Origin of the sequence: Sandaracinobacteroides hominis, assembly GCF_016464365.1 — a bacterium.
Classification (GTDB): domain Bacteria; phylum Pseudomonadota; class Alphaproteobacteria; order Sphingomonadales; family Sphingomonadaceae; genus Sandaracinobacteroides; species Sandaracinobacteroides hominis.
This window is the reverse complement of the sequence record NZ_JADCUC010000003.1, coordinates 225,077-279,415: the sequence shown is the minus strand read 5'-3', so window position 1 is coordinate 279,415 and position 54,339 is coordinate 225,077. Positions and strand designations below refer to the sequence as shown.

Annotated in this window: 59 protein-coding genes and 2 pseudogenes (1 of these 61 running past the window's edge); 43 read left to right on the top strand and 18 right to left on the bottom strand. The window is 65.5% G+C overall.

What is annotated here, in order from left to right:
• Nucleotides 1-5: 5 nt before the first annotated feature.
• From IM784_RS08660 to IM784_RS08640, 5 genes are all read left to right on the top strand, one after another.
• Nucleotides 6-1,757 (top strand): acetolactate synthase 3 large subunit, encoded by a 1,752-nt coding sequence (locus IM784_RS08660; protein WP_199554912.1) that lies wholly within the window; start codon nt 6-8, stop codon nt 1,755-1,757.
• An 11-nt stretch (nt 1,758-1,768) separates the two neighbouring features.
• Nucleotides 1,769-2,290, top strand: a complete 522-nt coding sequence (gene ilvN / locus IM784_RS08655; protein ID WP_328799489.1) for an acetolactate synthase small subunit — start codon at nt 1,769-1,771, stop codon at nt 2,288-2,290.
• A gap of 77 nt (nt 2,291-2,367) precedes the next feature.
• A complete protein-coding gene (gene ilvC, locus IM784_RS08650; protein WP_199554910.1) occupies nt 2,368-3,387 on the top strand; it encodes a ketol-acid reductoisomerase in 1,020 nt (339 codons plus the stop codon).
• 35 nt (nt 3,388-3,422) lie between these two features.
• Complete coding sequence (locus tag IM784_RS08645; RefSeq protein ID WP_199554909.1) at nt 3,423-4,127, top strand: EF-hand domain-containing protein; 705 nt, start codon at nt 3,423-3,425, stop codon at nt 4,125-4,127.
• Nucleotides 4,128-4,213: 86 nt separating this feature from the next.
• Entirely contained in the window at nt 4,214-4,396 is a 183-nt protein-coding gene (locus IM784_RS08640) for a CsbD family protein (RefSeq protein ID WP_199554908.1), read from the top strand.
• A 78-nt stretch (nt 4,397-4,474) separates the two neighbouring features.
• Here the strand turns inward: IM784_RS08640 and IM784_RS08635 are convergent, their stop codons facing one another.
• Nucleotides 4,475-5,671 carry an MFS transporter gene (locus IM784_RS08635; protein ID WP_199554907.1) on the bottom strand — a complete coding sequence of 399 codons (1,197 nt, stop codon included), beginning with the start codon at nt 5,669-5,671 and terminating at the stop codon, nt 4,475-4,477.
• Between the two features lie 92 nt (nt 5,672-5,763).
• Between IM784_RS08635 and IM784_RS08630 the strand changes: the two genes are divergently transcribed.
• Nucleotides 5,764-6,516: an SDR family oxidoreductase gene (locus tag IM784_RS08630; RefSeq protein ID WP_235976841.1), complete on the top strand. Its 753-nt coding sequence runs from the start codon at nt 5,764-5,766 to the stop codon at nt 6,514-6,516.
• 96 nt (nt 6,517-6,612) lie between these two features.
• Here the strand turns inward: IM784_RS08630 and IM784_RS17185 are convergent, their stop codons facing one another.
• Entirely contained in the window at nt 6,613-7,245 is a 633-nt protein-coding gene (locus tag IM784_RS17185; RefSeq protein ID WP_235976743.1) for a choice-of-anchor C family PEP-CTERM protein, read from the bottom strand.
• A gap of 170 nt (nt 7,246-7,415) precedes the next feature.
• Entirely contained in the window at nt 7,416-8,369 is a 954-nt protein-coding gene (locus tag IM784_RS08620; protein ID WP_199554905.1) for an MBL fold metallo-hydrolase, read from the bottom strand.
• Nucleotides 8,370-8,486: 117 nt separating this feature from the next.
• On the opposite strand from IM784_RS08620, the gene IM784_RS08615 reads away from it, so the two are divergent.
• Nucleotides 8,487-8,981 carry a hypothetical protein gene (locus IM784_RS08615; RefSeq protein WP_199554904.1) on the top strand — a complete coding sequence of 165 codons (495 nt, stop codon included), beginning with the start codon at nt 8,487-8,489 and terminating at the stop codon, nt 8,979-8,981.
• 18 nt (nt 8,982-8,999) lie between these two features.
• On the opposite strand, the gene IM784_RS08610 is transcribed toward IM784_RS08615, so the two are convergent.
• From IM784_RS08610 to IM784_RS08600, 3 genes are read right to left on the bottom strand one after another with little or no spacing between them, the layout of a single operon-like run.
• Complete coding sequence (locus tag IM784_RS08610) at nt 9,000-10,238, bottom strand: DUF445 domain-containing protein (RefSeq protein ID WP_199554903.1); 1,239 nt, start codon at nt 10,236-10,238, stop codon at nt 9,000-9,002.
• Nucleotides 10,239-10,242: 4 nt separating this feature from the next.
• Nucleotides 10,243-13,389 (bottom strand): efflux RND transporter permease subunit, encoded by a 3,147-nt coding sequence (locus IM784_RS08605; protein WP_199554902.1) that lies wholly within the window; start codon nt 13,387-13,389, stop codon nt 10,243-10,245.
• Between the two features lie 13 nt (nt 13,390-13,402).
• Complete coding sequence (locus IM784_RS08600) at nt 13,403-14,623, bottom strand: efflux RND transporter periplasmic adaptor subunit (protein ID WP_235976741.1); 1,221 nt, start codon at nt 14,621-14,623, stop codon at nt 13,403-13,405.
• Nucleotides 14,624-14,951: 328 nt separating this feature from the next.
• Here IM784_RS08600 and IM784_RS08595 point away from each other — a divergent pair, with 328 nt between their 5' ends.
• The 3 genes from IM784_RS08595 (at nt 14,952) to IM784_RS08585 (ending at nt 16,405) form a co-directional block, all read left to right on the top strand.
• Nucleotides 14,952-15,209 (top strand): GlsB/YeaQ/YmgE family stress response membrane protein, encoded by a 258-nt coding sequence (locus IM784_RS08595; RefSeq protein WP_199554901.1) that lies wholly within the window; start codon nt 14,952-14,954, stop codon nt 15,207-15,209.
• Between the two features lie 97 nt (nt 15,210-15,306).
• Entirely contained in the window at nt 15,307-16,062 is a 756-nt protein-coding gene (locus IM784_RS08590) for an SIMPL domain-containing protein (RefSeq protein ID WP_199554900.1), read from the top strand.
• Between the two features lie 4 nt (nt 16,063-16,066).
• Nucleotides 16,067-16,405, top strand: a complete 339-nt coding sequence (locus IM784_RS08585; RefSeq protein ID WP_199554899.1) for a winged helix-turn-helix domain-containing protein — start codon at nt 16,067-16,069, stop codon at nt 16,403-16,405.
• Here the strand turns inward: IM784_RS08585 and IM784_RS08580 are convergent.
• The 5 genes from IM784_RS08580 to rpiB form a co-directional block, all read right to left on the bottom strand.
• Nucleotides 16,389-16,907: a hypothetical protein gene (locus tag IM784_RS08580; protein WP_199554898.1), complete on the bottom strand. Its 519-nt coding sequence runs from the start codon at nt 16,905-16,907 to the stop codon at nt 16,389-16,391. The two genes, IM784_RS08585 and IM784_RS08580, sit on opposite strands and share 17 nt — an antisense overlap.
• Before the next feature lie 75 nt (nt 16,908-16,982).
• On the bottom strand, nt 16,983-17,456 hold the full coding sequence (gene nrdR, locus IM784_RS08575; RefSeq protein WP_199554897.1) for a transcriptional regulator NrdR: 474 nt from the start codon (nt 17,454-17,456) through the stop codon (nt 16,983-16,985).
• On the bottom strand, nt 17,456-18,022 hold the full coding sequence (locus IM784_RS17180; RefSeq protein WP_235976739.1) for a hypothetical protein: 567 nt from the start codon (nt 18,020-18,022) through the stop codon (nt 17,456-17,458). Before IM784_RS17180 ends, nrdR begins: the two co-directional genes overlap by 1 nt.
• A 29-nt stretch (nt 18,023-18,051) precedes the next feature.
• A complete protein-coding gene (gene glyA, locus IM784_RS08565) occupies nt 18,052-19,353 on the bottom strand; it encodes a serine hydroxymethyltransferase (RefSeq protein ID WP_199554896.1) in 1,302 nt (433 codons plus the stop codon).
• A gap of 5 nt (nt 19,354-19,358) precedes the next feature.
• On the bottom strand, nt 19,359-19,787 hold the full coding sequence (gene rpiB, locus IM784_RS08560) for a ribose 5-phosphate isomerase B (RefSeq protein ID WP_199554895.1): 429 nt from the start codon (nt 19,785-19,787) through the stop codon (nt 19,359-19,361).
• 206 nt (nt 19,788-19,993) lie between these two features.
• On the opposite strand from rpiB, the gene IM784_RS08555 reads away from it, so the two are divergent.
• Nucleotides 19,994-21,919, top strand: coding sequence for a hypothetical protein (locus IM784_RS08555; protein ID WP_199554894.1), 1,926 nt, complete (start codon nt 19,994-19,996; stop codon nt 21,917-21,919).
• Between the two features lie 71 nt (nt 21,920-21,990).
• On the opposite strand, the gene hemA is transcribed toward IM784_RS08555, so the two are convergent.
• A complete protein-coding gene (gene hemA, locus IM784_RS08550) occupies nt 21,991-23,208 on the bottom strand; it encodes a 5-aminolevulinate synthase (protein ID WP_199554893.1) in 1,218 nt (405 codons plus the stop codon).
• A gap of 112 nt (nt 23,209-23,320) precedes the next feature.
• Between hemA and queC the strand changes: the two genes are divergently transcribed.
• The 3 genes from queC to IM784_RS08535 are packed head-to-tail and all read left to right on the top strand — an operon-like array spanning nt 23,321 to nt 25,209.
• Nucleotides 23,321-24,034 (top strand): 7-cyano-7-deazaguanine synthase QueC, encoded by a 714-nt coding sequence (gene queC, locus IM784_RS08545; protein WP_235976737.1) that lies wholly within the window; start codon nt 23,321-23,323, stop codon nt 24,032-24,034.
• Nucleotides 24,031-24,663 (top strand): 7-carboxy-7-deazaguanine synthase, encoded by a 633-nt coding sequence (gene queE / locus IM784_RS08540; RefSeq protein ID WP_199554892.1) that lies wholly within the window; start codon nt 24,031-24,033, stop codon nt 24,661-24,663. The genes queC and queE overlap by 4 nt, the downstream gene beginning before the upstream one ends.
• A 12-nt stretch (nt 24,664-24,675) precedes the next feature.
• A complete protein-coding gene (locus tag IM784_RS08535) occupies nt 24,676-25,209 on the top strand; it encodes a DUF924 family protein (RefSeq protein ID WP_199554891.1) in 534 nt (177 codons plus the stop codon).
• A 3-nt stretch (nt 25,210-25,212) separates the two neighbouring features.
• Here IM784_RS08535 and IM784_RS17715 read toward each other — a convergent pair.
• The 3 genes and pseudogenes from IM784_RS17715 to IM784_RS08520 all read right to left on the bottom strand — a co-directional run.
• Nucleotides 25,213-25,302 (bottom strand): annotated as a pseudogene (locus IM784_RS17715) (PEPxxWA-CTERM sorting domain-containing protein); the annotation flags it as partial.
• Between the two features lie 723 nt (nt 25,303-26,025).
• Nucleotides 26,026-26,925, bottom strand: coding sequence for an RNA polymerase sigma factor RpoH (gene rpoH, locus IM784_RS08525; RefSeq protein WP_199554890.1), 900 nt, complete (start codon nt 26,923-26,925; stop codon nt 26,026-26,028).
• Nucleotides 26,926-26,988: 63 nt separating this feature from the next.
• Nucleotides 26,989-27,963, bottom strand: coding sequence for an RluA family pseudouridine synthase (locus IM784_RS08520; RefSeq protein ID WP_199554889.1), 975 nt, complete (start codon nt 27,961-27,963; stop codon nt 26,989-26,991).
• A gap of 38 nt (nt 27,964-28,001) precedes the next feature.
• On the opposite strand from IM784_RS08520, the gene IM784_RS08515 reads away from it, so the two are divergent.
• From IM784_RS08515 to IM784_RS17170, 6 genes are all read left to right on the top strand, one after another.
• Complete coding sequence (locus tag IM784_RS08515) at nt 28,002-28,391, top strand: M67 family metallopeptidase (protein WP_328799488.1); 390 nt, start codon at nt 28,002-28,004, stop codon at nt 28,389-28,391.
• A 9-nt stretch (nt 28,392-28,400) separates the two neighbouring features.
• Nucleotides 28,401-28,646, top strand: coding sequence for a cold-shock protein (locus tag IM784_RS08510; protein WP_199554887.1), 246 nt, complete (start codon nt 28,401-28,403; stop codon nt 28,644-28,646).
• Nucleotides 28,647-28,713: 67 nt separating this feature from the next.
• A complete protein-coding gene (locus IM784_RS08505; protein ID WP_199554886.1) occupies nt 28,714-29,430 on the top strand; it encodes a J domain-containing protein in 717 nt (238 codons plus the stop codon).
• Nucleotides 29,427-30,296 (top strand): DMT family transporter, encoded by an 870-nt coding sequence (locus IM784_RS08500; RefSeq protein ID WP_199554885.1) that lies wholly within the window; start codon nt 29,427-29,429, stop codon nt 30,294-30,296. The genes IM784_RS08505 and IM784_RS08500 overlap by 4 nt, the downstream gene beginning before the upstream one ends.
• Nucleotides 30,297-30,382: 86 nt before the next feature.
• The gene (locus IM784_RS08495; protein ID WP_199554884.1) at nt 30,383-31,105 is read left to right on the top strand and encodes an N-acetylmuramoyl-L-alanine amidase; all 723 of its coding nucleotides are present in this window, start codon (nt 30,383-30,385) and stop codon (nt 31,103-31,105) included.
• A gap of 156 nt (nt 31,106-31,261) precedes the next feature.
• Nucleotides 31,262-32,416, top strand: a complete 1,155-nt coding sequence (locus IM784_RS17170; RefSeq protein ID WP_235976716.1) for a ScyD/ScyE family protein — start codon at nt 31,262-31,264, stop codon at nt 32,414-32,416.
• Nucleotides 32,417-32,468: 52 nt separating this feature from the next.
• Here the strand turns inward: IM784_RS17170 and IM784_RS08485 are convergent, their stop codons facing one another.
• Nucleotides 32,469-33,074 (bottom strand): DUF937 domain-containing protein, encoded by a 606-nt coding sequence (locus IM784_RS08485; RefSeq protein ID WP_199554883.1) that lies wholly within the window; start codon nt 33,072-33,074, stop codon nt 32,469-32,471.
• A gap of 109 nt (nt 33,075-33,183) precedes the next feature.
• Between IM784_RS08485 and IM784_RS08480 the strand changes: the two genes are divergently transcribed.
• The 14 genes from IM784_RS08480 to IM784_RS08415 all read left to right on the top strand — a co-directional run bounded on the left by IM784_RS08480 (nt 33,184) and on the right by IM784_RS08415 (nt 45,848).
• Nucleotides 33,184-34,482 carry a cystathionine gamma-synthase family protein gene (locus IM784_RS08480; RefSeq protein ID WP_199554882.1) on the top strand — a complete coding sequence of 433 codons (1,299 nt, stop codon included), beginning with the start codon at nt 33,184-33,186 and terminating at the stop codon, nt 34,480-34,482.
• Nucleotides 34,482-35,285 carry a S1/P1 nuclease gene (locus IM784_RS08475; protein WP_199554881.1) on the top strand — a complete coding sequence of 268 codons (804 nt, stop codon included), beginning with the start codon at nt 34,482-34,484 and terminating at the stop codon, nt 35,283-35,285. The genes IM784_RS08480 and IM784_RS08475 overlap by 1 nt, the downstream gene beginning before the upstream one ends.
• Entirely contained in the window at nt 35,282-36,145 is an 864-nt protein-coding gene (locus IM784_RS08470; protein ID WP_199554880.1) for a phosphorylase family protein, read from the top strand. Before IM784_RS08475 ends, IM784_RS08470 begins: the two co-directional genes overlap by 4 nt.
• 9 nt (nt 36,146-36,154) lie before the next feature.
• A complete protein-coding gene (locus IM784_RS08465; protein WP_199554879.1) occupies nt 36,155-36,682 on the top strand; it encodes an adenine phosphoribosyltransferase in 528 nt (175 codons plus the stop codon).
• Between the two features lie 11 nt (nt 36,683-36,693).
• A complete protein-coding gene (folP, locus tag IM784_RS08460; protein ID WP_199554878.1) occupies nt 36,694-37,470 on the top strand; it encodes a dihydropteroate synthase in 777 nt (258 codons plus the stop codon).
• A gap of 73 nt (nt 37,471-37,543) precedes the next feature.
• Nucleotides 37,544-38,059: a hypothetical protein gene (locus IM784_RS08455; RefSeq protein WP_199554877.1), complete on the top strand. Its 516-nt coding sequence runs from the start codon at nt 37,544-37,546 to the stop codon at nt 38,057-38,059.
• Nucleotides 38,060-38,096: 37 nt separating this feature from the next.
• Entirely contained in the window at nt 38,097-39,473 is a 1,377-nt protein-coding gene (gene radA, locus IM784_RS08450) for a DNA repair protein RadA (protein WP_199554876.1), read from the top strand.
• A 60-nt stretch (nt 39,474-39,533) separates the two neighbouring features.
• Nucleotides 39,534-40,250 (top strand): CvpA family protein, encoded by a 717-nt coding sequence (locus tag IM784_RS17435; RefSeq protein WP_199554875.1) that lies wholly within the window; start codon nt 39,534-39,536, stop codon nt 40,248-40,250.
• Complete coding sequence (cysS, locus tag IM784_RS08440) at nt 40,250-41,542, top strand: cysteine--tRNA ligase (RefSeq protein WP_199554874.1); 1,293 nt, start codon at nt 40,250-40,252, stop codon at nt 41,540-41,542. The genes IM784_RS17435 and cysS overlap by 1 nt, the downstream gene beginning before the upstream one ends.
• A complete protein-coding gene (locus IM784_RS08435; protein ID WP_199554873.1) occupies nt 41,539-41,829 on the top strand; it encodes an alkylphosphonate utilization protein in 291 nt (96 codons plus the stop codon). The genes cysS and IM784_RS08435 overlap by 4 nt, the downstream gene beginning before the upstream one ends.
• Nucleotides 41,830-41,842: 13 nt before the next feature.
• Nucleotides 41,843-42,808, top strand: a complete 966-nt coding sequence (locus IM784_RS08430) for a L,D-transpeptidase family protein (protein ID WP_328799487.1) — start codon at nt 41,843-41,845, stop codon at nt 42,806-42,808.
• On the top strand, nt 42,808-43,560 hold the full coding sequence (locus tag IM784_RS08425) for a polysaccharide deacetylase family protein (protein ID WP_199554872.1): 753 nt from the start codon (nt 42,808-42,810) through the stop codon (nt 43,558-43,560). Before IM784_RS08430 ends, IM784_RS08425 begins: the two co-directional genes overlap by 1 nt.
• 22 nt (nt 43,561-43,582) lie before the next feature.
• Nucleotides 43,583-44,032 (top strand): iron-sulfur cluster assembly scaffold protein, encoded by a 450-nt coding sequence (locus IM784_RS08420; protein ID WP_199554871.1) that lies wholly within the window; start codon nt 43,583-43,585, stop codon nt 44,030-44,032.
• Nucleotides 44,033-44,060: 28 nt separating this feature from the next.
• Nucleotides 44,061-45,848 carry a monovalent cation:proton antiporter-2 (CPA2) family protein gene (locus IM784_RS08415; protein WP_235976714.1) on the top strand — a complete coding sequence of 596 codons (1,788 nt, stop codon included), beginning with the start codon at nt 44,061-44,063 and terminating at the stop codon, nt 45,846-45,848.
• Here the strand turns inward: IM784_RS08415 and IM784_RS17430 are convergent.
• Complete coding sequence (locus tag IM784_RS17430; RefSeq protein ID WP_268920828.1) at nt 45,845-45,973, bottom strand: hypothetical protein; 129 nt, start codon at nt 45,971-45,973, stop codon at nt 45,845-45,847. The two genes, IM784_RS08415 and IM784_RS17430, sit on opposite strands and share 4 nt — an antisense overlap.
• 181 nt (nt 45,974-46,154) lie before the next feature.
• On the opposite strand from IM784_RS17430, the gene IM784_RS08410 reads away from it, so the two are divergent.
• The 9 genes and pseudogenes from IM784_RS08410 to IM784_RS17710 form a co-directional block, all read left to right on the top strand.
• Nucleotides 46,155-46,493, top strand: a complete 339-nt coding sequence (locus tag IM784_RS08410; protein ID WP_199554869.1) for a P-II family nitrogen regulator — start codon at nt 46,155-46,157, stop codon at nt 46,491-46,493.
• An 81-nt stretch (nt 46,494-46,574) separates the two neighbouring features.
• Nucleotides 46,575-47,987 (top strand): type I glutamate--ammonia ligase, encoded by a 1,413-nt coding sequence (gene glnA / locus IM784_RS08405; RefSeq protein ID WP_199554868.1) that lies wholly within the window; start codon nt 46,575-46,577, stop codon nt 47,985-47,987.
• A 528-nt stretch (nt 47,988-48,515) separates the two neighbouring features.
• The gene (lptB, locus tag IM784_RS08400; protein WP_199555068.1) at nt 48,516-49,286 is read left to right on the top strand and encodes an LPS export ABC transporter ATP-binding protein; all 771 of its coding nucleotides are present in this window, start codon (nt 48,516-48,518) and stop codon (nt 49,284-49,286) included.
• A gap of 59 nt (nt 49,287-49,345) precedes the next feature.
• Nucleotides 49,346-50,854: an RNA polymerase factor sigma-54 gene (rpoN, locus tag IM784_RS08395; protein WP_199554867.1), complete on the top strand. Its 1,509-nt coding sequence runs from the start codon at nt 49,346-49,348 to the stop codon at nt 50,852-50,854.
• A 39-nt stretch (nt 50,855-50,893) separates the two neighbouring features.
• Nucleotides 50,894-51,673, top strand: a complete 780-nt coding sequence (locus IM784_RS08390) for a hypothetical protein (RefSeq protein WP_199554866.1) — start codon at nt 50,894-50,896, stop codon at nt 51,671-51,673.
• Nucleotides 51,670-51,930 (top strand): hypothetical protein, encoded by a 261-nt coding sequence (locus IM784_RS08385; protein ID WP_199554865.1) that lies wholly within the window; start codon nt 51,670-51,672, stop codon nt 51,928-51,930. The genes IM784_RS08390 and IM784_RS08385 overlap by 4 nt, the downstream gene beginning before the upstream one ends.
• On the top strand, nt 51,927-52,385 hold the full coding sequence (locus IM784_RS08380; protein WP_199554864.1) for a hypothetical protein: 459 nt from the start codon (nt 51,927-51,929) through the stop codon (nt 52,383-52,385). The genes IM784_RS08385 and IM784_RS08380 overlap by 4 nt, the downstream gene beginning before the upstream one ends.
• Nucleotides 52,386-52,392: 7 nt before the next feature.
• Nucleotides 52,393-52,662 carry a hypothetical protein gene (locus tag IM784_RS08375; RefSeq protein WP_199554863.1) on the top strand — a complete coding sequence of 90 codons (270 nt, stop codon included), beginning with the start codon at nt 52,393-52,395 and terminating at the stop codon, nt 52,660-52,662.
• A gap of 515 nt (nt 52,663-53,177) precedes the next feature.
• Nucleotides 53,178-53,279: pseudogene (locus IM784_RS17710) on the top strand (PEPxxWA-CTERM sorting domain-containing protein); the annotation flags it as partial.
• Here IM784_RS17710 and IM784_RS08365 read toward each other — a convergent pair.
• A protein-coding gene (locus IM784_RS08365) for an N-acyl-D-amino-acid deacylase family protein (protein ID WP_199554861.1) crosses the window boundary here: on the bottom strand, nt 53,251-54,339 show its 3' portion. Its footprint extends 633 nt past the window's final position; the window shows 1,089 of its 1,722 coding nt (coding positions 634-1,722); the start codon falls outside the window, past its right edge; the stop codon is at nt 53,251-53,253. The pseudogene IM784_RS17710 and the gene IM784_RS08365 overlap by 29 nt on opposite strands.

Here is a 54,339-nt window from a genome sequence, read left to right as displayed (position 1 = left end):
TTGGAATGCACGGCCGGGAGCTGAGCGGCGCTGATATCCTGGTGAACGCGTTGATCGACCTTGGGGTCGACACCGTGTTCGGCTATCCGGGCGGTGCGGTTCTTCCCATTTACGATGCAATTTTCAGGCAGACCGCCATTCGCCACATTCTGGTGCGGCACGAGCAGGCCGCCGTGCATGCGGCGGAAGGCTATGCGCGCTCCACCGGCAAGCCCGGCGTCGTGCTGGTGACCTCCGGCCCCGGCGCCACCAATGCCGTGACCGGCATCGCCGACGCGCTGATGGATTCGATCCCGATCGTGGTGCTGACGGGGCAGGTTGCTACCCACCTGATCGGCAGCGACGCCTTTCAGGAATGCGACACGGTGGGGATCACCCGCCACTGTTCCAAGCACAACTATCTGGTGAAGGACACGGCGCGGCTGGGTCCGATCATCCACGAGGCGTTTCATATCGCAACTTCGGGCCGCCCCGGCCCGGTGGTGATCGATATTCCGAAGGATGTGCAGGTGGCGACCGCCCGCTATCTGAAGCCGGGCAAGATCGAGCACAAGACCTATCGCCCGAAGGTGAAGGGCGACCTTGCCGCCATCGAGGCGGCGATGGAGATGCTGGCCAGCGCCGAGCGGCCGATCCTCTATGTGGGCGGCGGGGTGATCAACGCAGGTCCGGGCGCCTCGACCCTGCTGCGCGATCTGGCGCGGCTGACAAAGGCGCCCGTCACCTCGACGCTGATGGGCCTTGGCGCCTTTCCGGCAAGCGACCCGCAGTTTCTGGGAATGCTGGGGATGCACGGCACCTATGAGGCCAATCTGGCGATGAACCAGTGCGACCTGATGCTGTGCCTGGGCGCGCGTTTTGACGACCGGGTGACCGGCCGGCTGGACGGATTCAGCCCCAACAGCCGCAAGATCCATGTCGATATCGACCCCTCCAGCTTCAACAAGACGGTGCGCGTCGACCTGACGATCGAGGGCGATGTGGGGCATGTGCTGGAAGATGTGGTGAAGCTGTGGCGGGCGCGCGGGTTGAAGGCGCCGGTGCAGGAGGATTGGTGGAACCGCATCAAGGGCTGGCGCGCGCGCCAGTCGCTGGCGTTCAGCCAGAAGGGCGAAAAGATCCAGCCGCAGCACGCCATCCGGCGGCTGTGGGAAGCGACGCACAAGCGCAATCCGATCGTCACCACCGAAGTCGGCCAGCACCAGATGTGGGCGGCACAGCATTTCGATTTCGAGCAGCCGAACAAGTGGCTGACGAGCGGCGGGCTGGGAACGATGGGCTATGGCCTGCCGGCCGCCATCGGCGCGCAGCTGGGCAATCCGAAGGCGCTGGTGATGGATATCGCCGGCGAGGCGTCGATCCAGATGAACATCCAGGAGCTGGGGACGGCGTCGCAATACCGGCTGCCGGTGAAGGTGTTCGTGCTGAACAACGAATATATGGGGATGGTCCGCCAGTGGCAGGACCTCACCTATGAAGGGCGGCATTCGCAGAGCTATTCCGACAGCCTGCCCGATTTCGTGAAGCTGGCAGAGGCCTATGGCTGGAAGGGCATCCGTATCGAGACCGAGGACCAGCTGGACGCGGGCATCGCCGAGATGCTGGCGTATGACGGGCCGGTGTTTGTCGATTGCATGGTGGAACGCCACGCGAACTGCTTCCCGATGATCCCTTCGGGGGCGAGCCATGTGGACATGATCCTGGGGCCGGAGCAGGTCGAGGGCAAGGTGGACAAATCGGCAGAGGCGCTGGTGTGATGGTGGCGAAAGTGAAGAATCTGTTCCCCGAGGAAGCGCCTGAGCGGCATACGCTGTCTATCCTGGTCGACAATGAGGCGGGCGTGTTGGGGCGGATTACCGGCCTGTTCTCCTCGCGCGGGTATAATATCGAGAGCCTGACGGTGGCGGACGTTACCGAGGACGAGAGCGTTTCGCGCATTACCATCGTGACGAGCGGACCGCGGCGGGTGATCGACCAGATCACGGCGCAGCTGGACAGGCTGGTGCCGGTGCATTCGGTGACCGATCTTTCCGAGCTGGGGCCGCATATCGAGCGCGAGCTGGCGCTGGTGAAGGTGGCCGGCACCGGCGAGAAGCGGGTGGAAGCGCTGCGGCTGGCCGACATCTTTCGGGCAAGGCCGGTGGATACAACCACGCAGAGCTTTGTGTTCGAGATTTCCGGAAGCACCCAGAAGGTCGATCAGTTCATCGAGCTGATGCGCGAAGTGGGGCTGGTGGAAGTGGCGCGCGGTGGGGTTGTTGCGCTCTCTCGGGGAGCGACTGCCGCCTGACAATCAGTTTGCCCGTATGGGCTGGAAATTGGGCCACGGCTTCGGCTGGGGTGTCCGCATGTTGAGAAGGAAGAGCAATGCGCGTTTATTATGATGCCGATGCCGATCTGGCGCTGGTGAAGTCGAAGAAGATCGCGATCGTCGGCTATGGCAGCCAAGGCCATGCCCATGCGCAGAATTTGCGGGATTCCGGGGTTGCCGAGGTGGCGATTGCACTGCGCCCCGGTTCGGCGACGGCTGCCAAGGCCGAGGGCGCCGGCTTCAAGGTGCTGAGCAACGCCGATGCCGCCAAGTGGGCCGATATCGTGATGATCCTGGCGCCGGACGAGCATCAGGCGGCGATCTATGCCGACGATCTTGCTGCCAATCTGAAGCCCGGCGCGGCGCTGGCCTTTGCGCATGGCCTGAACGTGCACTTCGGGCTGATCGAGCCGCGCAAGGATCTGGACGTGATCATGGTGGCGCCCAAGGGCCCCGGCCACACGGTGCGCAGCGAATATGTGAAGGGCGGCGGCGTGCCGTGCCTGGTTGCTATCGCGCAGGACGCCAGCGGCAATGCGATGGACGTCGCGCTTTCCTATGCGTCGGCGATTGGCGGCGGCCGTTCGGGCATCATCGAGACGAACTTCCGGGAAGAGTGCGAAACCGACCTGTTCGGCGAGCAGGCCGTGCTGTGCGGCGGCATCACCCACCTGATCCAGGCCGGGTTCGAGACGCTGGTCGAGGCCGGCTATGCGCCGGAAATGGCCTATTTCGAGTGCCTGCATGAAACCAAGCTGATCGTCGACCTGCTGTATGAAGGCGGCATCGCCAACATGCGCTACTCGATCTCCAACACCGCCGAATATGGCGACATCACCACCGGCCCGCGCATCATCACCGCGGAAACCAAGGCGGAGATGAAGCGGGTGCTGGCCGACATCCAGGCGGGGCGCTTCGTGAAGAACTTCATCCTCGACAACCGCGCCGGCCAGCCCGAACTGAAGGCAAGCCGCAAGGCGGCGCAGGCGCACCAGATCGAGGAAGTCGGTTCGCGGCTGCGGGCAATGATGCCGTGGATTGCCAAGAACCAGCTGGTGGACAAGACGAAGAACTAAGCTGCCGTTCAGGCGGTTTTGCCGATGGCGGCCAGATGATCCGGATTGCCGTTCTGGCCGCCTTGGTTGCGGCGCCTGTCGCTGCGGCGGCGCCGCAAATCGAGGGCGCACAGGCGCCGTCGGCCAGTGGCACGCACCTGTTCATTGCGCCTTCGGGCGAGCCGTTTCGCGCAGGATTGGATGAACCCTATCCGGTGGCGAAATGGTTTGCCGGCGCCGATGCAGATGGCGACGGGAAGCTGACGCTTGCCGAGTTTGTGGCCGATGGCGACCGTTGGTTCAAGGCACTGGATTCCAGCCGCAACGGCGTGCTGGAGGCGGCCGAGATAGATGCCTATGAGGCGGCCGTTCTGGCGCCTTTGACCGGGCGGCCGGGGATGGGGGCGCCTGCCGCGGGTGCGGGGGCTGGCGGGCCTCCGCCGGGAGGTGGCCGGCCGAAGCGGGGCGAGGCGCCGCCGCGGGGGGCCGGAGCCTATGGGCTGATCGATATTCCGCACCCGATCAAGGCGGCGGACCAGGACATGAACTCCCGCGTTACGCCGGGAGAATATCACAAGGTGATGACGTCGCGCTTCGAGATGCTGGACCTTGCGGCGGCCGAGAAGCGGGCGAAGGCAAAGAAGGGTTCGGCGCTGCCGACCGGCGAGCTGCTGCTGGCGGAATTGCCAAAGGGCCGGGCGCAGCTGCAGGCCGAGAAGCAGGCGCAGGAACGGGCCGAATCTGCGACGAAACGCAGATAGCGAGCGGAACCCAGCGGCCGTTCGATGGTTCTTTCCACGAGCGGACGGCGCATCCCGCGCCTCCGAGCAAGCCAAGGAGAAATCCCATGGGTGAAGTCAAGGATCGGGCCAAGGGGCTCGCCAACGAAGCCGCCGGCAATATCAAGCAAGGCTGGGGCAAGCTGACCGACAATCCGGAGCTTGAGGCCGAGGGTATTGCACAGGAACGCAAGGGCGAAGCCCAGCAAGTGGCCGGGAAGGTCAAGGGGAAGATGGGCAACAATATCTGATGCCCGTCAGAACCTGATGGAAAAGGCCGGCGGGAAACCGTCGGCCTTTTCTATAGGCTCGTGTTCTATAAGCTCGTGCTATTGTGCGAGTGCCGGCCGGGGCGTGCGACGCCACAGCAGGAACACCAGCGCAGTACCAACGCCGACCACGCTGAGCATGGCGAGATAGCCGTCGCTGCCTACGCCGCTGTCGAAGACGCGTCCGGCGATCCAGCTGGCGAGCGCCTGTGCTGGCGCCGTCGCCAATGCCATGAACATCATCTGCGCCGTCGGGGTGCGATCGTCTCCCCACATCTGCTGGATGCCGCGCATGGCGCCCAGAAAGGTACAGGCGAAGCTGACGGCGTGCAGGCACTGCAGCAGCACGATCAGGCCAAGACCCGGCGAGGTTGCCATCAGGCTCCAGCGGACGAGGGCGCCGATGCCGCCGATGAGCATCAGCGAGGCCGGCCGCACATGCTCGATGCGGGGCGCGATGAACATCAGGAACAGCGCTTCCATGATGGCGCCAAGCGCGAACAGCCAGCCGGCGGCGGTGGCGCTGATGCCGATCTCGTCGATCCAGAGCTTGGTGCCGAAGATATAGTAGAATTGGTGGCCGGCCTGGATCAGGCCGCAGCCGAACATCAGCAGGGCGAATTCCGGGCGCTTTACCATCGAAAGCCCGTCTGCGAGGCGCTGGCCGAAGGGTGGCTCCCTGTCGCGCGCGACGGGCTCGGGCTTCATGCCGAAGGTGGCGGCGATCAGGCCGACGGTGGTGAGGGTTAGCCACCACCAGATGCCGTCGGTGCCGATTGCATCGACCAGCATGCCAGTGGCGATATTGCCGACGACGAAGGACAGCGAGGCGAGCCCGCGCGCCAACCCATAGTTGGGCACGGCGCCCGGATGGCAGAGGCGAAGGAGGGCGGCCTCGAGGAAGGCGATCAGCGCCCAGAAGGTGACTTCAGCGGCAAAGGCCAACGCGAAGCTGATGCCGAAACTTTGCGAGAACCAGAGCCCGCCCAGCGCCATCAGCGTGATGGCGGCGAGCAGCTTGATCGGCGCGCGCCGGTCGCTGCGGCCATCGGCCCAGGCGCTGGTGAGCGGCCCGGCGACGATGCGGCCGACGCCGGCAAGCGAGATGACGAGGCCCAGTTGTTCGCCTGTGAAGCCGCGCGCGTCGATCAGCCAGATGGGGAACCATTGGATGAGACCGCCGAAGCTGGCGTAGAACAGACAAACGGCCAGCATGGCTTTGAGCGCGCTGGAATTGAGGGGGCGACCGGCGATCATGGAACCTCTTCACAAGCATGATTGCGCCCACCCCGCAAGCGGGCCATCACGACAAAAAGCGAGGGAGACGTTCGTTGGGAAAACTGTTCGACATGACCGGCCAGGTGGCCGTTGTTACCGGATCCTCACGCGGGATAGGCAAGGCGATCGCGCACCGCATGGCCGAGCATGGCGCCAGCGTGGTGATCTCCAGCCGGAAGCAGGATGCCTGCGATGCTGCAGCGGCCGAGATCAACGGGTTGGTGAGGAGGGACGCCTGCGTGGCGCGGGCTGCCAACATCAGCTCGAAAGAGGATCTGCAGGGGCTGGCGGATTTTGCGCTGACGACATTCGGCAAGGTGACGGCGCTGGTCTGCAATGCCGCATCCAACCCCTATTACGGGCCGATGCTGGGGATTGCCGACGAGCAGTTCGTGAAGATCCTGATGAACAATGTGGTTTCCAACCACTGGCTGATCCAGATGCTCAGCCCCCAGATGCTGGAGCGCGGCGAGGGATCGGTGACGATCATCAGTTCGATCGGCGGGCTGAAGGCCTCCACCGTGATCGGTGCCTATAATGTGTCCAAGGCGGCCGACCTGCAGTTGGCGCGCAACCTCTCGGCCGAGTTCGGGCCGAAGGGGGTGCGGGTGAACTGCATCTGCCCGGGGCTGATCAAGACGGATTTTGCCCGTGCGCTGTGGGAGAACCCCGATACGCTGAAGATGGCGACGGCGGGCAGCAGCCTGAAGCGGATCGGGGAGCCGGACGAGATTGCCGGGATGGCGGTGTTTCTGGCGAGCCCTGCCGGGACATTCACCACCGGTCAGGCAATGGTGATCGACGGGGGCGCTGTGATTGTTTGATTGCGATGGACGCGCAGCCGCCTACGGCCCGAAGGCCGCAAGCGCGACTGCGCGCCCGCGCCAGTGCGCGGAACTGGCCGAAGGCCGGCCGTCTGGTCAGGCGTTGACCTGGCCGATGCCGGACTTGCGGCGGCGCAGGCTGGCACCGACGAAGCCGAAGCCGGCAACCATCATCGCCCACATGGCGGGCTCCGGCACGGCCGAGACCGACACATTGTCGAGCGCGATGCCATAGGCGCCGGTGTCGCCGCCGGTGAAGCTGAGCACCGAGGCGTTCGAAGAAGCGGTGAATTCCAGCACCACCGACTGCCAGCCCAGCGGCTGGCTGATGGCGCCGGTATATTGGACCGAGACCGGGGTGGCGTCCCCGAAGCCGACCAGCATCGACTTCAGCGCCTGGTTGTCCGGGTTGGAGGCGATGTCGAACGACACGCGATAGCGCGTGCCGGCAACTGTGTTCAGCGCCTGCGAGATGGTGCCTGCGGAATTGCCGTTCAGGTCGATGCTGCGGTTGCCGTTGCTGGCGTTCCAGTAGCTGCCGATATGATCGATCGAACCGTTGGAAATGGTCCAGCCGGTGAGGTTCGTGGAACCCGTGCCATAGGTGACGAAGCCGGCGCCGAAGGCCGGGGAATCTTCGAAGCTGCCGTTGACGACCGCGACGGCGCTGGCGGCGGTTGCCGAGCCGGCCAGCAGGAAAGCGGCGAGCGCGAGTTTGGCGACGTTCATTCTTATTGCTTCTCCGTAATTCGCGAGACCGCCCTAGCATGATTGCCGGCGGCATCGGCGTAACCAACTGTTACGCAAAAGGTTCGGTTGATTGGAAAGCGGGGCGGCGGTCGGCCCGGTTGCGAGTCAGATAGCGGCGAACCGGTTTCTTCGCAAGTGCAGCATGTGCGTCAGCGGCGGTCGTAGTAGAGTTTTGCCATCCGCCCGAACAGTTCGGTGGCCGGTGTCGGCTCGGGCGTGTTGCTCCATTCGCGCCAGGCGGTGTCGACGTTTACGGCGATGCGCTCGGCGTCGCGCCAGCTGGCGTAGCGACCAAGGCCGATGTCCATCGCCGCTTCTTCCGGACCCATGCCGATGGTGAAGCGGGCGTGCGCCTCGCTTTCGACGAAGCGGAGATAGTCGGCGACTTCGCGCACGCCGTAGAGGCCGGTGAGCGGGCCGTGGCCGGGGACGATATGGGTGGGGTCCATTGCCTCGATCAGGTCGCAGGCCGCGATCCAGTTGGAGATCGGGCCGGCCCAGACGACGGGCGTGCCCTCTATGAACAGGATGTCGCCGGTGAAGATGGTGTTGCTGTCGGGGACATGCACGAGGATGTCGCCGGCGGTGTGGGCGGGGCCCACCTCCAGCAGCTGCACACGGGTGTCGCCGACATCCAGGCTGGCCGTGCCGGAGAAGGTGCGGGTGGGGGCGCTGTGGTGGACGCCGGCGAAATCGAAGGGGGCGAAGATCTCGGCGAAATAGCGCCCGGCCTCCCCCATCAGATTGGCTTGGCCGGCCGCCTTCAGCTGCGCCATGAGCGAGGGCGGAAAGGCCTCCATCTCGCGTGCGGAGGCTTCGCTGGCGACGATTTCGGCGCCGGTGAGGAGGGCGTTGCCGTGGGTGTGATCGCCGTTGGCGTGGGTGTTGATGACAGTTTCAACGAGATCCCGGCGGATGCCGCAGCTGGCCTCCATGGCGCGCAGCATCTCGTCGGTCAGATGCTCGTCGAAGAGGGTGTCGACGAGGACGGATTCGCCGGAGTTGGTGATGAGGCCGGCGTTGGAATAGCCCCAGCCGCCATCGGGCTGCAGCCAGGCCCAGAGGCCGTTGCCGAGGTCGGTGAGGCCTTTGGCGTAGGACATGCGCTTTTCTCCCTATTGGCACTCTAGCAGTATGCCGATGGCAGGTATCCCTTTCGATTGCCTGTTGGCGGTGAGAATGTCAGTAATTCCGGATTGGGATGTGGCGGAGTGCGTAGCGTGGCGGGTGAGGTTGTAGCCGAGTTGCTCGCCAATCTGGCGGTTGAGGCCGGCGGGGATGCGTTGATCCAGCTGGGTGTTGGCGAACGCAAAAGGGCGGTCGTCTGGCGCGTCGTGACCTCCATGCTTGTGTTCCTGCTTTTCGGCTTTCCGTTATGGGGAGCTCTTTGGACGTTCATGGATACCCGCGACTGGGTTGGCGCTTTGCTCGCTCTGCTGGCAGCGCCGTTCTGCATGTTGGCGGCCTGGACGGGTGCCCGGGAAATCTGGAGACTATGGCACTGGGGGGAGCCGATGATGGTGATCGCATCGGAGAAGATTGTAATCCCGCGACGCAACACGACGATCCGTTTGGCGGATCTTTCCCATATCGCAGTGGGGCGCAATGGAATCCGGCTGTTCATCAAGGATCGTCCGGGTGCGATCCGCGTCGCGACGCGGCGGGGTGTCGAACTTGCCGCCCTGATAGAGGCCTATCGAAAAACCGGGAACTGAGACGACCGCCGAGGGTCTTCAGGCGTGGCCGGCGAGCAGCAGGACGGCGTGGAGTGCCAGGCCGATGCAGCCGCCGATCAGGGTGCCGTTGAGGCGGATGAACTGGAGGTCGCGCAGCACGGCGGTTTCCAGCTTGTCGGTGATGGTCTGCGCGTCCCAGCCCTTTACCGTGTCGGATACCAGCGTGACGATGCTGTCGCCATGTTCGGCAACCGTGCCGACGACGGCGCGGCGGGCCAGCTGGTTGACGGCGGCGGCAAGCGCCGTGTCTTCGCGCAGCGAGCGGGAGACGGCTTCGCCGATTTCGCCGATGCCGTCGCCCTGCGCCATGGTGAGCAGGCCTTCCTTGAAGCGGCCCCACAGTCCCTCCAGCCAGTCGGCGACGGCCGGGTTGGCGAGCAGCTCGCGTTTGGCGCGCTCCACCTTCTCGCGGGTTTCGGGCATGTGCTGCAGATCGAAGGCGAGGTTTTCGAGCGCGCGGTCGGCTTTTTCGCGGACCGGGTGATCGGGGTCTGTCGCGAGATCGTGCAGCAGGCCGCGCAGGCCGTTCACCAGCTCGTTGGCGATGCGCTCGTCGACGTTGACGAGGCGCAGCACCCAGCTGGTGCGCTCCTCCACCATCGAGCGGATCAGCCCCTCCTGGCTGTCGATGGTGCGGCTGGCCCATTCGATCAGCTGGTCGAGCACCGGGCGGTGGCGGCCGTCGGCGATCATTGCCGCCAGCGTGCGGCCGAGCAGGGGCGAGACCTCCAGTTCGCGCAGGCGGACCATGGCGCCATCCTGCAGGCGCTGGACGATGGCATGGGCGGCGGGCGTGTCGGAAAGCTGGGTGACTAGGCGGGAGACGCCGCGCCGGACCTTGCCGCCGGAGGCGGGGCGCTCCAGCAGGTTGGCGAGCGTGCCGGCGGCGTCGAACCCGTCGAGTCGACGGGCGACGTTCATCGGCGTGAGGAAATTTTCCTTCAGGAAGGTGGCGAGCGCTTCGCCGATGCGGTCCTTCGATTGCGGGATGATCGCCGTGTGGGGGATGGGCAGTCCCATCGGATGCCGGAACAGCGCGGTGACGGCGAACCAGTCGGCGAGGCCGCCGACCAGCGCTGCCTCGGCAAAGGCCTGCAGCCAGACGAAACCGGGATGAAGGTTGGGGATCGCCCAGGTGGAAAAGGCCAGCAGCGCCGCCATGGCGACGAGCAGTCCGGTGGCAAAACGCCGGAGGCGCTGGCCTTCGGCCAGCCGCGCGCCCGGCGTTTCGTCCATGTCGTCACTCGGCAGGATGCGGCTCCGCCTTGGCGTCCCGGCCGCCGTTGGTGAACAGGCGGCTGAGCAGCGGCCCCATCTTCCGCTCGACATCGTCGGCGAGCGTGAAGGCCGCCGGCACGATCACCAGCGTCAGTACGGTGGAGAGCAGGAGGCCCCCGATCACCGCTATGGCCATCGGCGCCCGGAAGCTGGAGTCCCCGTGCAGGCCGAGCGCCACCGGCAGCATGCCGGCGGTCATGGCGACGGTGGTCATCACGATCGGCTGCGCCCGTTTGTGGCCGGCATCGAGGATGGCGGTCTCGCGGTCGACGCCGTGGCGCATTTCCTCGATGGCGAAATCGACGAGCAGGATCGAGTTCTTGGCGACGATGCCCAGCAGCATCAGCAGGCCGATATAGACCGGCATGGAGATGGCATGGCCCGTGAGGATCAGCGCGATGGCGGCCCCGAGAGGCGCCAGCAGCAGCGAACCCATGTTCACGAAGGGCGGCAGGATCCGGCGATAGAGCAGCACCAGCACCGCAAACACCAGCATCACGCCGGAGACGATGGCGACCATGAAGCCGGTCACCAGCTCTTCCATGACTTCGGCCTGGCCCTGTTTCACTTCCTGCACGCCGGTCGGCAGGTTCTTCATGGTGGGCAGGTTGTGCACGGCCTTCAGCCCGTCGCCGAACTCGACGCCATTCAAGTCAGCCTCGATGGCGATGCGGCGGGTCTGGTTATAGCGGCGGATCTTGGTGGGGCCGTTGCCGAAACTGATGTCGGCGACGACCTTCAGCGGAACGGAACCGCCGGACGCCGTGGGCACCGGAAGATTTTCCAGCATGTCGACGTCGGCGCGGGCATTTTCCGTGAGGCTGACGCGGATCGGAACCTGACGGTCGGACAGCGAGAATTTCGCCATGTTCTGCTCGATGTCGCCCAAGGTCGCGATGCGGATCGTCTGTGACAGCGACTGCACCGAAACGCCCAGCTGCGCCGCCATGTCGAACTTGGGGCGGATCAGGATTTCGGGGCGCTCCATGTCGCCGTTGATGCGGGCGTCGCGCAGGATCTTCAGGCCCTGCATCTCGCTCGCCACCTTGCGGGCGGTCTGGTCGAGCAGGATCGGATCGTCGCCGGCGAGCATGATCACCATGTCGCGGCCGTTGAAACCGCCGTTCATCGAGGCGAAGTTGATGCGCGCGTCGGCAATTCCCATCAGCTGCGGCGCCATCCGGCGCTCGAACTCCTTGGTGGTGACGCTGCGTTCTTCGGCGTCGACGAGGTTCAGATAGATGTTCGCGCGTCGAACCTCTCCATCATCGCCGATATATTCGAACGCCTGGCTCACCTCCGGCTGTTTTCGCAGGATGGCTACCACCTGATCGACGGCGGCCGTGGTTTCCGGCAGCGTGGCGCCCGGTGGAAGCTCGATCTGCACCTGCGACGAGCCGAAATCCCCATCCGGCTGGAATGCCGAGGGCATCTGCATGAACAGGAAGATGGTGAGGAAGAAGGAGGCGACACCGAGGCCGACCACGGTGAGCGGACGGGCGTGCGCCACGATCTGGCCCCAGAAGCGCGACAGGGCATTGCCGTGCCGCTTCTGCGGTTCGCGGTGGATCGTCCAGGCGAGCAGCTTCATGTAGCGGCTCATCACCGGTCCGTCCGCGCGGGTGCGATGGCCGTGATCCTTCAGGAAATAGGCGGCGATCAGCGGTGTGATGAGACGTGCGACCAGCAGCGACATGAACACGGCGATGGCGACGGTGAGGCCGAACTGCTTGAAATACTGGCCCGGGATGCCAGGCATGAAGGCGACGGGCAGGAACACCGCGATGATCGAGAAGGTGGTGGCGACAACCGCCATCCCGATCTCGTCGGCAGCATCTATCGAGGCCTGATAGGGGGATTTCCCCATCCGCATGTGGCGGACGATATTCTCGATCTCGACGATGGCGTCATCGACGAGAATCCCGGCGACCAGGCTGAGTGCGAGCAGGCTGATGGTGTTCAGCGTGAAGCCCATCATCTCCATGAACCAGAAGGTCGGGATGGCGCTGAGCGGAATGGCGAGGGCGGAGATGACGGTGGCCCGCCAGTCGCGCAGGAAGAGGAAAACCACGACGACCGCCAGCAGCGCACCTTCCCACATGGCGGTGATGGCGCTTGAGTATTCCATCTTGGTGTATTTGACGGTGGTGAACATCTCCTCGAACTTGACGCCGGGGAACTGCTTTTCCAGCTCTTCCAGCTTCTTGTTCATGCGGTCATAGACCTCGACGTCCGAGGCGCCCTTGGCCTTGAAGACGCCGAAGCTGGTGACCTGCCGGCCATTCAGCCGGGCGATGGAGCGTTGTTCGGAGGCGCCGTCGACGACTTCGGCGACATCGCCGAGCCGCACGTCGCGGCCGTTGCCGATGGCGATGCGGGTATCCGACAGCTGCTGCGCCGTGCGGGCGCCGCCCAGCACGCGAACAGCCTGTTCGGAGCCGGAGATTTCGGTGCGTCCGCCGGGGGCGTCGATGTTCAGCTGACGGAGCTGGCTGTTGACCTGCGCGGCCGTGATACCGAACGACTGCAGTCGAACGGGGTCGAGGTTGACACGGATCTCGCGGCTGACGCCGCCGCCGCGGCCGACCTGCGCCACGCCGGGAATCGAGGTGAGCGCCTTCGACACATTGTTGTCGACGAACCAGCTGAGCTGTTCCAGCGTCATCGCCGTGGAGCTGACCGCCTTGTAGGCGATGACCCCGCCCTCGATCTCGACCCGGCTGACCTGCGGCTCGAGGATGCCTTCCGGCATGTCGGAGCGGACCTTGGTGACGGCGTCACGCACGTCGTTCACCGCCCGGTCGACGGGGGTGCCGAGGTGGAATTCGACGTTGGTGTTGGAAACGCCCTCGGCGACGTAGGAGCTGATGCTCTTGACGTTGCCGATGCCGGCGACCGCGCCTTCGACCTTCTGCGTGACCTGCGTCTCGATCTCGGTGGGGGCACCACCGGGCTGGCTGACGGTGATCGTCACCATCGGCACCGAGATGTCGGGCATCTGGGTGATCTTCATCTGGTAGAAGCTGAGCAGGCCGATGGCCGTCAGCAGGACGAAGAGCATGATGGGCGGAATGGGGTTGCGGATCGCCCAGCTTGATATGTTGCGCATGGCGGTTCGCTCCTCAGCCGGCCGTGGCGACAGCCGGAGCCGCCGCAGGCGCGGCCAACTTCGGTGTCACCTTTTCACCCGGATGCAGGAAGGCGCCTGCCGACTGCACCACCTTCTCCGTGCCGGTGAGGCCGGAGAGGATGACGACGCCGTTGGGCGTAACCGAACCGGTCTTCACCGGCATGCGCTTGACGGCATTGTCGGCGCCCACGGTGAGGACATAATTGCCGTCGCGGTCGGACAGGACCGCCGACTGCGGCAGCAGCGGCCGCTGCGACTTCGCGCCTTCGACCACGACATTGGCGAAACCGCCCGAACGCAGCTCCGTTGCCTGCGGCAGGGCGATGCGCGCCGTGCCCTGACGGCTTTGCGGATCGATCACCGGCTCCAGCAGCCAGACATTTCCGGCATAGCGGTTCTGCGAACCGACCGGGGTGATGGTGGCGGGCTGGCCGACGGCGAGGCCGGGCATGTCCTGCTCGGCGATCTGCGCGCGCAGCTCCATCTGGCCGCCGGCGGCGACACGATAGAGGGCGCCGGTTCCGGGGGAAACGATCTGGCCGGGCTCCACCATGCGGGCGAGCACCAGACCGGCTTCCGGGGCGCGGATAGCGAGGCGGTTCAGCCGCTCCTGCATTTCGCGAACCTGTGCCTGCGCCACGCTGACGCGGGCGTTGGCCGAATCGCGGGTGGCGGTGCGGCGATCGATATCGGCCTTGGAGATGAACCCGCGTGAGACGAGCGCGTTGGCACGGTCCAGCTCGGACTGGGCAAGGCGGGCATCTGCCCGCGCCTGCGCGACGCTGGCCTGCAGCTGGGCAAGCTGGGCGCGCTGCACCGACGAATCGATTTCCGCGAGAACCTGGCCCTTGCCGACATATTGCCCGGCCTCGACGCGGATGGCCGAAATCATGCCGCCCTCGCCGGCGACACCCACGGGCATGTCGCGGCGGGCGCTGATGGTGCCGACGGCGGCGACGCGGCTGGCGACTTCGCTGGTGCCGGGCACCAGCACGGTCACCGTCGGTGGCGGGGAAGGCGGCGTCTGCGCCTTGGGAGCGCTCGCCTTCCAGACGAGGAAGGCAACGAAGGCTGCAACCGCGGCGATCGAGGCGATGACGATGATCCAGGTCTTGCGCTTGTTGCGCGCGCGCTGCTCGGCATCCGCCTCGGCGGCGTCACGATCCAGCTGCTCCCGAATGCCGGGATCCTGAGGGGACAAATGCATGTTCATGCCGTTTCAAGCTTTCGTAGAGCGGGCGTTCCCGGCACGACAGGCACGGATGTGCGTTGCCAATTCAGGATTGCCCAGAACCCCCGGCCGCTCCCCTCAAAGACGGACGAAGAACCTGCCCCGCCACTGCCGCCCTTCCGGCAATGAAACTGGACATCGCCCCCATACACATTCCGATTGCCAAGATAAAGGCCCGTTGCGTGCAGGAAACATCATTGGCAGCCACTGTTACCATGCGGCCACTTGCCAATTTGTCCTTGCGTTGTGCTAGCATGACCAATGTGGCGGCCGGCCTTTGGGGCGGGCCCGCAAGGGTGGGAGACGCGATATGGAATATGGCATCCTGGGCTGGATCGTGGTGGGCCTGATCGCAGGCGCGCTGGCAAAATGGATCATGCCGGGCAAGGACCCGGGCGGCATCATTGTAACCATCCTGATCGGCATCGCCGGCGGTTTGCTGGGCGGCTTCCTGTCGGAGCTGATCGGGCTGGGCACGGGCGGCTCCATCTGGAACCTGGCCTTGGCGACGGCGGGCGCCGTGCTGCTTTTGTGGATCTATCGCCTGATCAAGAGCCGGTCTTCCTGAACGGCGGGCGCAATTTCGCTTCATCGGCGGGAAACCCGGCATCGGCTCTTTTGGCGCCATCTGCGGTTATCGCCGCATGTGCATCAGGAGGATTTGCATGAAATCACGTGAGATTGCGGCGTTGGGAATTGCCGCGCTGGGGGTCGCTATCGCCCTGCCCATGGCTACTGCCGCCACGGCCCAGAGCGGGCCGCCGGAGCAGATGCAGGTGCGCAAAGAGATTCGGATGATGCCGACGACGGCGACGCTGACGGCGAGTGCCGACGTGCAGGCGCCGCCGGACATCGCCGATATTGGCGCCGGGGTGGTGACGCAGGCGGCCGATGCCGGATCGGCGCTGCGCGCCAACAGCGAGCAGATGAACCGGGTGATGGCAGCGCTGCAGAAGGCGGGCATCGCCAGCCGCGATATCCAGACGACGGGCATCAACCTGCAGCCGCAATATCGCTTCGAGCAGAACCAGCCGCCGATCCTGACCGGCTTCCAGGCCTCGAACCGGGTGCAGGTGACGCTGCGCGAGATCGGCAATGCGGGGAAGGTGATCGATGCACTGGTGGCGCAGGGCGCGAACCAGCTGGACGGGCCGAATTTCCGCATCAGCAACCCCGAACCGCTGCTGGACAAGGCGCGGACGGAGGCGGTGCGCAAGGCGCGGGCGCGCGCCGATCTCTATGCGGCGGCGGCGGGCATGAAGGTGAAGCGCATCCTTTCGCTGAGCGAGGGCGTGGAGTTTCAGCCGCCGCGGCCGATGGCGCGGATGCAGGCGGATGCGGTTGCGGCGGCGCCGCCGCCGGTAGCGCCCGGCGAAGTGGGGCTGACGGCGACTGTCAACATGACCTTCGAGCTGGAATAGGCCTTTGGTCGGCCTTCTGAAGCTGAAGGCGCAGCTGCTCGTTGACGGCGAGATTGCGCTGGGGCCGGGGAAGGCCGACCTGCTGGAAGCGATTGTGGAGCATGGCTCCATTTCCGCGGCCGGGCGGGCGATGGGGCTTTCCTATCGCCGTGCCTGGCTGATGGTGGAGGCGATGAACCGGCTGTTTGCGAAGCCGCTGGTGGAAACGAAGCGCGGCGGGCCGGGCGGCGCGGCGCTGACCGAGGCTGGGCGCGCCGTGCTGGCGGAGTATCGCGGCCTGCAGGCAGAACTGGAGGCCGCTGCCTTGAAGCGCGGAGCGAAGCTGGTCAAGGCACTGGGCTGACGAGGACACGAAGCTCTGCGCCGGGATTGGCCGTGAACTGCAGCATATATTCGCCCGCCGGCAGGTTGAAATCGACGAACTTGCGGATGCTGCTGCAAGCCGGGCCGTGCCCATGGGCGGTGGACTTCGCCGGGCCGGCGACTGTGAGCAGGTCGATCCAGGCTGGATTGCTGAGAGCTACGCGCCAGTTGCCGGCTGTGGGGATGCGGATGGAGACGAGGCCCGCGTGCGCGTCGGGGCGTGTGCGCAGCTGTTCAGGGGCGGCTGCCAGCTTGACGGATGCCGCCGGATGCAGGGCAAGCGTTGCCGGCGTTCGGGGTTGAAGCGCCGGCACTGCCGCGGTGTTGGCGGCCGCCGTTATCGCCGTGGCGGGCTTTGTCCATTCGACAAAGCCGGGCGGCAGATCGGCGTCCAAGGCCTTGCTGCACTCTGTTGCGGTCTGGGCCTGCGCGAGCGCCGGGGTTGTGACGGCAATGGTCAGAAGGACTGCAAGACTGCGCATGGGATTCCCGTTGCTGGATATATACCCCTGTATATAGCAACGGGCGGCGGTGAAAAGGGCGGGCGCCGCCCCCTTTTATTGCGGATCGCCCTTGAGCACGGCTTTCGACAGGCCGCCGACGAAGGTTTCGAAGTCGCGGGCTTCGCGGAAGTCCTTGTAGACACTGGCGAAACGGACGTAGGCGACCGGGTCCAGACGTTCGAGGCCCTGCATGACGAGGGCGCCGATCTGGCCGGCTTCGACTTCGCTTTCGCCCATCGCTTCCAGCTGGCGCTGGACGGCGGAAACGAAGCGCTCGATGCGGTCGCCGTCTATCTCGCGCTTGCGGCAGGCGATCATCACGCTCATCGCCAGCTTCTCGCGGTCGAACGGCTCCTTCTTGCCGTTTTTCTTCACCACTACGAGCTCGCGCAGCTGCACGCGCTCGAAGGTGGTGAAGCGGGCGCCACAGGCCGGGCATTGCCGCCGCCGACGGATGGCGCTGCCATCCTCGGTGGGGCGGCTGTCCTTAACCTGGCTGTCGTCGTGGTGACAGAAAGGGCAGCGCATCAGTTCTTCTTGGCGAGCGTGCGGAGATAGCCGAGGCCACCGCCGACGACGGCGCCGACGAACGGGCCGACGAACGGAATCGGCAGCACCAGCCCGAGCGCGGCGCCCGCTGCTGCGCCGGTGCCGACGTTGCGGCCAAGCGGCGTGTTCCAGACCTTTTTCGCGGTCTGGCCGGCTTCGCTGTCCATCGCCTGCTTGCCATAGGCGCTGGCCTGTTTGCCCAGATCGGTTTCGAGGGCCTTGGCGGTATATTCCTGCGCGGTGGCGCTGGCCTTCTTGCCGATGTCGCTGTCCAGCGCCTTGCCGACCAGTTCCTCCCCCTTGGTGAAGGCGGTTTCGGAGAAAGCGGCGGCTTTGCGGCCGGTTTCCGATTCCAGGATCGGTTTGCCAGCGTCCAGCGCTTCGGCGGCGAGCTTGTCGACCTTGTCCACCTTCGGCTTTGGCGCCGCCTTTGGCTTGGGAGCAGCCTTGGGCTTTGCCGTGGAAGCGGCCGCGGCCTTGGGCTTTGCGGCAGCCTTCGGCTTGGCAGCGGCTTGCGGCTTGGCGGGGGTGGTCTCGTCGGTCATCGAATGCTCCCTTTTGCGGACAGGCTTCCTCAGCCGTAGATGGGGAAGCGGTCGGTCAGCGCCTTTACGCGGGCGCGGACTTCGGCCTCTGTCGCAGCATTGCCGTCTGCGCCGTTTGCTGCAAGCCCATCCAGCACATCCGCGATCATATGGCCGATCGCCTCGAACTCGGATGCGCCGAAACCGCGGCTGGTGCCGGCCGGGCTGCCGACGCGAATGCCGCTGGTTTTGGTGGGGGGCAACGGATCGAACGGCACACCGTTCTTGTTGCAGGTGATGTGGCTGCGCTCCAGCGCCTCGTCGGCGTCCTTGCCGGTGATGCCTTTCGGCCGGAGGTCGATCAGCGACAGATGCGTGTCGGTGCCGCCGGCGACGATGTCGCAGCCGCGCGCCTTCAGCGTTGCCGCCAGCACGCGGGAGTTTTCCAGCACGGCCTTCGAATAGTCGATGAATTCGGGGCGCAGCGCTTCGCCGAAGGCAACGGCCTTGGCGGCGATCACATGCATCAGCGGGCCGCCCTGCAGGCCGGGGAAGACGGCGGAGTTGAACTTCTTGCCGAGCTCCAGGTCGTTGGAGAGGATCATGCCGCCACGGGGGCCGCGCAGGGTCTTGTGGGTGGTGGTGGTGACGACATGCGCGTGCGGCAGCGGCGAGGGGTGCAGGCCGGTGGCGACGAGGCCGGCGAAGTGGGCCATATCGACATGCAGGTAGGCCCCGACCTTGTCGGCGATTTCGCGCATGCGCTTGAAATCGATGACGCGCGGATAGGCGGAGCCGCCGGCGATGAGGAGGACGGGCTTCACCTCGATGGCCTGGGCTTCGAGCGCATCATAGTCGATCTGGTGGGTGTCTGCGGTGACGCCATATTGGACGGCGTTGAACCATTTGCCCGACATGGCGGCGCGGGCGCCGTGGGTGAGGTGGCCGCCGGCATCGAGCGACATGCCGAGGATGGTTTCACCGGGCTTCACCAGCGCCAGCATGACGGCGCCGTTGGCCTGCGCGCCCGAGTGCGGCTGGACATTGGCATATTCGCAGCCGAACAATTGCTTCGCGCGATCGATGGCGAGCTGCTCGACCTTGTCGGACCATTCGCAGCCCTGATAGTAGCGCTTGCCCGGATAGCCTTCGGCATATTTGTTGGTGAAGACAGAGCCTTGCGCCTCCAGGACGGCGCGGCTGACGATGTTTTCCGACGCGATCAGCTCGATCTGGCCCTGCTGGCGGGCGAGTTCGCCGTTTACGGCGGCTGCGACGGCGGGATCGGCCTCAGCGAGGGTGGCGCCGAAGAAGCTGTCGTTGGCGGGCTGGGAAACGGGCTTTGTGCTCATGTGCTTTATCCTAGCTTGTCGCGGCGGGCGGCGTGGCGGCCGCCTTCGAACGGGGTTTCGAGGAAGGCGGTGAGGGCGTCGCGGGCGGTTTCGATGCCGGTGAGGCGGGCGCCGAAGGAAATCATGTTGGCATCGTTGTGCTGGCGGGAAAGCCTTGCGCCGAGATTGTCGTGGATAAGGGCGCAGCGGGCGCCGGGGACGCGGTTGGCGGCGATGGAAATGCCGATGCCGGAGCCGCAGACGACGACGCCGAATTCTGCAGCGCCCGAGGCGACCTTTTCGGCGCAGGCGCGGCCGAAATCGGGGTAGTCGACGCTGGTGGTGGCGTCGCCGGCGCCGAGATCGAGGACATCGTGGCCGGCAGCGCGCAGGTCTTCGGCGAGAACGGCCTTCAGCGGATAGCCCGCATGATCAGATGCGATTGCAATCTTCAATGGTTTTCAGGCCCTGCCGAATGGTGAATCGCCAGCCCTTGTGGGGACGCGGCGACCCTATGCGCCATATGTGAGCTTTCGCCAAGATGGGTGGATGTGCAGAAATGGGTTGAGACGTTGTTGTGTCCTTGCTCACGCTTTCCGCGTTCTTGATCTGCTGACAATGAGCGGCGTCTCGATTGGTGGGTAAGCATAGGGGGAATTGTGTGGAATTGATGCAGACAGATTCAGCCGATCTTGATCCGGAATTTTCTGATCGAGACAGGCAATGGCCGTTATGGGGGCATATGCTGCTGTGCGCCGCGTGGATTGCGCTGCTTGCGGCATTGAGTAGTTCGCGAGCAGATACGAGCCTGTTTATTTTCTTCGCTCTACTGTTCGTCATTTCCGCGCCGGCAGCCGTTTTGGTGGCTCATCGGTCGGTCGTTCGCCGGACCATGCTGCTGGCATCGCTCAAGCCGGGTTCGACACTTCCGACACTGCTTCGTGGATATGTATTGCGCACGCTGATTGCGATCGTTCTTGCAGTTCTATTGTCTGTCGTTCTGGCGATGAGCATGCTTGATCAGGACAGTGGCGGAAGGGTTGCTATAGCACTGATCTGTCAGGCCCTATTTATCGGCATTGCCGCTCCGTTGGCGCACCGGTGGACTGCATCGCATTTCCAGCCTTGGTCCCAAATATATGCGGTAAGAGCGCTGGTTGTCCCCGCGGGTGCGGTTTTGGGGGCCGCGGCGATGATGTGGGTATTGCCACTTCCGGAAGCCGTCACTCTATCAGAGGCAGTGGATTCAACCCCTTTCAAGCAAAGCGCAATGCTCGAATCGGTTTCGATCACGTTGTCTGTCCTCAACGGCGTGCAGGTTTTCGCCCTAGAAGAGGTCCAGTCGATTGGAGGCGGGTATCGCACCTCAGCCAACCTCTTGTATTTCCTGCAATGGATTGGAGCCTTCTGGGTCAGCGCAATGGCTTTCACGGCGCTGGGAATTCGCTGGCGCGAAATGCGCAGGGCGTTTTCAGCACCAGATCAAAGCAGTTGGCCGCCGAGACTGAGCGCGGTGGCCTATGTTGGCATCCTTTCTTGCGTCGCGGCTTATTGGGCAACTTACAATTATGGGGCGTTGCGCGCTGAGGCGTTGGCTTCACGCTACAGTTTGCCAACAAAAATGCAGACTGGTCGCACCACAATCATAGATGTCTACAGGATCGGCGAGGAGCTCTTTCCAAAAGACGTTGTGATGACTGTAATTGAAATGAGACCGGATGTCGGCGCCATTCGGTCCGAGGCTAAATCAAGTATGTGCAAATTGGCAAAATCAGCTTTTGATGGTGCTGAGAGATCGGCGAAATCGTATGTTGATCAATATTACACGATGCCCGCCGAATATATGAGATTGGGATATATATTTACCTCAAAATCTGAACAGATGGCCAAAAACGATATGACGACCCACATATTTGGTGATAGCTTTGCAAAACAAATGTCTGCAGGCGCCACGCTGGTCAATGCTGCAAGCGGCATGGCGGCAAACGTGGATGCACGCTATGTTGAAAAAGCAAAGGAAATACTTGGTCGGCATAAATTGAAACCGTCTTATGGCATCAGAATGCGAGAAGTGGGTCGTGCTCCAGACCTGCAGTCGTTGCTGATACCACCGTCAACATTGGCAGATCCACAATGGAAGGCAGCTTCCGCTGTGTCGGCAGCTCTACTGGCACAGGGCGGAATGGCCGTGATCGGCAATCGTGTGAGCGCAAAAGTATTCGGCTCCCAGACTGTGCAAACCTTCACCTCCAAGATGGCAAAACGCGTTGGCGTAGGCCCAAAGAGTGCGGCTGTTGTAGCGGGGAGTACGAAATCGGTTGTGCGAGGGGCCACGGCAGTAGCTGGAGCGGCTGCAGGTACGGTTGCTGGAGTTGCAGCGACCAAGGCCATGCTCGAGGCAGATGAATATCTTCACCGAGCCGAATTCGAGGCGCAAATCCTGAAGGAAGTCAGGGCCTCGCGGGATGATTATCTTCAGAAGGCAGGATGCCTGCCTGTTCCAGTCGCGGCTGTTCCGGCAGGATCGGTTAGACAACAGATGGCGACGGTCGGCGTTCCGAGGGGCGATCCTATACGTTCGCGATAGTGAGGGTGCAGGGAAATCATTTCCCTGCTGGGTGCAGGGCAAAGCCCTGCCCGCGGGAGGCAGAATGCGGCCTAGGCGGCGGCGCGCATTTCTAGGCGGCCCCAAATTTCGGTTAGCGCTGCCACCAGTTCGCGCATCATGGCTTCGTCGTGGGCGGGGCCTGGGGTGAAGCGGAGGCGTTCGGTGCCGCGGGGGACCGTGGGGAAGTTGATCGGCTGGACGTAGACGCCATATTCGGCGAGCAGGATGTCGCTGATCTTCTTTGCCTTGATCGGGCAGCCGACCATCAGCGGGACGATGTGGCTGACGCTGGGCATTACCGGCAGGTCTGCTTCGGCCATCAGGCGCTTCAGCGAGGCGGCGTTGGCTTGCTGGGCTTCGCGTTCGGCGGCGGAGGCCTTCAGGTGGCGGACGCTGGCGAGGGCGCCTGCGACTAGGACCGGGCTGAGCGAGGTGGTGAAGATGAAGCCGGGGGCGTAGCTGCGGATGCAGTCGACGATGTTCTTGTCTGCGGCGATATAGCCGCCCATGACGCCGAAGGCCTTGCCGAGCGTTCCCTCGATGATGGTGAGGCGGCGGGCTGCTTCGTCGCGATCGGAGATGCCGCCGCCGCGCGGGCCGTACATGCCGACGGCGTGGACTTCGTCGAGATAGGTGAGGGCGCCGTATTTGTCTGCGAGGTCGCAGATTTCGTGCAGGGGGGCGATGTCGCCGTCCATCGAATAGACCGATTCGAAGGCGATCAGCTTGGGCGCTTCGGGGTCTGCGGCGGCGAGGAGCTCCTCGAGGTGGACGAGATCGTTGTGGCGCCAGACCTGCTTTTCGCAACCGCTGTGGCGGATGCCGGCGATCATCGAGGCGTGGTTCAGCTCGTCGGAGAAGATGATGCAGCCGGGCAGCAGCTTGCCGAGCGTGCTGAGCGTCGCCTCGTTGGAGACGTAGCCGGAGGTGAAGAGGAGGGCGGATTGCTTGCCGTGCAGGTCTGCCAGTTCGCCTTCGAGATCGATGTGGTAGTGGGTGTTGCCGCCGATGTTGCGGGTGCCGCCGGAGCCCGCGCCGACGTCGTGCAGCGCCTCTTCCATGGCGGCGACGACCTTCGGGTGCTGGCCCATGGCGAGATAATCGTTGGAGCACCAGACAGTGATCGGCTTGGGGCCATTGTGGCCGGCGAAGCAGCGCGCGTTGGGGTAGGCACCCTTGTTGCGCAGGATGTCGATGAAGACGCGATAGCGTCCTTCCTCGTGCAGGCGATCAATTGCCGCCTTGAAGACCTGGCCGTAGTCAACCACTTTGCGCTCGCGCCTTTCCGCTTTGGGCCGCGCCCCTAGTGCGGCATGCGACTACATGCAAGCGTAGCAATGCCGCACCGCCGCGTCTAGGAAGCGACAAGACTAAGGGAATATGGTGACTGTGAACGAGAATCCACTGGCAATGCTGGCGGGGAAACCTGTGGTGCTGCTGCTTTCGGGCGGGCTGGATAGTGCGACCTGCCTGGCGATGGCGGCGAATGCGGGTGCGCGGGTGCTGGCGCTGACGATTGATTATAATCAGCGGCATCGGTGTGAGTTGGATGCGGCGGCGAAGCTGGCGGCGCATTATGGGGTGGAGCGGCATATCCGCTTGCCGCTGGATCTGCGCGGCTTTGGTGGATCGGCGCTGACGGATGATATCGCTGTGCCGAAGGGTGGTGTGGCCGAGACGGGCATTCCGGTTACCTATGTGCCTGCGCGGAATACGATTTTCCTGTCGGTGGCGTTGGGCTGGGCCGAGGCGGCCGGCGGGGCGGATCTGCTGATCGGGGTGAATGCGCTGGATTATTCGGGCTATCCGGATTGCCGGCCGGAGTTTGTGGCGAGTTTCGAGGCGATGGCGAACCTGGCGACGAAGGCGGGCGTCGAGGGGACGGCGCGCTATCGGGTGCATACGCCGCTGCTGAAGCTGAGCAAGGCCGGGATTGTGCTGGCGGCGGTGGCACAAGGGCTGGACATGGGGATGACCTGGTCCTGCTATGATCCGACGCCGGAGGGCGCGCATTGCGGCGCGTGCGACAGTTGCCGGTTGCGGCAGAAGGGCTTTGCGGAAGCCGGGGTGCCTGACCCTACCGTTTACGCATGACTTATGCGGTGAAGGAGTTGTTCCTGACCTTGCAGGGGGAGGGGGCGCAGACGGGGATGCGGGCGGTGTTCCTGCGCTTTGCCGGGTGCAATCTGTGGAGCGGGCGGGAACAGGACCGGGACACGGCGGTGTGCCAGTTCTGCGATACGGATTTTGTGGGGACGGACGGCGAGGGCGGGGGGAAGTTTCGCGAGGCCGGGGCGCTGGCGGAGGCTGTGGTGGCGGCTTGGGGCAGCGGGCTGGAGCATCGGCTGGTGGTGTGCACCGGTGGCGAGCCGTTGCTGCAGCTGGATGCGCCGCTGATCGAGGCGCTGCACGCGCGCGGGTTTCGCATTGCGGTGGAGAGCAACGGCACGGTGGAGGCGCTTGCCGGGATCGACTGGCTGTGCATCAGCCCCAAGGCGGGTTCGTTGACGGTGCAGCGGCGCGGAGATGAGCTGAAGCTGGTGTATCCGCAGCCGGGGTTGCTGCCGGACGCGGTGGAGGGGTGGGATTTTGCGCACTTCTTCGTGCAGCCGATGGACGGGCCGGCGCAGAAGGCGAACATCGATGCGGCGATCGGCTGGTGCCTGGAACATCCCAAGTGGCGCCTGAGTTTGCAGACGCACAAGCTGACCGGGATTCCTTAGGAGAAATGGACGATGCTGCCATCGGAAGTGGTGAGATTCTGGCGGGAGGCCGGAAGCGGGAAATGGTTTGGCAAGGACCCGGCGTTTGACGCGGAGTTTCGCGAGCGGTTCCTGACTGCACATGAGCTGGCGGCAAGCGATGGGCTAGATATGTGGGCGGTGACGGCGGAAGGGGCGCTGGCGCTGCTGATCCTGCTGGACCAGTTTCCGCGCAATGCCTTTCGCGACACGGCGCGGATGTTTGCGACCGATGCCAAGGCGCGCGACGTGGCGAGCGCGGCGGTGGAGCGGGGGCAGGACGGGCAGGTGGAGGAAGCGCTGCGCTCGTTCGTCTATCTTCCGTTCGAGCATTCGGAGCAGCTGGCCGATCAGGACCGCTCGGTGGCGCTGTTCCAGCCGCTGGGCGAGGAGCTTTTGAAATGGGCGGTGATGCACCGCGACATCATCGTGAAGTTCGGGCGCTTTCCGCACCGCAATGAAATCCTCGGGCGGGAATCCACGCCCGAGGAGATCGCGTTCCTGAAGTCCGGCGGGTTTGCCGGCTGAGGCCTAGGCCGCGGCGTTGCGGCGCCGACGGGCTGCCGTGCCGATCAGGCCGAAGCCGGCGATCAGCATGACCCAGGTCGCCGGTTCCGGCACGACGTTCGGATCGACTGCCGGGGCGTAGGTGATGGTGACGGTGCCGCTGTTCCAGAGACCGTCGGGAGAAATGAAAGGGTCATCGAAGGATTCGAAGAACTCGAGGTTCAGCAGGCCGTCGCCGTCGAGCTTGAAATCCAGCCCGAGCGCGACCAGATCGCCGCTGCCCGAATAGGAACCGGTACCCGGATCTTCGTCGACGAAGGCCGGCGTCAGCTCTACCCAGCCGTCGAAGCTGCTGCTGGTGAAGGCCAGCACCATCTCGGAGAGCCAGGACGGGGAGAACGCCGTCAGCGTGACATCGTAGGAGATGCCGGTGATGTGGGCGAAGGCGCCCAGATCGTAGCTGAGGAGGACGTTCGAAGGATCGCCAAAGCCGCCATAGCTGTCGATGCCGCTGACATCGATCACCAGCGTTGCCGCTGACGCAGGCGTTGCGAACAGCGACGCAGAAGCAAGCGCCGCGAAGGCGGCGCCAATGAGATGTTTGCGCATGTTATCTGAACCCCTCTGTCAAGGCGGGGAATGCATGCCCGCCAAGGTTGCCCGAACCTTGGGGAGAAGATTAACAGTCATTTGCCATGCGGCAAGGGCTTCGCTTCAGAATGGATGCGAATCGGGGCTGGCGTATTGCCGCAGGGGCGGGTACGCAAACGCCCGACCTCCGGGTGGGAGGCCGAGCGGGATGTCGTTGGCGGGATGTCGTTGGATGCCGGGGCGTTCTCAGGCCTCTATCAGACGGCGTTCCTGGCTGAGGCGGACCATTTCCTTCTGCAGCTTTTCGAAGGCGCGCACCTCGATCTGGCGGACGCGCTCACGGCTGATGTCATATTCCTGGCTGAGATCCTCCAGCGTCTGCGGCTCGTCGATGAGGCGGCGTTGGGTGAGGATGTGGCGTTCGCGCTCGTTCAGCGTCAGCAGCGCCTCGCGCAGCAGGTCGTGGCGGATGCCCGCCTCCTGCCGGTCGGCGGTGACGGTTTCCTGGGTCGGGCCTTCGTCGGCCAGCCAGTCCTGCCATTCGCCCTCGCCGTCTTCGCGCAAGGGGGCGTTGAGGCTGGTGTCGCCGCCCTTGGACATGCGGCGGTTCATGCTGACGACTTCGTCTTCGGAAACGCCGAGATCGGTGGCGATCTTCTTCACATCGTCGGGGTGGAGATCGCCGTCGTCGATCGCCTGCAGCTGGTTCTTCATCCGGCGCAGGTTGAAGAACAGCTTTTTCTGGGCGGCGGTGGTGCCGATCTTCACAAGCGACCAGCTGCGCAGGATATATTCCTGGATGGAGGCCTTGATCCACCACATCGCATAGGTGGCCAGGCGGAAGCCGCGCTCGGGCTCGAACTTTTTCACGCCCTGCATCAGGCCGATATTGCCCTCTGCAATCAGCTCGGACACGGGGAGGCCATAGCCGCGATAGCCCATGGCGATCTTGGCGACGAGGCGCAGGTGCGAGGTGACGAGTTTCGTCGCCGCCTGCGGGTCCTCATGCTCCTGCCAGCGCTTGGCGAGCATATATTCCTCTTCCGGCGCCAGCAGCGGGAACTTGCGGATCTCCGAGAGATAGCGGTTCATGCTGGCATCCGGCCCGATGGCGGGGATGTTCGCGGGAAGATTGCTCTTGGCCATGTTACTCTCCTGAACGCATTCTTGTCTGGCCGCGAATTCCGGGCGCGGCCCTCAGGCACGCGTCTACCTGAGACGGAGGGCGGTTAGCAGTTCCTGAATATCCGAAGGCAGCGGGCTTTCGAACTGCAGGATTTCTTTGGTGACTGGATGCTCGAATTTCAGCTTGGCGGCGTGCAGCGCCTGCCGGTGAAAGTGGAGACTGCGGGTGATGTCGGAAAGCCGGCCCTGCCCATAGGCGGGATCCCCGAGCAGCGGATGGCCGATATGGGCCATGTGGACGCGCACCTGGTGGGTGCGGCCGGTTTCCAGCCGGCACTCGACGAGGGCGGCGCCCTTCATCGGCTCCAGCACGCGATAGTGGGTAATGGCGTGGCGGCCCTTGCCGGCGTGGACGACGTTGATCTTTTGCCGATTCTGCTCGGAGCGGGCGAGATTGGCCTCGATGCGGCCGGCCGGAGGCGTGGGGATGCCAGCCACGGCCGCGAGATAGCGGCGGCCGATCGTGTGCCTGGCGAACTGCGCGGCGAGGCCGGTGTGCGCCGGGTCGGTCTTGGCGACGACGAGCAGGCCGGACGTGTCCTTGTCTATGCGGTGGACGATGCCGGGGCGGGCAACGCCGCCGATGCCGGAGAGCCTTCCGTGGCAATGGTGCAGCAGGGCGTTCACCAATGTGCCGTCGAGGTTGCCGGCGGCGGGATGGACGACGAGGCCGGCGGGCTTGTCGACGATCAGCAGATGCTCGTCCTCGTAGGGGATGACGAGCGGGATATCCTGCGAGACGGCCTCGGCCGGGAGCGGCGCGGGGATGCGGACGCTGACCGCTTCGCCGCCCCTGATCTTGAGCGCGGGGTCGCGGCAGAGCTTGCCCTCCAGCTCGACCATGCCGCCGCTGACGAGGTTCTTCAGCCGCTCGCGCGAGACGGTGGGGATGGCGGCAGCAAGCGCGCGGTCCAGGCGCCAGCCTGCCGCGTCGGTGGCGAGGACGGTTTCGCGCCGTTCCTCGCTGTCTTGTCTGTGTGGCGTTTGGCCCCCATTCATTGCGGATGGATGTTGGGATTTCCTACGCAGGTTCAAGGGTGGCGATTTCCGCACGGGCGGTGGCGGATATGCTGGCGGCCGCAGCCGAGGCGGGGGGGCATGAGGCCTGCGGGCTGTTGTTTGGGGTGGAGGGGCGGATCGTGGAGGCCAGCGTTGCCGCCAATGTATCCGGGGAACCCTGGCATCGGTTCGAGATCGAGCCGGCGCACCTGTTCGATGCGCATCGGCGCGACCGGGCGGGGCCGCTGCGGTTGATCGGCTGCTGGCATTCGCATCCGAACGGGCGGGCGCAGCCGAGTGCGACGGACCGGGCGGGCGTGGCGGACATGGGCTGGCTGTGGCTGATCGTGGCGGATGGGCGGATTTCGGCGTGGAAGCCGGATGCGGCCGGGTTCGCGCCGGTTGCTTTGCGGGATTCGGGTTCGTAACAGTCTGCCATGGCGCAAGGCGAAATCCTCTGGTTCGATGACGTGCGGGGCTTTGGCTTCATCCGGCCCGACATGGGGCCGAAGGATGTGTTCGTGCATGTCTCGGCGCTGGCGGAGGCCGGGGTGGAGGGGCTGCCCGCGGGCGCCAAGGTGGAGTTCGAGCTGGTGCAGACCGGGGACGGGCGGCTGACCGCGCAGCGGGTGATTCCGTTGGAGAACCAGCGTCCGCCGAAACAGGCGGGCCGCCGACGCTGACGATACGGCAGCCATGCCGTTGCGGGGCGGTGGCATTTTATCCGCCCTGCCATTAAGGCCCTTGCAAATGGCAATCTGGGCGCTGCTGATGGGAAGTGCCGCCGGCCTGGCGCTGGGCGGTCCGCTGGGAGCGTTGGCTGGCGCTGCCCTTGGCGCAGCCGTGGACCGGGTGATGGCGGTGCGCGCGGCCTCTCCGCAGCGCAAGCAGGTGGCCTTTACCATTGCCGCGATCGCGCTGGCGGCGAAGATGGCGCAAGCGGATGGCCATGCCTCTGATACCGAGGCGGCGGCATTCGAGCGGCTGTTCCATGTGCCGGCTGCCGAGCAGGACAATATGCGCCGATTCTATCGGCTCGCGCGGCAATCGGTGGATGGCTATGAGGCCTATGCGAAGCAGGCGCTGGCGTTGCTGGGGGCCGGTTCGCCGGTGCTGGAGGATCTGCTGGAGGCGCTGCTGATGATCGCCACGGTGGACGGCGTGCATCCGGCCGAGCTGGACTATCTGGAGAAGGTGGCGGCGCTGATGGGATTCGGCGCGCGCGAATGGGGGGCGATCCGGGCGCGGCATGTGCCGTTGTCGCCGGACGACCCGTTTGCGGTGCTGGGGCTGCAGCCGGATGCGAGCGATGCGGACATTCGCGCTGCCTATCGGCGGCTGGCGCGGGATCATCACCCGGACCGGCATATGGCCGAAGGCACGCCGCCCGAGTTCATTCGCGTTGCAGAGGCGCGGATGGCGACGATCAACAGCGCCTATGCCAAGCTGATGAAGACGCGGGCATGAAGGCACAGCATATCGCCTTCATCCTGCTGATCGACCTGCTGTGGGCGTTCAATATCGTTGCCATCAAGGAGGCGGTGCAGCTGATTGCGCCGCTGCTGTCGGTGGCGCTGCGCTATGGCGTGGTGTTGCTGGTGTGTGCGACCAGCTTGCGGCTGGTGAAGGGACGCATGCGGCTGGTGCTGATGACCGGGCTGATTACCGGGGCAATCCAGTTCGGGCTGGGCGCCTATAGCTATCAGGTGACGACCAACCTGTCGGCGCTGGCGATCGCCGGGCAGCTGGGTGTGCCGCTGAGCCTGATCCTGGCGATCCTGATCGATGGCGAGCGGATTCAGTGGCGGCGCACCGCGGGCATCGCGCTGGCGGTGATGGGGGTGATGCTGCTGGTATTCGATCCGCGCATCGCCGACGAGCGGCTGGGGATTTTCCTGACCTTTGGCGCCTCGCTGTGCTGGGCGACGGGGAATCTGCTGTTCCGGCGGCTGACCGGGGTGCCGGTGCTGACGCTGTATGGCTGGCAGGCGATCGTTTCGATTCCGGTGCTGCTGACGGCGAGCTGGTTCCTGGAGCCGGGGGGGATTGCGGCGCTGCCGGCGGTGCCCTTGTCGGGCTTCCTGTGGGTGACCTATTCGGCGATTGCGGCGTCTCTCATTGGCCATGCCGGGATGAGCTGGTTGCTGCAGCGCTATCCGGTGACGTTGATCACGCCGTTCACCTTGCCGACGCCTTTGCTGGCGGTGGCGATTGCGACGGTGGTCTATGGGAAGCCGGTGACGCCGCTGATGTGGGTGGGGGGTGCGCTGACCTTGATGGGGGTGGCCATCATTACGCTTCGAACGGCGAAGAAGTCTGTTGAGCGTCTTTAGGTTCGCCGTTCGAAGCGTGTTTCTTGCTGGCCGCGAATTCCGGGCGCGGCCCTTGCGGACTGCGCGGAAATCGGTTGAATCCCTGCATGAGCCTGGCTGACGAGATCGAGTGGCGCCCGTCGCCCAACTATAATGTGCGGGTCGTGCCCGAGGGGAAGGCGCCGATCCGGCATCTGATCCTGCACTATACCGGGATGCAGGTGGCCGAGGAGGCGGTGGCCTGGCTGACCAATCCGGAGTCGGGGGTTTCCTCGCACTATTTCGTTCATGAGGACGGGCGGATCGTGCAGATGGTGGAGGAGATGGATCGCGCCTGGCATGCGGGGAAAAGCCGCTGGCGTGGCGAGGAGGATCTGAACAGTTCCTCGATCGGCATCGAGATCCAGAATCCGGGGCATGAATGGGGGTATCGGCCGTTTCCGGACGAGCAGATGCGCAGCGTGCTGCGGCTGGCGTCGACGCTGTGCGTGCGGCACCGGATCGATCGGGCGAACGTGATCGGCCATTCCGACATTGCCCCCACCCGCAAGGAGGATCCGGGCGAACTGTTCGACTGGCCGCGGCTGGCGATGCACCGGATCGCGCTTGCGCGGCCGGAAAAGCTGCTGGCCGATCCGGGCTGGGGGGACGGCGCCTTCGGGCTGGCGCTGGAGCGGTTTGGCTATGACATCGCCGACCTGCCGGCTGCAACGCGGGCGTTTCAGCGGCATTTCCGGCAGCAGAATGTGGACGGCATTGTCGACGGGGAGACGAGGGCGGTGCTGTTTACCCTGCAGGTGCTGGAAGAGCAGCGGCTGCAGCAATCGTGACTGCAGCAATCGTGGATATGGTTAACGCCATCTGCTAAAGGCCCGACTCGTGCTGGGGCAGCACGGGGAAGAATCCGAAAAAAATCGAGTCGCGACCGGCTGACTGCGCAGCGCCTTCCGGCCTTGGGGGCCCTTGTTGAACAGGAGGAATTGGGGATGCGTGGAGCTTTTGCAGCTTTGCTTGCCGGCGGTGCGCTGGCGGTTGCGGCGGTGCCGGCGGCGGCCGCCACCTATACATCGACGTTGATCGCGGACGGGCTGAACAATCCGCGCGGGCTGGCGTTCGATTCCAACGGCGATCTCTTCATTGCCGAGGCGGGCTATGTGCAGCTGGGCGGGCCCTCCACCATCATCCGCGGCAACGAGGCGGTGCTGGGCTATACCGGCTCGATCACGCGGGTTACCAGCGGCGGCGTGCAGCAGCGGATCCTGACCGAGCTGCCATCCCTGGGCACCGTTGCCACCGGTGAGATGAGCGGACCGCAGGACATCGCCTTTACCGCCGACGGCACCGGCTATGTGGTGATCGGGCTGGGCACCAATCCGGCCGTTCGCTCCACCGACCTGTCGCCGGGCGGCGACGGGCTGGGCGTCGTCTTCAGGTTCACCGGCAGCCCCAACGGCTTTGCCGATATTGCCGCCGTGGAGGCAGCCGAGAACCCCGCCGGCGGGCCGGTGGACAGCAATCCCTATCCTATGGTGGCGTTGGGCAATGAGCTGCTGGTGACCGACGCCGGGGCCAACGCGTTGCTGAAGGTGGGTGAGGATGGATCGGTCGGCGTGGTGGCGTACTTCCCCGGCCGCTTCATCGGCCCGCCGGTGCCGTTCAGCGATTCGGTTTCGACCGGCATCGCGGTTGGACCGGATGGCAATTATTATGTGTCGGAACTGACCGGCTTCCCGTTCAAGGAGGGGGCGGCGCGCATCTATCAGGTGACGCCGGGCGGCGATGTCTCGATCTTTGCCGATGGCTTTACCAACATCACCGACATCGCCTTCCGGCCGAACGGCGACCTCTATGTGCTGGAGTTCGACGACAACGGGCTGGCGACCGCTGGCGGAACCGGGCAGATTTCGGTGCTGAAGGCGAATGGCTGGCGCAAGACCCTCTATTCCGGGCTTGTCGCGCCGACGGGCCTTGAGGTGGGACCGGATGGCTCGCTGTATGTGACGAATTTCGCGGCGATGGCCGGCATCGGCCAGGTGCTGCGGATCGACATGGTGCCCGAGCCGGCGAGCTGGGCGATGATGATCGCGGGCTTCGGGCTGGTGGGCGCCGCCGTGCGCCGTCGCCGGATGGCGACCGCCTGAAGCGCGAAGCTGCCTGCGACGCCGTCTGGCGTCGCAGGCGGTCTTCGCCCGGTCAGCGCGTCAGTTTCGACGCCATGCCCATGATATCGTCCAGCGGGTTTCCGTCGCCGTTCATGTCCAGCATGGAAACGAGGCCTCCGAGACCGCCGGCAGCCGCAGGCGCTGCTGCCTGACCGCCGCCGAGACCGCCGAGCACGGTGCCCAGAAGGCCACCCAGCCCGCCCCCGGCCGCCGTGGCGGAGCCGGCGCTGGCCTGCTTTGCCATCATGCCCGCTGCTGCCATGGCGATGATCGGCAGCATTTTCTTCAGCAGGTCGGCGCTGACGCCGCTGGTGCCGGCTGCTTGCGCGGCGACCTGCCGGCTGACGTCGGGCGAGCCGAAGATCTGGCCGAGCACTTCATTGCCCTGCGCGACATTGGTGGGCTGCGGCGAGAGCACCGAATCGAGCAGGCCGCCGCCGCCCATTCCGCCCAGCATGCCCATCAGCCCTTCGAGGCCCTGCGGCTGCCCCTGCGCCTGCTTCTTGAAGCCGCCCATGACGGCTGGGAGCAGCGCGCTGGCGCCGGCCATCGCCGTCTGTTCGTCGATTCCCAGCTCGCGTGCCATCTGGCCGATGCCTCCGGCTCCGCCCAGCGCGTCCAATATGCTACCCGACATGTCGATTCCCCTGCAGTTGTGCCCGTCCGCTCTATCCTCGCATTGGCTTTCGCTGGCAAGGCGGTCTGCAAGCTGCGATGAAGGTTGACGCAACTGCAGGAGGCTGGGGATGTCGGACGAGAGCAGCGGGCATGGCAGGCGTCGGCCCAGGCCGGATACGCTGGCGATCGGCAACCACAAGCTGAAACCGGCGACGCTGATGATGGGGCATGGCTTTGATCCGACCCTGTCGGAAGGGTCGCTGAAGCCGCCGATCTTCCTGACCTCCACCTTCGTTTTCGAATCGGCTGCTGCCGGCAAGCGCTTTTTCGAAGGGGTCACCGGCAAGCGGCCGGGCGGCGCGGAGGGACTGGTCTATTCCCGCTTCAACGGGCCCAATCAGGAAATACTGGAGGACCGGCTGGCGATCTGGGAGGAGGCGGAGGACGCGCTTTCCTTCTCTTCGGGGATGTCGGCCATTGCCACCTTGCTGATGAGCTTTTGCGGGCCGGGCGACATGATCGTGCATTCCGGGCCGCTGTATGCGGCGACCGAGACGCTGATCGGGCGGATTTTGGGGAAGTTCGGCGTTGGCTGGATGGATTTTCCGGCCGGCGCCACCGAGGCGGAGATTGCCGATGTGATGCGGGCGGCGCGGGCGCGCGGGCGGGTGGCGCTGATCTATCTGGAAAGCCCGGCCAACCCGACCAATGCGCTGGTCGACGTGGAGGCGGTGCGCCGGGCGCGGCAGGAGCTGTTTGCCGACGCGCCGCCGCCGATCGCCATCGACAATACCTTTCTGGGGCCGCTGTGGCAGAAGCCGCTGGGCCATGGCGCGGACCTCTCGGTCTATTCGCTGACCAAATATGCCGGCGGGCATAGCGATCTGGTCGCCGGCGCGGTGGTGGGGGCGAAGGCGCTGATCGACCCGATCCGGATGATGCGCAACACCATCGGCACGATCACCGATCCGAACACGGCCTGGATGCTGCTGCGCAGCCTGGAGACGCTGGAGTTGCGGATGACGCGGGCGGGGGAGAATGCGGAGAAGGTTTGCGCCTATCTGCGGGGGCATCCGAAGGTGGAGCATGTGGGGTATCTTGGCTTTCTGGCCGAAGATCCATCCCGGCAGGGGGACATCTATCGCCGGCACTGCACGGGGGCCGGTTCCACCTTTTCGCTGTATCTGAAGGGGGGCGAGCGGGAGGCTTTCGCGTTCCTCGATGCGCTTTCCATTGCCAAGCTGGCAGTGAGCCTGGGCGGGACGGAGACACTGGCCTCTGCGCCTGCGGCGATGACGCACTTGTCTGTGCCGGACGAGCGCAAGAAGGCGCTGGGGATCACCGACAATCTTGTGCGCATCTCCATCGGCGTGGAGGATGCGGACGATCTGATCGCCGATTTCGAACAGGCGCTGGAGGCCATTTGATGCGGGTTCTGTGGGGGGTGCTGGCGCTGATCGTGGCGCAGCCGGTGTGGGCCTGGGGGCAGACCGGGCACCGGGTGACGGGGGCGATTGCCGATCGCTATCTGGGGCCGAAGGCACGGGCCGGGGTGGAGGAGATATTGGGGAAGGAGGGGCTGGCGGAAGCGGCACCCTGGCCCGACTTCATGCGGTCGTCGCCGGATCCGTTCTGGCAGAAGGCCTCGACGCCGCTGCACTATGTGACGATTCCCGACGGCAAGACCTATCAGCAGGTCGGCGCGCCGCCGCAGGGGGATGCGATCACGGCGCTGAAGCAATTTTCCGCCATCGCCACCGATCCGACGGCGCCGCTGGTGGAGCGGCAGAAGGCGCTGCGTTTCGTGATCCATATCGTGGGGGATCTGTCGCAGCCGCTGCATGTGGGCAATGGCACCGACCGCGGCGGCAACGATGTGAAGGTGAACTTCTTTGGCGAGGCAACCAACCTGCACAGCGTGTGGGACAGCGGGCTGGTGGACCGGCAGCAGCTTTCCTATCGGGAGTGGACCGACTGGCTGCTGGCGGCGGCGACTCCCGGGCAATTGCGCGACTGGTCCAGCCCCGATCCGCTGAGCTGGCTGGCGGACAGCGTGGCCGAGCGGCAGCACCTGTATCCGAGCGGCTCGGAGCTGGGCTATGCCTATGCGTTCGAGCAGGATGCGCGGATGCGCCGGCAGCTGACGAAGGGCGGGCTGCGGCTGGCGGCCTATCTGAACGCGATCTTCGACGCGGCCATGAAGCCCGAAACCGTGAAGCCGAAGCCATGAAGCTGGGGATATTGGGCGGCAGCGGGCTCTATGCGATGCCGGCGCTGGCCGGAGCGCATCGGCATGCGCAGGAAACGCCATGGGGCTGGCCCTCCGACGTGGTGGTGGAGGGGGAGATCGGCGGGCTGCCGGTCGCCTTCATCGCGCGCCACGGGCAGGGGCATGTGCTGGCGCCGGGCGAGATCAACTATCGCGCCAATATCGCCGCCCTGAAGGCGCGGGGGTGCACGGCGGTGGTGTCGGTGGCGGCCTGCGGGAGCTTTGTGGACGAGCTGCCGCCGGGGAGCGTGGCGGTGCCGCACCAGCTGGTCGACCGGACGGTGGGGCGGGCGAAGAGCTTCTTTGGCGAGGGGATGGTGGTGCATGCCAGCATGGGCCATCCGGTTTCGGTGGAGCTGGGGGCGCGGATTGCGGATGCGGCGCGCGATGCCGGCGCGGCCGTGGAGGTGGGCGGCACCTATCTGGCGATCGAAGGCCCGCAGTTTGCCACGCGTGCGGAAAGCCTGTTGGCGAAGGCGCAGGGGATGACCGTGGTGGGGATGACGGCGATGCCGGAGGCGGCGCTGTGCCGGGAGGCGGAGATGGCCTATGCGGTGGCCGCCTTCGTCACCGATTTCGACAGCTGGAAGGATGAGGCGGTTACGACGGCTGCCGTGCTGGAGGTGATGGCGGGGAATGTGGCGCGGTCGCAGGCGCTGGTGGAGGGATTGTGTCGATCGCTGGCGGCGCGGCCACTGGCGGTGCCGAGTGCCGAGGGCTGGGAGGTGGCGCTGGATTCCGCGATAGTCACGGCGCGTGGGCATTGGCCGGTTGCGGCTGCGGCCAGGCTGCGGGCGTTGGCTCCGCGTTTTTTCGACTGAGGGTTTCGAATGACATTGGACGAATTGGGCGGCTTTGTGCGGGCGGTGCCGGATTTTCCGAAGCCGGGGATCCTGTTTCGCGATCTGACGCCGTTGCTGGCGGACGGGGCGGCCTTTCGGGCGGCGACCCGGGCTCTGGCGGATCGGGCGGGGGATTTCGACCTGATTGCCGGGATCGAGGCGCGCGGCTTTCTGTTCGGAGCGGCTTTGGCGCAGCTGACGGGGAAGGGGCTGGTGATCGTGCGCAAGCCGGGGAAGCTGCCCGGCGCGACGATCGCCCATGACTATGCCCTGGAATATGGCACCGACCGGCTGGAGCTGCATGCGGATGCCGTGACGGCCGGCGCGCGGGTGCTGATGGTGGACGATGTGCTGGCGACGGGCGGCACGGCGGAAGCGGCAGTGACCTTGGTGCGCAAGGCCGGCGGGGCGGTGGCGCGGGCGTTGTTCGTGCTGGAGCTGGAGGGGCTGCCGGGCGCTGCGCGTTTGCAGGCGCTGGGCGTGGAGGCGGTGAGCCTGTTCCGATATCCGGCATGATTCCCAGGATCATGGGAATCCTGAACGTTACGCCGGACAGTTTTTCGGATGGCGGGCGGCATGGGACGGCGGACGGGGCGATTGCTGCCGGGCTGCGGATGTTCGAGGCGGGGGCCGCCATCGTCGATGTGGGCGGTGAAAGCACGCGGCCGGGGGCGCCTGAAGTGTCGCTGGAGGAGGAACTGCAGCGGACCATTCCGGTGGTGGAGGGTCTGGCGCGGGCGGGCGTTCCGGTTTCGATCGATACGATGAAGGCGGGGGTGATGCGCGCGGCTCTGGCGGCGGGCGCGGGGATGCTGAACGATGTGTCGGCGTTGCAGGCGGAGGCGGAGAGCCTGGCGGTTGCGGCGGGGAGCAAGGCGCAGGTGGTGCTGATGCATATGCCGGGCAATCCGCGCACGATGCAGGGGCTGGCGGCGTATGACGATGTGGTGGGGGAGGTGCGGGCGGCGCTGGCGGCGCGGATCGCCGTGTGCGAGGCGGCCGGACTCGCGCGCGGGCGGCTGATCGCCGATCCCGGCATCGGGTTCGGCAAGGGCGTGGGGCATAATCTGGCGCTGCTGCGGGGGTTGGAGGCGTTTCACGCGCTGGGGGTGCCGCTGCTGCTGGGGGCGAGCCGCAAGTCGGTGATACCGGCGGTTGCGGGGGCGGCGCCGGTGACGGACAGGCTGCCGGGGAGCCTTGCCATTGCGCTGCGGGGTGCCGAGGCCGGCGTGGCCTGGCTGCGCGTGCATGATGTGGCGGAAACCCTGCAGGCGTTGAAACTGTGGGAGGCAATGCGCGGTTGAAGCGTGCGAAGCCGCTTGCGCCGAGCGGGCATGGCTCGCACATGAAAGCGGATACAATGAAGGAGCGAACGGAATGTCTATCGCACAGAAAACAGCCAAATCCTTGCTGAGCCATGAGGAGTGGGCGCTGGTGGAAACGACGCTGCGCGCGTCGGTGGGGCAGCGCGATCAAGCCGACCTGCGCGACGCGCAGAAGCGCCTGCGCGACATGCGGGACAAGGAACGCGATCTGAGCCGTACGAATCGCCGCGTCGCCAAAGGGCGTGCGGATCCGCGCGGCGGCAGCTTTCCGGGGACCTATGCCAAGCCTGCCGAGCGCAAGCAGGTGTTTTCGCAGGCCTTGATCCGCGTGAACGACGAGCTGGTGCGGCGCGAATCCGTGGCCGCGAAGGCGGCGGCGCGGGAGAACCAGAAGCGGGCGCTGGATGCCAGGCGCGCTGCCCCCCAGCGGCGCCCTGCAAACACGGCAACCGCTGCGGCTGGCCTTTCTGTGCGGGAAAATCCCAAGGCGAAGACGAAGGTGGCCGGAACCAAGGTGGGCTCGGTAACCAAGCAGACCGCCCGTTCGCAGGCTAGGAAGGACCGCTGAGCTTTTCCTCTGCGCCATCACCCCTTAAGCGGGGGTGATGGCGAAGCCCCAGTTCAGATATGTGTGCCAGGCGTGCGGCAGCGTCCAGCCGAAGTGGATGGGGCAGTGCCCCGATTGCGGCGAGTGGAATACGCTGCAGCAGGAAGCCGCTGCGGCGGTGACGCCCTTTGCCCAGAAGCACAGCCTGAAGGCCGGCGGGCGGGTGCTGGAACTGCAGCCGCTGGACGCCGTGATCGAGCTGCCGAAGCGGATTGCGACGGGCTTTGGCGAGCTGGACCGGGCCTTGGGAGGCGGGCTGGTGCCGGGCTCTGCCGTGCTGATCGGCGGCGATCCGGGGATCGGCAAATCGACCTTGCTGCTGCAGGCGGCCGGGCGGATGGCGCGGGCCGGGCATGGCGTTGCCTATGTGTCGGGCGAGGAGGCGGCCGATCAGGTGCGGCTGAGGGCGCGGCGGCTGGGGCTGGCGGATGCGCCGGTGATGCTGGCGGCGGCGACTTCGGTGCGGGATATCCTGACGACCTTGTCGGCCGGGACGCCGCCGGCGCTGGTGGTGATCGATTCCATCCAGACTATGCATTCCGACCAGCTGGAGGGCGCGCCGGGGACGGTGAGCCAGGTGCGGGCGGCCAGCCTTGAGCTGATCAGCTGGGCGAAGCTGACCGGCAGCGCGGTGATTCTGGTGGGGCATGTGACGAAGGACGGGCAGATCGCCGGCCCGCGCGTGCTGGAGCATATGGTGGACGCCGTGCTCTATTTCGAAGGCGAGGGACGGCATCAGTATCGGGTGCTCCGGGCGGTGAAGAATCGCTTTGGCGGCACCGACGAGATCGGCGTGTTTGCGATGGAGGCCGATGGGCTGGCGGAGGTGCTGAACCCTTCCAGCCTGTTCCTGACGCAGCGCGAGAATGCCGTGCCCGGCGCGGTGGTGTTTCCGGCGCTGGAGGGGACGCGGCCGGTGCTGGTGGAATTGCAGGCGCTGACGGTGCGGTTGCCCAGCGGGGCTACGCCGCGGCGGGCGGTGGTTGGCTGGGACGGATCGCGGCTGGCGATGCTGCTGGCGGTGCTGGAGGCGCGGGCCGGGCTGGGGTTCGGTTCGAGCGAGGTGTATCTGAACGTGGCGGGCGGGCTGCGGGTCGTGGATCCGGCGGCCGATCTGGCGGTGGCGGCGGCGCTGGTTTCGGCACTGCTGGATTCGCCGGTGCCGCAGGATTGCCTGGCCTTTGGAGAGATCGCCTTGTCTGGCGAGGTGCGGCCCACCACGCATGCGGCGCTCCGGTTGAAGGAGGCGGAGAAGCTGGGTTTCCGGCAGGCCTTGGCGCCGCCTGCGACGAAGGGGGTGGGCAAGCTGCAGGTTTCGCCTGTGGCGTCGGTCGCTGCTCTCGTCGATCGCATCAAGCGATCGCATCCGGTTTGATCGCATCAAGCGATCGCATCCCATTTGACCGTATCAAGCGCAGCGGATAGCGCGGGCGGCATGGATATTTTCGAGACCTTCACCACCTTTGACTGGGTGGTCGTGACGATGATCGGCCTGATGGCCGTGGCCGGGCTTGTGCGTGGCTTCACGCAGGAGGCGCTGAGCCTGGCCGGCTGGATTGCCGCCATTCTGGTGGTGCGGTTTTTCCACGAGGATGTGACGATGTGGCTGACCCCCCGCGTGGGTGGCGAGGCGAGCGGGGCGATTGTCGGCTTCCTGTTGCTGTTCTTTGGCACGGTGATCGCTGCGCGGCTGCTGGCAGGCGCTGCCGGCGGCTTTGCCAAGCGCAGCCTGCTGGGGCCGATGGACCGGGTGCTGGGGCTGGGCTTCGGGGCGCTGAAGGGGCTGATCCTGGCCTCTGTGCTGTTCCTGCTGACGCAGTTTGCGACGGGGCTGTTCGATCCGGACAAGAAGCCGCCGGAGTGGCTGACGCACAGCCGTTCGGCGCCGTTGCTGGCGCTGGCGGCGAACGCCATGGTGGGCTGGGTGCACGATCTGCAGGCCGAGGACGGCCCGCAGGAGGGGGCGCTGGGCTTTCCGCCGGGGGTGATCCCGCCGGGGATGATTCCGCCCGGGGCAATGCCGCCGGGGCATCCGCCGGTGCCGCCGGGCGTCGGCCGGCCCGAGGGCGACGGCTATTCGGTGGAAGACCGCGAGGCGCTGGACAAGCTGCTGGAGGACGGCGCGAAAGCGGGCGAGGAAGTCAGCATCTGATGCTGAGGCTGTATGATACGCTGAGCCGCGAGAAGGTGGAGCTGCGCGCGCCCGAGCCGGGGCGGCCGATCACCCTGTATGTGTGCGGGCCGACGGTTTACGGGCGGGCGCATATCGGCAATGCGCGGCCTGCGGTGGTGTTCGATACGCTGTATCGGCTGCTCAGGCATCTGCATGGGCCGGAGAATGTCCGCTATGCGCGGAACATCACCGATATCGACGACAAGATCATGGCGAAGGCGGTGGCGGAGAACCGCAGCCCGCAGGCGGTGGCGCGCGAGTTCGAGCAGCATTATTTCGACGACATGGCGGCGCTGGGCTGCCTTACCCCGGATTTCAACCCGCGGGCGACCGAGCATATCGCCGGCGAACATGGGATGGTGGCGATGATCGCCGCGCTGATCGCGCGCGGCCATGCCTATGTGGCGGAAGGCCATGTGCTGTTCGAGGTGGCGACGTTCGGGAGCTATGGGGAGCTTTCGAAACGGCCGATGGACGAGATGATCGCAGGCGCCCGGGTGGAAGTGGCGCCCTATAAGCGGAGCCCGGGCGATTTCGTGCTGTGGAAGCCTTCGCGCGAGGATCAGCCGGGTTGGGAGTCGCCCTGGGGCCGCGGCCGGCCGGGCTGGCATATCGAATGCTCGGCGATGATCCGCACTGTGCTGGAAACCGACACCATCGACATCCATGGCGGCGGGCTGGATCTGCAGTTTCCGCACCATGAGAATGAGCGGGCGCAGAGCTGCTGCGCGCATGGCGGGACGGAGCTGGCGCGGATCTGGATGCACAATGGCTTCCTGACGATGGGCGAGACGAAGATGTCGAAATCGTTGGGGAATATCATTACGCCGGGCGAGCTGATCGAGGCTGGGTGGCAGGGCGAGGTACTGCGGCTGGCGCTGCTGAGCGCGCATTATCGGCAGCCGTTGCAGTGGACGGATGCGTTGCTGGAGCAATCGAAGGCCAAGCTGGACCGGCTGTATCGCCGCAAGGCAGAGGGCGGGCTTGGCGAGGCCGGGTCGGCAGCGCTGCTGGACGATCTGAATACGCCGGAAGCGCTGGCGGCGTTGCCGGACGGTGCGGAAGTGCTGGGGCTGGGCATGGCCGATCCGGCGAGCTGGTTCAGCGCCGGGGCGGACGTGGGTGCAGTGGATGCGGAAATCGCGCGGTATCGCGACGCCCGCACGGCGAAGGACTGGGCGGCGGCCGATGCCATCCGCGATGCGTTGAAGGCAGATGGGATCGAGATAATGGTAGCGAAGGACGGCTCTGTGACGTGGCGCAAGGCATGAGCGACGAGGATTACGTCTTTGACGAGGTGAGCGGCGAGTGGTTGCCGGCTTCGGAATTTGCCGCGCGGCAGGTGGTGGAGGTGCGCGATTCCGTGGGCAATCTGCTGGCCGATGGGGACAGCGTGGTGCTGGTGAAGGACCTGAAGGTGAAGGGCGCCGGGCAGACGCTGAAGGTGGGCACGGTCATCCGCTCGATCCGCCTGACCGGGGATGCGCAGGAAATCGATTGTCGCTTTGACGGCATCAAGGGGCTGGTGCTGCGGGCGGAGTTCGTGAAGAAACGCTGAAGGGGGTTCGCCTGTGAAATTGCATCTGCACCTGTTCGCGCTGCTGTTGCTGGCCCAGCCCGGCGCCCTTTACGCGCAGGGCTCCAAGACGTCTTCGCCGGTCGAGCTGGCGCGGATGGCGAATGAGCTGAAGCCCGGCCAGTGGGTGTGGGCGCCGTCGATTGCGCCCACCGGGCCGATCATGGTGCTGGTGGACCTGTCGGCGCAGGTGGCGACCGTTTACCGCAACGGCATCCGCATTGGCGTTACCACGGTTTCCACCGGCAAGGCCGGGCATGAAACGCCGGATGGCGTCTTCAAGGTGAACTTCAAGGACGCCAACCATCACAGCAACAAGTATAACAACGCCGCCATGCCCTTTACCCAGCGCTTTACCATGGACGGGGTGGCGCTGCATGCGGGCGGGCTTCCGGGTTATCCCGAAAGCCATGGCTGCGTGCACATGCCCTATGAATTCGCGCGGCTGCTGTTTGGCGCGACGCAGGTGGGGATGACGGTGATCGTGACCGGCAAGGCTGCATCCCCGAGCAAGGGCACCAGCGCCGGCGTGATGGCGCCCGGGGCGGCGCCCGCCGGTGCCGGAGACAGCTATTTCGCGCCCGAACGGTCGCCGGCGGGGCCGGTCTCGATCGTCATCTCGCGCTCCGATCAGGCGGGGGTGATCCTGCGCAATGGCGTGGAGATCGGCCGCACGCCGGTGGAAATCCCGAAGGATGTGACGCAGACCGCCGTTTACACCATGGCGAGCGGCGCCGTTGGCGAGGGAATCCAGTGGATCCGGGTGGACGTGCCGGGGCAGGGCGATGTGGCGGGTAAGCCGATCGATCCGAATGCGCTTGCCAATTTTCGCGTTCCGGACGCCTATTATGCGCAACTGAAGGGGCTGCTGGTGCCGGGAATCACCGTGCTGGTGACGCAAGCGCCATTGGCGGTGGGCGAGCCGGGCAAGCAGCTGGCCGTGCTGAGCGGAGACAAGTGATGCGGATGACGGCGTTGATGATCGCGTTGCTGCTGGCTTCGCCGGCGCTGGCGCAAAAGCCTGCCTCCGGAACTCCGGCATCGCCGCCTGCTGCGTTCGATCCCGAGCTTCCGGCATCCGACCTGCTGGTGCGCTATGAAGCGCCGACGCTGCGCTTTCGCTGGGCGCTGGCGCCGGAGGCTTCGCTGGAGCCGGCGCTGGTGCGGTTGATGCGCAAGGAAGCGCTGGCGGATCGCGAAAAGGCGATTGCGCAGGCGAAGGATGCCGCGCCCCCGGGCAGCCGCCAGTTCCAGAGCCTGTGGATGGAAAGCTGGCAACCGGAAGCGGAGACCGACCTGCTGCTGGCGCTTTCCACCAAACATTATGAATTCACCGGCGGGGCACATGGCAACATGCTGTTCAAATCGGTGATCTGGGACCGGAGCGCCGAGCAGCGCCTTGCCTTCGGCCAGCTGTTTGCCGACCCGAAGGCGGCGATGGCTGCGGTAAAGCCGGCCTTTTGCAAGGCGCTGGACGAGGCGCGCAAGGAGAAGCGCGGCGGCCAGCTGGGCAGCAATTTTGCCGATTGCCTGGACCCGGCCGCCTATCCGATCGTGCCTATGGGCGAAGGGCAGATCGAAAGGTTCCGTGTGCTGGTGCCGCCCTATGAGGCGGGGCCCTGGGCGGAGGGGGCGTATGAGATCACCCTGCCGGTGTCGCTGATCCGGGCTTTTCTGCTGCCGCGCTATATTGGAGCCTTTACCAAATCCTGACCTGCTCCATATAGATGCGTGGATGGACATGCCGCTCTACAACGCCCGGATCCTGCGGCTTGCGGCTTCGATCCCGCTTGCCGAGCGGTTGCCGAACCCCGAAGGTACGGCGCAGCGCACCTCTGCGGTTTGCGGGAGCCGGGTGACGGCGGACGTGGTGCTGGACGCCGAGGGGGCGATCGCGGGCTTTGGGCAGGAGGTGCGGGCCTGCGCGCTGGGCCAGGCCTCTGCCGCGATCCTGGGGGGCGCCGTGATCGGCGAATCTTCGGCTTCTCTGGCGCAGGCGCATGCGCTGTTGCGCGACTGGCTGAAGGGCGATGGGCCGTTGCCGGAGGTCCTGGCGAGGCGTTTCCCGGACCTTGAACTGTTCGAACCGGCACGTGCGAATCCGGCGCGGCATGCCTCGATCCTGCTGGCGTTCGAGGCGGCCTCTGCGGCAGCCGCCGAGGCCCAGACCGTTCCGGCGGGCTGAGCGGGTGGCGGGGGCAACGGACACCGGCATGCTGAAGGAAGCGGTGGTGTTTCTCGCCGCCGCTGCCGTGATGGTGCCGCTGTTCAGCCGCTTCAAGCTGGGAGCGGTGCTGGGCTATCTGACGGCGGGAATGCTGATCGGGCCTTCGGGTTTCGGGCTGATTTCAGAGACCGAGGATATTCTGCAGTTCGGTGAATATGGCATCGTGCTGCTGCTGTTCGTGATCGGGCTGGAGCTGCAGCCTTCGAGGTTGTGGGCCCTGCGGCGCGACATTTTTGGCATGGGAACGGCGCAGGTGGTGCTGTGCGGGCTGGCGCTGACTGGGATGCTGCTGCTGCTTACCAGCCTGACCTGGGAATCGGCGCTGGTGGTGGGGTTGGCGCTGGGGCTGTCCTCGACGGCGCTGGTGGTGCAGTATCTGCAGGAAAAGGGGCAACTGAACACCCGCGAGGGCGAGCGGACCTTTTCCATCCTGCTGCTGCAGGATCTGGCGATCGTGCCGCTGCTGATCATCGTCAACGCGTTGTCGCGGACGCCCAATCCGGATGCGCCGGAGGGCTGGACGCTGGTGGGAACCAGCCTTGCCGCCATTGCCGGGCTGGTGCTGGTGGGGCGGTTCGTTCTGAACCCGGCCCTGCGGTTGTTCGGACAGGTGGGGACGCGCGATATCTTCGTGATCGCAGCGCTGCTGACGGTGCTGGGCGCATCCTATCTTATGGCAAGCTTCGGGCTTTCGATGGCGCTGGGCGCCTTCATCGCCGGGGTGATGCTGGCCGACAGCCCGTATCGGCATGAGCTGGAAGCCGATATCGAGCCGTTCCGCGGCCTGCTGCTGGGGCTGTTCTTCCTGGCGGTGGGGATGACGCTGAACCTGCAGGTGGTGCTGCAGAACCCGGGGCAGGTGCTGCTGCTGGTGCTGGCGCTGCTGGTGGTGAAGACGGCGGTGATCGCGCTGGTGGCGCGATCGTTCGGCTCCAGCTGGGACAAGGCGCTGCCGATGGGCCTGACGCTGAGCCAGGGTGGGGAATTCGCCTTTGTGCTGCTGTCTGCCGCTGTAGCCGGACTGCTGATCCGGCCGGAAGCCGCCTCGCTGTTCACGGCGGTGGTGACGCTCTCCATGCTGGGATCGCTGGTGCTGATGACGGCCTATCGCCAGTTTTTCGGAGCTGAGGCGGGCGCCAGTCCGGACGGGCTGGAGGGGCCTGAAAGCGCTTCGCACGGCACCGTGATCGTGCTGGGCTATGGCCGTTTCGGGCAGATCGTCACGCAGTTGTTGCACGCCCGCGGGCTGGAAGTCGTGCTGATCGACACCAAGCCCGACCAGATCGAGCAATCGAGCAAGTTCGGCTGGAAGGTCTATTATGGCGACGGTTTCCGGCCTGACGTGCTGCGGGCGGCCGGTGCGGCTGACGCGCAGATGCTGATCGTGACGACGGGAGGTGCCTGGGAGCCGCACCGGCTGGATGCCGTCCGACATGCCTTTCCGCATCTGACCATCATTGTCCGTGCGCACGACCGGCTGCACTACATGCGGCTGATGGCGGCCGATTTCGACCATGCGGTCCGCGAGCTGTTCCACAGTGCGCTGGAGGTGGGGCGGACGGCGCTGCGCGAGCTGGGGACGCCGGAGGAAACGGTGGAAGCGCTGACCGCCGAATATGTGCGGCGCGACAATGAGCGGCTGGCGCTGCAGGTGGCGTCTGGCGACATCATGGCGGGCCGCGATACCATCTTCCGCCCGGGGCAGGGCTGGAAGCCGGAGAGTGCGGATACGTCCCTGGGTGAGATCCCGCGGGTCGAAGCGGACGCGCGCTAGAGCACCAGCTGGGTCTGGGTGACGAGCGCGACGTCCTTGCCGTCGGGGCGGCGGATGCGGGTTTCGGGGAGCTGAAGGCCAAGAAGCATGGCGAACGGCATGGCTTCGGCCAGATTCTGGCGCATCGGATGGCTACCTTGCTGCAGATTGCCCCAATTTTCATCAGTCTGCCGACAAATTGGGCAGGAATCCATGCCTGCGACAACGCTGCTGCCTGCGAGGTGGCGGTTGGCACGGCACTTGCTGAACTGAGGGGGTATCTATTGCCGGGCTATCTGCCCGGCGGCGAGGGAGTCTTCCGGACACATGAAAAAGGTCGAAGCCATCATCAAGCCGTTCAAGCTGGATGAAGTGAAGGAGGCGCTGCACGAAATCGGCGTTTCCGGCATCACCGTCACCGAAGCCAAGGGTTTCGGCCGGCAGAAGGGCCATACCGAACTGTATCGTGGCGCCGAGTATATCGTCGACTTCCTGCCCAAGGTGCGGCTGGAAGTGGTTGTGGACGACGGCCAGGTTGACCGCGTGGTGGAGGCGATCGCCACTGCCGCTCGCACCGGCCGCATCGGCGACGGCAAGATCTTTGTCTCCACGATCGACAAGGCGGTGCGCATCCGCACCGGCGAGACGGACCTGGACGCCATCTGAATTTGCGGCGCCCCTGCCGCCGGAAACGGGCCGGGGCGCTGACCGAATACCTCCCCAAACCTTATACCAGCGAGGACATTCATGGGTAACAAGCCGAGCGACATCCTGAAGATGATCAAGGAAAAGGAGATCGAGTGGGTCGATCTTCGCTTCACCGATCCCAAGGGCAAGTGGCAGCACCTGACGATGGCAAAGCGCGTCATCGACGAGGACAATCTGGAAGAAGGCTTCATGTTCGACGGTTCGTCGATCGCCGGCTGGAAGGTGATCAACGAAAGCGACATGATCCTGAAGCCGGATCTGGACGCCGTCTATGTCGATCCGTTCAGCGCCACGCCGATGCTGGTGCTGTTCTGCGACGTGGTGGAGCCTTCGACCGGCGAGCTGTATGCCCGCGATCCGCGCTCGACCGCGAAGCGCGCCGAGGCCTATCTGAAGTCCACCGGTATCGGCGACACCGTCTATATCGGGCCGGAAGCCGAATTCTTCATGTTCGACGACGTGAAGTTCGGACAGGCCTACAACACCAGCTTCTATAGCCTGGACGATATCGAGCTGCCGACCAACACCGGCCGCAGCTATGAGGAAGGCAATCTGGGCCACCGCCCGCGGGCCAAGGGCGGTTATTTCCCCGTGGCGCCGGTGGACAGCGCCACCGACATCCGGGCCGAGATGGTGCAGACCATGCTGGACATGGGCCTGCCCTGCGACAAGCATCACCATGAAGTGGCGGCCGCGCAGCACGAGCTGGGCTTGGAATTCGGCACGCTGACGACCACCGCCGACCGCATGCAGATCTATAAGTATGTCGTGCACATGGTGGCGCAGGCCTATGGCAAGACGGCGACCTTCATGCCGAAGCCGATCAAGGAAGACAACGGATCGGGCATGCACACCCACCTGTCGATCTGGGCCAAGGGCAAGCCGCTGTTCGCGGGCGAAGGCTATGCGGGCCTTTCCGAGCTGGCGCTGTATTTCATCGGCGGCATCATCAAGCACGCGAAGGCCTGCAACGCCTTCACCAACCCGACGACCAACAGCTACAAGCGGCTGGTTCCGGGCTATGAAGCCCCGGTTCTGCTGGCCTATTCGGGCCGCAACCGTTCGGCTTCGTGCCGCATCCCCTATGGCGCCGGCGCCAAGGCGAAGCGCGTCGAAGTGCGCTTCCCCGATGCGATGGCCAACCCCTATCTCTGCTATGCGGCCCTGATGATGGCGGGCCTGGATGGTATCGAGAACAAGATCCACCCCGGCCCGGCGATGGACAAGAACCTGTATGACCTGCCGCCGAAGGAACTGAAGAAGGTTCCGACGGTGTGCGGATCGCTGCGCGAGGCCCTGACGGCGCTGGACAAGGGCCGTTCGTTCCTGACCAAGGGTGGCGTGTTTACCGACGAGCAGATCGATTCCTACATCGAGTTGAAGATGGAGGATGTGGCAAGGTGGGAGATGACGCCGAGCCCGGTCGAGTTTGATATGTACTACAGCTACTAAGCGGCTGCGGCCTGGACCGCGATTGCGCAGCAATCGCGGGAAGGCCCGCAGACTCGCGTGTAGCGACAGCCGGCTGAGCCGGGGGTCTCTATCCCCGGCCAGTCCGACGGGGGCAGGCTTGGCCTGCCCTTTTTCGTTTCTGTCTTCTCGTATCGGAGCGGACTCGGCGGGTTTCCCGCCGGCCGCGCTTGTCCGCGTAGGCCTGCGCTAGCGGCCCGCCCCCCACCCGGCCGGCGGGGGACCCGCCGAGTCCGGTTGGGGGGCCCTGTCGTCCAGAAGAAAGTACGCGGCATAGCCGCGCCGTCGGACGGGCCGCGGATAGAGATCCGCCGCCGGCCGGTCCTTCGGCGAGTCTGCGAGTTAGCGCTTTGCGCTAATCGCAGCCGCCTTTGGATGAATCCGCCAAAACGGGCGCTTTGCCTATCGGGCGGCTTGAACCGCTGACTCCCAGTCTATAGTTTGCTCCCAACAGCAAGAATCGCGCCAACCGGCGCGTGCAGCGAACACAGAGACTGAAAGGGCCGCACTCTGGCTAGCCTGGTAGCAGAACGGGACGACGCTCATGAAACCCACCCCGATTCCGGGCTCGCTGTGGTTTCGATCGGCAAATCCTACGACAAGCGGGTGGTGCTTCGCGATGTTTCGCTGTCGGTGAACCGCGGCGAGGTTGTTGGCCTGCTGGGGCCGAACGGCGCCGGGAAAACCACCTGTTTCTATTCGATCATGGGCCTTGCCGCCCCGGATCAGGGGCGCATCCTGCTGGACGGGGTGGATATCACCCGCCTGCCCATGTACCGGCGCGCGGCGCTGGGGCTGGGCTATCTGCCGCAGGAAACCTCGATTTTCCGTGGCCTTACGGTGGAGGACAATATCTCTGCCGTGCTGGAGGTTTCGGAGCCCGATCCCGAGGCGCGGGCCGCGCGGCTGGAGCAGCTGCTGGCCGAGTTCAACATCGCCCGCCTGCGCTCGGCGCCGGCAATGGCGCTGTCGGGCGGCGAGCGGCGGCGTTGCGAGATTGCCCGGGCGCTCGCCGCTTCGCCGTCGATCATGCTGCTGGACGAGCCCTTTGCCGGCATCGATCCGATTTCCATTTCCGATATCCGGACGCTGGTTTCGCATCTGGCCGATCGCGACATCGGCGTGCTGATCACCGACCACAATGTCCGCGAGACGCTGGAAATCGTCGACCGCGCCTGCATCATCTATGATGGCCGGGTGCTGTTCGAAGGGACGCCGGAAGCGCTGGTGAAGGACGAGACGGTGCGCCAGGTCTATCTGGGCCAGGATTTTGCCCTGTGACGTGGACTGTGATGTGGCCTGTGATGCGGTTTGCTGCCGGGAGGGGTCGGTAGGCCGGGATGGCACTGGGTCCGCGCCTTGATCTGAGGACGAGCCAGACGCTCGTCATTTCGCCGCAGCTGCAGGCGGCGATCAAGCTGTTGACCCTTTCGAACCTGGAGCTGCATGCGGAGATCGCGGCTGAGCTGGATCGGAACCCGCTGCTGGAGCTGGCCGACGACGGCGAGGGCGGCGGCGCTGACAATGGGGGCAACCCGGACTCGGAAAATCCGCCGGCAGCGGCGAACAACGATCCGGGTGACATGGACACCGAGCTGGCGGCCGACGACGGCGCGCATCGGGCGGATGACCTGGATATCGATTATGCCGAGGAGCGCTTTCATCAGGACAGCATTGCCGACACCGGGCGGGCGGCGGAGCCTTCGGAAGATTTCAGCTTCGACCAGATTGCCGCCGACGAGCTGACGCTGGCGGAAGTGCTGGAGCGGCAGGCGATGCGCTTGTCTGGCGCGGATCTGGCGATTGCCCTGCACATCATTTCGCTGATCGACGAGGCGGGATATCTGACCGAGCCGGTGGAGGCGATTGCAGGCCGGTTGGGGATGGAGCCGGAGGCGGTCGAGGCGGTGCTGGCGATCGTGCAGGGGTTCGAGCCGACCGGCGTCGGCGCGCGCAATCTCGCCGAGTGCATTGCGTTGCAGGCGAAGGAGGCCGACCGGTACGATCCGTGCATGGCGGCGCTGATCGACAATCTGGATCTGGTGGCGCGGGGCGATCTCGCCCAGCTCCGGCGGCTGTGCAGTGTGGATGCCGAGGATCTGGCCGACATGCTGCGCGAGCTGCGCGGCTATAATCCGAAGCCCGGCCTTGTCCATGGCGGCGGGCGGACGGTGCCTGTGGTGCCCGACATCTTCGTGCGGCGAACGGCGAAAGGCTGGACCGTGGAGCTGAACAGCGGGACGCTTCCCCGGCTGATCGTGAACCGGCAGTATCAGGCGCGGATCGCGGCACATGCGACGCATGTGGGCGGGAATAGCGGCGCAGCGAAGGCGAAACCCGAGCGGCAGTTTCTGGACAGCTGTGTGAGCCAGGCGCACTGGCTGATGAAGGCGCTGGACCAGCGGGCGACCACCATCATGAAGGTGGCGATGGCGCTGGTGGAGGAACAGGCGATGTTCTTCGAAAAGGGCGTCTCGCACCTGAAGCCGCTGACGCTGAAGCAGATCGCCGATACCATCGAGATGCATGAATCGACGGTGAGCCGGGTGACGAGCAACAAATATCTCTCCTGCGACCGGGGCGTGTTCGAGCTGAAATATTTCTTCACCACGGCCATCCATTCGGCGGGCGGCGGCGGAGATGCTTCGGCCGAAGCGGTGCGGCAGCGGTTGAAGGCGCTGATCGAGGGGGAAGAGCCGCTGAAGCCGCTGTCGGACGACAAGCTGGTCGAGCTGTTGAAGAAGGATGGCTATGATCTCGCGCGGCGGACGGTGACCAAATATCGCGAGGCGATGGGCATTGCCTCCAGCTTTGATCGCAGGCGGCGGGCAGTTGTGAAGGCGGCCTGAGGCGCGATGACCTGGGTTTTCCTCCTGCTTGCGGGGGCAATGATCCTGGGTTTCCTGCTGGCACGCAAATACCGCCCGGGCTGGGTTACCAGCCAGCATTTGCAGGATTGGCAGGCCTTGCTGACGATCCTGGGCATTGTCGTTGCCGGGCTGTGGTTTTTCTTCGAGCGGCCGGATGCGGGCAAGATCGAGATCGATCAGGATCTGCGGGTGGCGCCGATCGACCAGCGCTGGGTGCGGTTGTTCATCACCATCAGCGTCACCAACGTGGGCGAAACCGGGCTGAGCTTTGACGACCAGCCCTATCTGCTGACGCTGTCGGAGCTGGCGGTGAAGGAGAAGCCGCGGGTGCCCGACCCGCTGAGCGAGGAAGAACTGGCACGGTCGCGATCGAGCGCGGACCGGCGCAACCGCAAGCTGATGCTGCCGATCCGTGAGGGGCTGGGAGCTGTGCCGCGCGCGAACTTCATCGGCGGCAATTATCGCGAGATCCCACCGGACGCAGTGGCGCGGACGATCAGCCGAAGCGACCGGGGGCTGACGATCATCCTGGAGTCGAAGGAAAAGGAGGAGCTGATCTTTTCCGCCCATGTGCGCTGCCGGGAAGGGTTGGTGCTCTACAGCCTGTTCCAGCTGGAGAAGAAATATACCTGGTATGATCGGGTGTTGAGAATGCTACGCTGGGGCGAGGCGCGTTCGGAATGGGTGCCAGCGTATCGGAGCAGGCGAATCCTTGACTTGGCGGAGACCTGTGGGAAGATTTCGACTCAGAACGCGCAGGCGCCAGGGCAGGCGGCTGCCGGGACAGGGGGCAGATGATGGATAACAGGATGTGGACGGTGCTGCTGCTGGCGGGAGCGCTGGGGGCGTGTACGCCGCCGAAGACGGAATCGAGCGCTTCTGAGGCGCAGGAGAGTGCCGCTGATACGGCGGTGCAGGCCGATGCGGTGGTCAACCCGGCAGCCGAGGTGCCGGCTGATGCAGCTGCGATGGCGAATGGTGCTGCCGATGCTGCCCCAGCTGCCGACGCGGCAGCGGCGCCTGCCGGCCAACCTGAGTGGCCACCGAAGAAATGAGGCAGCTTCCTGGAGCATTGTTGCTGGCGGCCTTGCTGCCGGTGACCGGAGCCGTGGCGCAGGCGCCTGCGGCGGTCAAAGCAGCGCAGGTGGCGGGGACGGAGCCGGTGGTTGCCTGCGCGCCGACGGCGAAGACGGCTGACGCGACGGGGCAGGAAGGCGTGAAGGCTGCGGCCGGCATCGCCGGCATGGGGCAAACGCCGGCCGAGGCCGGCAAGCCGCAAACGCCGGCGAAGGCCGTCGGTACATGCCGCGCCGAAGGGCCGGAGACGAAGGAAGCGCCGGTCACAAAGGGCTTCTCGCTGTCCAAGCCGATGGCGACGTCGGCGATGCCGGGAGCGGCTGCGGCAAGGCCTTCTGCACGTACGGCAGAGCCGGCTTCTGCAGCCGATGCACCGGCGGATTCGGCCCCTGCGAATGCTCCGGCCGGAAAACCGGAGTGGCCGCCGAAATAGACGGCCGATGCGGCTGATGTGCCGGATCGTCGTTTGGGGCTTTGTGCTGCTCTATGGACTGGCGCTGACGGTGGCGCTGGTGGGGACGAAGGGGCTGTTCGGCATGCCGCCGGATGGGCTGGCGGCGGTTTACCTGATCCTGCTGGGGCAACCATGGGCGATGCTGGCGGGCGGCCTGCCGGCGCCGTTCGGGATGTGGGGAGCCGTTGCCGCGCCGGCGATCAACCTGTTGCTGCTGTTCTGGCTGTGCCGGCGGGCGAAACGTCGGTCGACGTAGGGCGTGATAGGACTGCCGGGGAATTTCTGCTATGACCGTGCCGGGTTTCTGTTGGCGTTGCGGGGGGTCGTCGCGCTGGTCGGCAATCGGGTCGGCTGGGTGTGGCGGCAAGCAGGAGCGCCAGCATGCATGGCCTTCAACGAATTTCCATCCTGGCACTGATGGCCGGGATGGTTCCGGCGCCGCTTTGGGCGGCCACCACGCTGAACCCGCCGGCCGGCACGTTCGATCTGCACATGTTCTTCAAGGACAAGCCGCGTTGCGATGATTTCGCCTTGCCCGGCGTCTTTCCGGTGCCTGGCCGGGCCTGCTCGCACGTGGAGGTCGAGGACGTGCTGGGCAACAAGACGAAACTGTGGCGGGTGGATTTCTTCTCACCCGTTCAGAGCTTCCCCAATCCGATGACGCTGGATGGGCTGGGGCCGCTGGGTGGCGCTTTCCCGAATGCATTGCTCTATGCCTATTGGACGGACAAGGACCACAAGGAGACATCAAGGCTGGTCTTTGACATGCCGATGGGGGCCGGTGCGCCGGAGCCTGCGGCCTGGGCGATGATGCTGGCCGGCTTTGGGGTGATCGGGTGGAGCCTCAGGCGGCGGCGGCTGCTCCCCGCCTGACGAGCCGGCCGGGGAGTTCGCCGGTGGGCTGGCCGTTGCGCCAGGTGACCTTGCCGGAGACGATGGTGGCAGCGATGCCTTCCACGCGCTGGTGCATGCGCTTGCCGCCTGCCGGGAGGTCGTACTCCACGGTGGGGACGAGGACCTTCAGAGCGTCCAGGTCTATGAGGTTGATGTCGGCCTTGAGGCCTGTTTCGAGGCGGCCGCGATCGGACATGCCGATGAGGGCGGCGGGGCGGCTGGTGAGTTCGGCGATTGCGTCTGCGAGTTCGATGCGTTCGTCCGCGGCGGCGTCGCGCGCCCAGCGCTGCAGGAAGAAGGTGGGGAAGCTGGCGTCGCAGATGAGGCCATAGTGGGCGCCGCCATCCGCCAGCGCCATGACGGTGGAGGGGTGGCCGAGCATTTCGCGCACCGGTTTCAGATTGCCCTCGGTATAGTTGGCGGCGGGCAGATAGAAGACGGCCTGGCCCTCGTTGGCGAGGAGGGCGTCGTAGGCATATTCCGAGAGCGTCAGCCCGGCGGCGCGGGCGCGACAATCGACACGGTCCTCGCGCCGGGGTTCATAATCGGGGAGATCGCCCCACTGGTAGGAACCGCGGAAGGCATCGATCAGGACGAGGGTGGTGGGATTGGTGTTTTCAGGCTGTTCGGAGAGCAGCCGGGCGCGGAAGGCCGGGTCGCGCAGGATCGCGACGCGCTCGGCGAGCGGCAGGTCGGCGATTTCCTTGTAGCTGGGGTGGCTGCTGAAATGGTGCAGCGTCAGATCGAGGCCGAAGAACATGCCGACCGGGCGCGGGGCGACCTGGCCGCGCATGGTGAGGCCGTCGGCTGCGGCCTGCTCCAGCCCCTTCAGATGGTGGCGCCAGCCCTCGCCGGGTTGGCCGGGGACGTCGAGCAGGGTGAAGGAAAGCGGGCGGCCGCTGGTTTCGGCGACCTGCCGGAGCACGGCGAATTCGGTTTCGGCGGGCTCCGCTGGCGCCGGGATGATCTGGAAGACGCCGGCATCGGCGTCCGAGAGGCCGCCGGCCAGTGCGCAGAGTTCATCGACGTCGGAGAAGAG

Excerpts from the sequence above, each read along its gene's own strand:
- IM784_RS08660 (WP_199554912.1), top strand. The coding sequence starts at position 6 with ATGCACGGCCGGGAGCTGAGCGGCGCTGATATCCTGGTGAACGCGTTG.
- ilvC (WP_199554910.1), top strand. The coding sequence starts at position 2,368 with ATGCGCGTTTATTATGATGCCGATGCCGATCTGGCGCTGGTGAAGTCG.
- IM784_RS08645 (WP_199554909.1), top strand. The coding sequence starts at position 3,423 with ATGATCCGGATTGCCGTTCTGGCCGCCTTGGTTGCGGCGCCTGTCGCT.
- IM784_RS08640 (WP_199554908.1), top strand. The coding sequence starts at position 4,214 with ATGGGTGAAGTCAAGGATCGGGCCAAGGGGCTCGCCAACGAAGCCGCC.
- IM784_RS08635 (WP_199554907.1), bottom strand. The coding sequence starts at position 5,671 with ATGATCGCCGGTCGCCCCCTCAATTCCAGCGCGCTCAAAGCCATGCTG.
- IM784_RS08630 (WP_235976841.1), top strand. The coding sequence starts at position 5,764 with ATGACCGGCCAGGTGGCCGTTGTTACCGGATCCTCACGCGGGATAGGC.
- IM784_RS17185 (WP_235976743.1), bottom strand. The coding sequence starts at position 7,245 with ATGAACGTCGCCAAACTCGCGCTCGCCGCTTTCCTGCTGGCCGGCTCG.
- IM784_RS08620 (WP_199554905.1), bottom strand. The coding sequence starts at position 8,369 with ATGTCCTACGCCAAAGGCCTCACCGACCTCGGCAACGGCCTCTGGGCC.
- IM784_RS08610 (WP_199554903.1), bottom strand. The coding sequence starts at position 10,238 with ATGGACGAAACGCCGGGCGCGCGGCTGGCCGAAGGCCAGCGCCTCCGG.
- IM784_RS08605 (WP_199554902.1), bottom strand. The coding sequence starts at position 13,389 with ATGCGCAACATATCAAGCTGGGCGATCCGCAACCCCATTCCGCCCATC.
- IM784_RS08600 (WP_235976741.1), bottom strand. The coding sequence starts at position 14,623 with ATGAACATGCATTTGTCCCCTCAGGATCCCGGCATTCGGGAGCAGCTG.
- IM784_RS08595 (WP_199554901.1), top strand. The coding sequence starts at position 14,952 with ATGGAATATGGCATCCTGGGCTGGATCGTGGTGGGCCTGATCGCAGGC.
- IM784_RS08590 (WP_199554900.1), top strand. The coding sequence starts at position 15,307 with ATGAAATCACGTGAGATTGCGGCGTTGGGAATTGCCGCGCTGGGGGTC.
- IM784_RS08580 (WP_199554898.1), bottom strand. The coding sequence starts at position 16,907 with ATGCGCAGTCTTGCAGTCCTTCTGACCATTGCCGTCACAACCCCGGCG.
- nrdR (WP_199554897.1), bottom strand. The coding sequence starts at position 17,456 with ATGCGCTGCCCTTTCTGTCACCACGACGACAGCCAGGTTAAGGACAGC.
- IM784_RS17180 (WP_235976739.1), bottom strand. The coding sequence starts at position 18,022 with ATGACCGACGAGACCACCCCCGCCAAGCCGCAAGCCGCTGCCAAGCCG.
- glyA (WP_199554896.1), bottom strand. The coding sequence starts at position 19,353 with ATGAGCACAAAGCCCGTTTCCCAGCCCGCCAACGACAGCTTCTTCGGC.
- queC (WP_235976737.1), top strand. The coding sequence starts at position 23,321 with ATGGTGACTGTGAACGAGAATCCACTGGCAATGCTGGCGGGGAAACCT.
- queE (WP_199554892.1), top strand. The coding sequence starts at position 24,031 with ATGACTTATGCGGTGAAGGAGTTGTTCCTGACCTTGCAGGGGGAGGGG.
- IM784_RS08535 (WP_199554891.1), top strand. The coding sequence starts at position 24,676 with ATGCTGCCATCGGAAGTGGTGAGATTCTGGCGGGAGGCCGGAAGCGGG.
- rpoH (WP_199554890.1), bottom strand. The coding sequence starts at position 26,925 with ATGGCCAAGAGCAATCTTCCCGCGAACATCCCCGCCATCGGGCCGGAT.
- IM784_RS08520 (WP_199554889.1), bottom strand. The coding sequence starts at position 27,963 with ATGAATGGGGGCCAAACGCCACACAGACAAGACAGCGAGGAACGGCGC.
- IM784_RS08510 (WP_199554887.1), top strand. The coding sequence starts at position 28,401 with ATGGCGCAAGGCGAAATCCTCTGGTTCGATGACGTGCGGGGCTTTGGC.
- IM784_RS08505 (WP_199554886.1), top strand. The coding sequence starts at position 28,714 with ATGGCAATCTGGGCGCTGCTGATGGGAAGTGCCGCCGGCCTGGCGCTG.
- IM784_RS08500 (WP_199554885.1), top strand. The coding sequence starts at position 29,427 with ATGAAGGCACAGCATATCGCCTTCATCCTGCTGATCGACCTGCTGTGG.
- IM784_RS08495 (WP_199554884.1), top strand. The coding sequence starts at position 30,383 with ATGAGCCTGGCTGACGAGATCGAGTGGCGCCCGTCGCCCAACTATAAT.
- IM784_RS17170 (WP_235976716.1), top strand. The coding sequence starts at position 31,262 with ATGCGTGGAGCTTTTGCAGCTTTGCTTGCCGGCGGTGCGCTGGCGGTT.
- IM784_RS08485 (WP_199554883.1), bottom strand. The coding sequence starts at position 33,074 with ATGTCGGGTAGCATATTGGACGCGCTGGGCGGAGCCGGAGGCATCGGC.
- IM784_RS08480 (WP_199554882.1), top strand. The coding sequence starts at position 33,184 with ATGTCGGACGAGAGCAGCGGGCATGGCAGGCGTCGGCCCAGGCCGGAT.
- IM784_RS08475 (WP_199554881.1), top strand. The coding sequence starts at position 34,482 with ATGCGGGTTCTGTGGGGGGTGCTGGCGCTGATCGTGGCGCAGCCGGTG.
- IM784_RS08470 (WP_199554880.1), top strand. The coding sequence starts at position 35,282 with ATGAAGCTGGGGATATTGGGCGGCAGCGGGCTCTATGCGATGCCGGCG.
- IM784_RS08465 (WP_199554879.1), top strand. The coding sequence starts at position 36,155 with ATGACATTGGACGAATTGGGCGGCTTTGTGCGGGCGGTGCCGGATTTT.
- folP (WP_199554878.1), top strand. The coding sequence starts at position 36,694 with ATGGGAATCCTGAACGTTACGCCGGACAGTTTTTCGGATGGCGGGCGG.
- IM784_RS08455 (WP_199554877.1), top strand. The coding sequence starts at position 37,544 with ATGTCTATCGCACAGAAAACAGCCAAATCCTTGCTGAGCCATGAGGAG.
- radA (WP_199554876.1), top strand. The coding sequence starts at position 38,097 with ATGGCGAAGCCCCAGTTCAGATATGTGTGCCAGGCGTGCGGCAGCGTC.
- IM784_RS17435 (WP_199554875.1), top strand. The coding sequence starts at position 39,534 with ATGGATATTTTCGAGACCTTCACCACCTTTGACTGGGTGGTCGTGACG.
- cysS (WP_199554874.1), top strand. The coding sequence starts at position 40,250 with ATGCTGAGGCTGTATGATACGCTGAGCCGCGAGAAGGTGGAGCTGCGC.
- IM784_RS08435 (WP_199554873.1), top strand. The coding sequence starts at position 41,539 with ATGAGCGACGAGGATTACGTCTTTGACGAGGTGAGCGGCGAGTGGTTG.
- IM784_RS08425 (WP_199554872.1), top strand. The coding sequence starts at position 42,808 with ATGCGGATGACGGCGTTGATGATCGCGTTGCTGCTGGCTTCGCCGGCG.
- IM784_RS08420 (WP_199554871.1), top strand. The coding sequence starts at position 43,583 with ATGGACATGCCGCTCTACAACGCCCGGATCCTGCGGCTTGCGGCTTCG.
- IM784_RS08415 (WP_235976714.1), top strand. The coding sequence starts at position 44,061 with ATGCTGAAGGAAGCGGTGGTGTTTCTCGCCGCCGCTGCCGTGATGGTG.
- IM784_RS17430 (WP_268920828.1), bottom strand. The coding sequence starts at position 45,973 with ATGCGCCAGAATCTGGCCGAAGCCATGCCGTTCGCCATGCTTCTTGGC.
- IM784_RS08410 (WP_199554869.1), top strand. The coding sequence starts at position 46,155 with ATGAAAAAGGTCGAAGCCATCATCAAGCCGTTCAAGCTGGATGAAGTG.
- glnA (WP_199554868.1), top strand. The coding sequence starts at position 46,575 with ATGGGTAACAAGCCGAGCGACATCCTGAAGATGATCAAGGAAAAGGAG.
- rpoN (WP_199554867.1), top strand. The coding sequence starts at position 49,346 with ATGGCACTGGGTCCGCGCCTTGATCTGAGGACGAGCCAGACGCTCGTC.
- IM784_RS08390 (WP_199554866.1), top strand. The coding sequence starts at position 50,894 with ATGATCCTGGGTTTCCTGCTGGCACGCAAATACCGCCCGGGCTGGGTT.
- IM784_RS08385 (WP_199554865.1), top strand. The coding sequence starts at position 51,670 with ATGATGGATAACAGGATGTGGACGGTGCTGCTGCTGGCGGGAGCGCTG.
- IM784_RS08380 (WP_199554864.1), top strand. The coding sequence starts at position 51,927 with ATGAGGCAGCTTCCTGGAGCATTGTTGCTGGCGGCCTTGCTGCCGGTG.
- IM784_RS08375 (WP_199554863.1), top strand. The coding sequence starts at position 52,393 with ATGCGGCTGATGTGCCGGATCGTCGTTTGGGGCTTTGTGCTGCTCTAT.